We start from the raw sequence: 55462 nt of genomic DNA, 5'->3' as shown, positions 1-55462 counted from the left end.
AAAGATATCTATTGCTGCTTCCTTTTCACCAACTTCAACCTTCACACCCTTAGACAGGTTTTTCATACCTAGCATTTCTGTAATATCGCCAGTAAGACCTCCACTCATACTTGTTACACCATCTACTTCAGTAGCAGCTAAACCTGCTATAATAGCCACAACTTCATTAGCAATTTTTACTGTACCATATTTTATATTTTCTTCACTTGAAAACTCCGTCACCTTAGACACCTCCCATTATCTGAAAGTCCTTAGAGTTATTATATCAGAGGGTTAAGTTTTTTACAATCAATTCTAATTCTTTTTCATGATTTTTATATTTGATGCTTCTAAATCCGTTTCAGTCATTACAACATCTAAAATCTTTACTACATCTTGCTCATTAAGTTCTTCTGTAGATACGACTACTTTTGCACTTTCATCTGTAAGAAAAATTAATACATCATCAAATCCTTTGGCTTTTATCAAGCCTTCCACAACTAATTCCTTCTCTGAAAGTTCCCCTATTTTCATAATCTTTTTCTGAGCTTCAGTTCTCATTTCCTCATTAGTATTGTCATTATTAACAATTTCATTCAATCTATCGATTAGTCCTGCCCTTAGTTTGTCCCTTGATAGTCTTTGCTCAATATAATAATTTTTAGACCTTAAACTATCTTCTCTATTAATAGCCTCTTGTATATTTTCTTCAGTATTTTTAGTCATTTCTTCTATATCTTCGAAATTTTTTGTATCTAAAATCTCCATCTCATCTTTTTCATCTCCTTCAGATATCGCAGGGACTAAATCCTTATCATCTAAATAGTTTCCTTTAGCTAATTCCATTTCCTCATGTTTTTGATAATCGTTTGAAACTTTTGATAAAGCTTGCTTTGTTAGATTATGGTTAATATAGCCTGTAAAAATTAATAGTACTATCAACACAAATATTATTGCTGGTTTTTTAATAGATAACATTATTCATCCCTCCTATTTACTAGCATAAACTTCCACCTTGCTTCCAGATATCCCCAGCACCGTTTTAACTGCTTCATATAATCTTTCTTTTACTTCTAAATCCTCTGCTCCTTCAGCTATTACTATTACTCCTTTAATGGTTGGCTTTATCTCTTTTAAAACTATCAAAGAACCTTCACTACCTGTAACAACTTGAATAGTTGTATCCTCTCTAATGATTTCTCTAGTACCACCTTGAGAATCTAATTCATTGGTAGTTTCATTGTTTTTGGTAGTATTAAAAGCAGGAATTTTCTCTATAGTATCTTCTAAGGTAATCATTACCTTAACTGAACCTACCCCCTTTAACTGACTTAATACATCCTCAAGTTTATTCTCTAAAACAGTTCCGTAGTCTGTTTCAGTATTAGTAGGATTTTTAACTTCATTTTCTAACTTCAAATTCTGATTTACCCCTTTTTTTTCTTTGATAAAAATGTCAGCTATTATAATAAGTATGATTCCAATAATTAATATTATGAATAAATTCCTCATTAATTCCTTATTATTTACTTTTTCTAAATATTTCTTAATCCAATCAAAAAATTTATCCACCTTTTTCACCTTCCCTTGGAGTATTTAAAAAAACCCTTATGTTTTCTTTTGAGATATTATAATTTTTATAAATAGCATCTATTATTTCATTACTATTTTCTAATTCATGTAGTTCAGCTGATTCTTTCACCTCACCATCAATCCTAATTTCTTCAATTCCAACTGCAGGAATAGAATCTTTAGGCAATTTCTCCATATTATCATCATCTAATACTATATGGATATCTTTAATTTCACCATAATTATCTTCACCTTCATATATTGATATTCTAATTTCTGAAACTCTATATTCTGTTGCTTCATGGACAAGTCCTCTTATTTCATCCTTTAGCTTGTTAATATACATATCCTTTATCTGCTCTTCATGTAATGATGCTAATTCAATATCATTTTTCTTTTCAAGTTTTACTTGCTCCATAGTATTTATAAATACCTTTTTATCCAGTTGGAAATCCTTATTAAACAATTTCACAAAAGGTGTTATAATAACAATTATTACTAAAAGTCCTGTTACCATATCTATATATTTTTTCATGTTATTACTAGGTAATACTATTTCCATAATAGAAATCAGTACAAATATCATTGCAATATCTTTTACCCAGGCTTTTAAAAACTCTACTACCCCATATAATCACCTACCTTAACATAATGGTAGCATTTCCAGCTTCGACTATAACCGTTATGGTTATAAAGAACATTGTTGCTACAGAAAGCATTCCTACTAATATTAATAATAAGGACTTAGAAACTTCATTAAAACAACTAGAAATATTTATTGATGAAATTGGCTCTACCAATGCAGATATAGCCTTATAGGTAAAAATAATTATTATTATTTTTATGGCAGGAACAATACAAATAAAGAATAAAGCAACTAAACCGATCATTCCTATCCCATTTTTTAATATAGCCGAACAACCAACTACAGCTTCTACAGCATCTGAAAGGAATTTGCCTATTATTGGTACAAAACTATCTACAGCAAACTTAGCAGTTCTAATAGTAACTCCATCTATATTTGCACCTATACCATACATAGTAATTATTCCAATGAAAACAGTAAAAGAAGCACTGATTAATACAATAATTGTTTGACGCATTAATTCAGAAAGCTTTGAAAACTGTATTTTATTTGATATATTACTTATCACTCCAATAATAAAGGTAAAAAATATTAGTGGAAATATTAGGTTTTTAATAAGAGAGCCGATAATATTTATTACGCCTATTATCATAGGATGAAAAATCAACTTAGTGCTTGGCCCTCCTATTGCAATTAGTAAAGTCAATAATATAGGTAGTATTACTTGCATAAAATTAACCATTTGTACTACAGTTTTCTTACCTAAGTCTAAAGCCAACATAAAGCTATTTATCATTAGCATAGCCATTATTATATAGCATGCATAATGAGCTAATTGTGCTACCGTATCTTTTTCAAAAGTACTTTGTAAATTAGTTAGAACCGAACACGAAACGGTTATAATGAGTATTTGAGAAATTAAGCTTAAATTGTTTAATATTTCATTAAAAAAAACGTTGATTACTCCATCTTTAATTTGATTTATTTCTAGTTTGTTTTCGCCTTTTACTATAGACTTAATGCTTTCTTTTATGTTTATCTCAGGGAAAAAACCTTCATTTCCTCTCAATATATCTTCTAATATAAGTTCCAATTCAGTTATATTTAAACTATTCAATTGTTCTTGCAGAAATATATCTGTTATACTAGTATTTTCTTCTCCAGTTTTTTCAGCAAAAGAAATTGAAGAATATATTATCATTAAAAATATTATTGTAAGTATTATCCTTTTTTTCTTATCCATCTTATTCACCTTTAGGGAAGTATTTTTATTATTAATTCCATCAGAGCTAGTAAAATTGGTATTGCTAGTACCATCATAATTATTTTCCCACCTAATTCAATTTTTGATGCTATGGCTTCTTCACCTGCATCCTTAGATATTTGAGCACCAAATTCCACTATGTATGCTATTCCAATAATTTTCAATATAGTTGAAAAATATGTAAATTCAAGGCTTGTATTTTTAGCTAACTGACTTAATGTATCAACTACATACACCAATTTGTCCATAACCATAAAAAATATAATTATTCCTGTAACTAAACTAATAAAAATAGCAAATTCAGATCCAATAGTTTTCCTTACTAATACTGCTAGTATTGTTGATACAATTCCAATACCAACAATTTGTAAAATTATCATAATATCACTTCCCAATTAATAAAGCTGAAATAAAGTTTTTATATTGTCAAATAATTTAGATATTAGCCCTATAACCATACTAAAAACTATGACAACTCCAACTAACGTAGTGATATAAGCAAACTCTTCTTTACCCGCTTTATCTAAAACGGTATGAAGAACCCCTAGTAATATTCCTATACTCGCTATTTTAAATACTAAATCTATATTCATATTTTTCTCTCCTCTATAACAGTATTATTACAATAGTGATTCCAGTAAGTACCCCTAAATTTTTGTACATTCTTTCATTCTTATCTTTTTCTAATTTGGCTTCTTTTTGAAGCAAGGTAATTTGATTAAATATATATTTAAAGTTTTTCTCTTGGTCTTGTCTATCAGAAGACCCTAGCACTCTTCCTAAGGACAAGAAAATTTCTATATCCTCATCTTTCAGATTTAATCTATCTTTCAGTAAATCAACTACACTCAAAAAACTATTAAATATATCTCCCCTTTTATTATTTAATAGGTTTTTTCTAATTTCTTCAAATATAAAAGATACTTTTTTATTACCTTTACTATAAACATTGCTTAAGGCTTCTGGTAATGGAATAGCCCCATAAACAATTTCTGTCTCTAAAATTTTTAAACATTGTTCTAAATATATTAAATTATTAAACCTATTAGAAAATCTACTTCCATAATAAAATCCCATTAGGGTGGTTGAAAGAATAATCAGCAGTCCCCCCATAAGTTTTAATAATCCCATATTATCCCTTCCTTTTAATTAATTATTGATGTAAAGGAATCTCCTTCAATAATATCCCTAATAGTACCTACACCCTTAGAATTATCTAAAAAAACATATCTTTTAAAAATCTTATCATCAATTAACACCTTTAAACTTTTCTTTGAAAGTAAATCCTCTAGTGTATTACCATGGATTGTGGCAATAATCTTCACTCCTGCTTTTAGTGCTTCATGGATTGCTTCCACATCATAAATACTTCCGATTTCGTCCATGGCTATTATTTCTGGGGACATTGCTCTTATTAGCATAGTAGTACCATCCTTCTTATTGCAACCATCTAATACATCTGTCCTTAAACCAATTTTAAATTGTGGCATTCCATTATACATTCCCGCCAATTCTGATCTTTCATCTATTATTCCTACCTTTAACCCTTTTCCTCCTAATATCTTACTGCCATTACTTAGAATTCTTATTAAATCTCTTAATATAGTAGTTTTCCCACATTGTGGAGGCGAGATGATTAATGTGTTATGAATAGTTTGGGAAAAATCTACAATATACTTAATTAATTCATCTGAGACTCCTATTTTTTCTCTTGCAATACGAATATTTAGTGAGGAAATATCTCTAATAGTTTCTATACCATTTATTCCATATAGTACTTTTCCTCCTATGCCTACCCTATGTCCTCCCCTTAATGTAATAAACCCATTCTTTATTTCTTCTTCAAAAGCATAAACTGAATAATTACTTACTAATTGAAACGTTTCTATCAAATCTTTTTTACCTACTAATCTTCCTTCATATTGATTTTTAGTTAACTGGCCATCTTTGGTAACGAAAAAATCATTGTTTTTCAAATATATATTAAGTGGAGACCCATATCTAATCCTTATTTCCTCTACAGATATTTTATATTTGTCAGGAATCTTTTTGAGTATACGGCTTAATTCTAAACTAATATATTCTAGTACATTTTCATATATTCCAATTTCCTTCTTATCCATAACATGTCCCTCCTTTATATATAAATATGAACAAGCTAAAATAATATGCAAAAAAAAAGACTTAAAACCAGAAAGGTTTTAAGTCTTTTTTTTTACTCTTCATCTAATTCTTCATCTAAATCATCATCAAAATCTACATAATCATAATCGTCATCAAATTCATCATATGGATAGTAATCCTCATCATCAATCTCATATATTTCATCTTCAATATCAGTTAAATCTTCATCAATATATTCTACATATTGTTCTAAATCTCTATAATCTTCAATTACATCATCTATTACATCTGCAAAATCTTCTAGGGCATCAATTATATGTAATAATAGCTTGCCCTCCTTTGATTCTTCTTCAATTCTAAGCCCCTCAGCCAATCCTTTCAAATATGATACTTTTTGGTAAAGATATTCCATTTAAATCCCTCCTATAAATTTATATTTTTATTATTCCCTAGGCCCTTGATAAATACTCACCTGTTCTAGTATCTATTTTAATTTTGTCACCAACATTTACAAATAAAGGAACATTTACAACAGCACCTGTTTCAAGAGTTGCAGGCTTTGTTGCTCCAGTAGCTGTATCTCCTTTTACTCCTGGTTCAGTATGAGCGACGACTAACTCGACAAAATTAGGTGCAACTACTTCGAATGGCCTTCCTTCGTAAAAGCGAATAATTGCATTGTCATTCTCTTTTATATATACAATAGCATCCTCCACCTGTTCTTTCTCTAACGGTAATTGTTCATATGTTTCATTATCCATAAAGTAATAAAGAGTTCCATCATTGTATAGATACTGCATTTCTTTAGTTTCAATTCTAGCCTTAGGGTATCTATCATTAGGGTTAAAAGTCAAATCCTTTATAGTTCCCGTCATTACATTTTTTATTTTTGCCCTAACGAAAGCAGCACCTTTCCCTGGTTTAACATGCTGAAAGTCTACTATTTGATATACATCTCCATCCATTTCAAAAGTAATTCCTTTTCTAAAATCTCCTGCAGAAATCATATTATAACCTCCTTAATCATTTTCCTTCATACTATCAAAGGCTTCCAATGCTAGTAAATAACTGTATAGTCCAAAACCAGATATTTGACCCTTGCATACTGGAGCTATTAAAGATTTTTGCCTAAAACCTTCTCTTTTAAATATATTGGACAAATGAACTTCAATTACAGGAATATCCATAACTTCAATAGCATCCCTAATAGAAATACTATAATGAGTATAACCACCAGGATTTATTATAACACCGTTATAATCTCCATTCAAGGTATTATGTAGTTTATCTATAATCTCTCCTTCATGATTAGATTGAAAAAATTCAACCTTCATATTAAGCTCCTTTGATTTTGATTCTATTAAATGATTTATTTCATCTAAATTAAATTTCCCATATATTGATTTGTCCCTTATACCTAATAGATTCATATTTGGACCATGAATAATTAATATTTTCATTAACATCTTCCTTTATTATGCTATTTTATTATATCAATCATTAAAAATAACTACAAGGGTTAAGCTGCTGAAATACATGAATAATTTCATCACCTATTTCATCTATAGTTTTATTATCTACTCTGATTATTTTATTCGCACTTGAAAAATATAGTTCTTCTCTTTCATAATATATTTCCTTAATTCTATGGCTTAAACATGAAGAATTATTAAGCAATGGCCTATTACCTTTATTAGGCGAATAAGATTCCAAGTTAGAAATCAAGGTATCTATGCTAGCTTTTAATAGAAATATTATACCATTTCTTTTTAGTATTTGTATATTATTATTGTCTAAAACCACTCCTCCTCCTGTAGAAATAACTGTTTTCTCTACTATTGACAAACTCTTTATTACCTTTCTTTCTAAATATCTAAAATACTCTTCCCCATATATATTGAAAATTGAGTTAATAGTATTTCCATAGGTTGATGTTATTTTATCATCTGTGTCAATAAATTTCATGTTTAATTTCTTAGCTATATATTCTCCAACAGTAGTTTTGCCTACTCCACTCATTCCTATTAATACTATATTTTTGCTGTTTTTATATCTATTCATGATGAGGGTTATCACCAACTATTTCAATAGCTTTCACAATTTCTCTAACTAAATCTGCATCAAATTGATAGTCTATAGTATCTATTTTACCATATAACTTCCCTTTCTCCGTAACAACGTACTTAGGTTTTAAATTATTTAAAGTAATAGCTGCAATGTCCATTTTGCATTTATCACAGGTGCATATATCTTTTCTATCTTTTAAAAGTCTATTTATGGTATAGATAACCTCATCTTCTATTAAATTGCGTAATTCCATTTTTAGAACCTCCTTTATGCTATAATTAATAACTTTTAATAACTTGAATTTTAGGATCTATGAATTTAGGTAAGTATATACCATATTTTCTTATTATATCAAAATTATAATCAATTTGAATCATTTCTTCTAAAGGTATACCATTATAGTTATTTAATAAAATTATTCCTTCTATATTTACTCTACTAGATGGATCTATATAAATTTCACTATTATCTAATATTAAAATACCATGAAATTCCAAATCACTGTGGATTATTAGATCTCCTTCTATATATAGAACTCCATTCAAAACCATCTTATTAGAATTTTTATCAGATTCAATAGATAAAGTAGGAATAACATAATTATTTTTCAGCAACATAAAAACATCTTCATCCTTAAGAACTTCTTTTTTTACTGGTTCAACCATATTATTTCTGAAAAATTCTATGATAGTCTTCTGACTTGAATCTTTCACAATCCTTATATGTTCGTAGTTAATTGTCTCCACTTCCATAATTCCACTAGGAAGGTTAGGCAATCGAATTTCTTCTTTTAAATATGACATATAATCTTGAAATTCTCTTACTCTATCCTGCAAAATATATTCTGAAGATACTATAGGAATCCTCCATTCAAAAATATCATTTATCATAGTCATCTTGGCAATTACTTTTTGGGTAATGCCAGAATAGGTACTATGGGTTTTCATTTCAATAACCCTTCTATGATTTTCCTCAGCAAAATCTATATTGACTATATTGTTGTTATCATCTTCAAATAAATCTTTGTTATCTATAGTAATCTTTTTATTAAAACTTTTTCCCAACCTTCCATACTTTATATAAGTTTCCATTCTTGGCATTAGCTGTTCATAATAATATTCTTCTTTTTTTAAAACCGTATGTATTTTGCCCTCTGCAAGATAAAAAGCTTGAATGTTTTTATGACTAGAATTAACAATTAAATATTCCATGCTAGATGTGTATATTAAAAATAAGGCTGATATAAATATAATAGTCATAATAAATAGAGCAATAATAGTAATATATCCCTTATCATTGACCACAATTCCACCTCATAATTTAATAAACAATAGGACATCTAATTTTAAGTTTTGATTTTAGTTTCATATCTTTACCTTTTCGATCACCTAAAGTTAAAGATATATCTATTACTTTTGTATCAAAATCCACATTTGTTCCTTCTATGGATATTATATATTCAGCTATTTCATTATGTCCTTTAAAATAGCTACCTATAGGTAATCTACTATCTACCCTATTAACAGCAATTCTATAAATTTTATTATCCTTTAAATAATATGTAGAATAATTATATTTATAGGTTTCACTTGGATAATAATGCATTATTACAAATCCTATATTATCCTTATATAATTCATCTAATGAATCAAATTTATCTATAGACATTATTTTATCTGCAGATCTAATCTCTCTTTTAATATATTCAATTACATATCTTCCATTTAAAATAATTTCATCTTCTATCTCGCCAAGCTTATAACTAGCTACATTAAACTTCAGTATAGATAACAAAGATAATATAATTATAGAATTTATAGCTAAAGATAGTATAAGTTCTATTAATGTAAATCCTTGATACCGTTTCATTGTCATATCTCAACCCTTTTTGGAACTGGTACAAATGCTACAATATCAATATTTTTAATTCTACTATTTATATCCTTCGAAGTTAATAATACGTGTAATTTCCATAACTCATCCCCTATATTTTCCTTATCTATTATACAATAATAATCAGACTTTAGATTTTTACAATCTAAAGGTAATTTGACTGATATATTATCTGAACCATTTAGAATATCAATCAATGTACTTAAACTCATGTCGAATAAATATTTATCATCTTCCCAGCTATAATCGAAAGCTTTAATCTGTTCTATAATGGATTCTGCCATTAATAACATCTCCATTTTTTCTTTAGTCATCCTTATATTATTTACACCAGTATTTAAAATAGGCAAACAAGTTACTGCTATTATGGCTAGTAAGAATATTCCCATTAATGCTTCTATAAGAAGAAAACCTTTTTTATCCATTTTTCACTCCCTTTCAATGAAAATAAATATTTACTTTACCTGTAGCCGGAGTTATGGTAATACTTATTTTTTTACCTTTACTATTTTCTAAAGAAATTGTTCCAGATTCTATAGGAGCACCTGAGTAACTAAAGATTAATTCATTATTTTTTATATTAGTACTTTTCAATTTAACACCACTTGTAAATTCCTTTTTCTTAACAACTTCTGGAAAGGTATCATATTTAAAAATTAGATAGCTATTGCTAGTTGGTCTTATATCCACACTATATAATTTTGATTCCACTAAAGCTCGATTTTTAGCATAATTTATATCTTTTTTAAATTCACTTATATCCTTTTTTTCCCTATAATTAAGTATATTATTTCCTTTAAAGCTTGGAATAAGAAGCAAGATTGATAATAAACTGATTACAATAATAATTTCAACTAAAGTCATCCCCCTAGTTTCTTTAATCATCTTGTTATCCCTAATACCTCCATTCATTCAAAGTGTAAAGCATATAAACCACTTCTGCTCTCGATATATAATTGTTCATATTATTATAAGATTTACTTTTATATTGTTTTTCATATAAGATCTTTGCTGAAATGTTATACCAGTTAAATTTTTCTATATTTGTAACCTTTTCCATTATAGACTCTATCTCTCTATATGTAATTCCTTCATCTAGATTAAAAGAATTATCAATATAACTTTTTTCCGTTGCATAATCTACTAAATTTTTATACGTGATAGGCTCATCATTAGATAATTCCCAGTTATATACTTTGCTCAATATGGTCAAAAATTCTCCTTTTGAAATTTTATTATTAGGCTTAAAAGTATTATCAGAATATCCAGAGACTATTCCTCTTCGTTGATAAGTACTTATTTCTTCTTTTGCCCAATGATTTCTTACATCTAATAATACCTTTACATTTCTATCTACAAAAACGCAATAAATATTGTCTTCTCCCTTAAAAAAGCTTGGCTTTACAAAAGCTTTTATAAAACCATCTTCTACATAAGATGGTATGTATAGCCATTTGTCATTTACTAGTTTGTAAATTCCACCATTATCTTTGCCATAGTATTCAAATTTTAATTCTATTTCTTTTTTATTCTCCGACTCATTAGATTTGTTTATTATATCAATATTATAATAGTTGGAAGCTTTTATTAAACTTTTTTCCTTTGGGTAATAGCTGTCTGGTAATATATCTATCGTTACCATTACAGGGTTATAATAAGTTCCTTTATCTATTTTCAAAGTTAATATATTATCTAAACTTTTAGCCTCTCCACCAGAAATAAATACTTCTTCTACTTTAGATTTCTTTTCTATAGTTTCTTGACTAAGTTCTTGAAATTTAGAACTGTAACCTTGAGCTAATCCATCTAAATATCCACTAAAAAAACCTTCTCGATATTTAATAGACTCTATACTAAGATTATACTCCCTTATTAAATTACTTTGAGTTGAGAAATGATTTCTCCAGTTTTTTTCTAGTTTCAAATAATAGTCAGCAGTAGCTTTCACCTCCCCTTTAAGTATTCCAGCAGCTATACCTCTTTCATATCCTTCTTCATAGAATCTTTTATGCTCATCAATGTTCATAGTTCTAAAACTTTCATTATAGCTTTTCTCATAAGCCCTTCTAAAACCAATTAAAAACCCCTCTCTATACTCGTTTCCATCTTTATTTAATGAATACTCTCTTATAATAGTATTATTTGAAGGTATACGTCTTTCATAATCCCTATTCTTATTTTCAAAATAATCTTTAGTTCCACTTGTTTTCCCTAAAATATTTCCAAAATACTCTCCATGGGAGACACCTTCATCATAGGAAACTTTTATAGCTTCAAAATTGCCTTTCCCATAACCTTCTTGATATCCTTCCTTGAACTTTTCCTTAAAAATATTTAAAAATGAAGATCTGTCTTGGTGGTTTAATCTATCTAGTTTAAACATTTTTATTAATACCTTATTAGAAGGCAATGATTTATTGACAATTGAATTCTTATTTTCATAGTAATCCCTAAATCCATATATTTCTCCTGTTAGAATTCCTAATGCATCCGCATAGTCTGCATAGCTACTATTACTATTAGTTTTTTCAGGAGAATTTTTGCTACTAAAAATTTCATCAAATCCTCTTTCAAATCCTAAATAATATGCTGATAAAAAATATTTTATATATTTAGTATCTTTATTCTCAAGATACTTAATGTATTTTTCAGTTACTTCTTTAACTGATGGTTCTATATCATTATAGTTTATATCAGAATTTTTCGAATAATTAGCAAGCCCCTCAAGAATCCCATCAAAATATCCAAATTTTTCCCCTAACTCTTCTGCTTCCTCAATTTCTTTTTCACTACTATTGGCAAAAGTTGAAGAACTAATATTTAAGATTATTATTGTAATCATAAAAATTAATAAGAATTTTCTATATTTACCCATGCTCTTTCACCTTTCCTTATTTAGGTATCGCTAAAACTTTTCCTTCTCTAATATCTTTATCGGAATTTAATTCATTAAACTTCATGATAATATTTTTCTTATTCGTCGTTCCATAAAATTTCATACTTATCTTATCTAAAGTATCATCTTTTTCAACTATGTAAAATGTAAAAGACTCGTTCATTATACTATTTCCTCCAGGATAATTAGCTTCTATCCTATCAAACAATAAAACCCCCCAATCATTCCTATTATATTCTAACTCTATATAAACCTTATCCAAATCTAGTGGATATAAAGATAAATCCGCAGGTGGAGAAGCCTCTATATAATTCCATCCTAACCAGGATATCCCCTTTGACAATTCAATATCTATTTTCTCTCCTACTTGCCCCTTCATTCTCAATCCTAAAGTAATAGGTGAGTACCCATAAGAATATACCCATAGCCCTATAGTAGTAGGAGGATATTTTATAGTTATATTTCTGTTTGATAGATCCATATAAGCTCTATTTTCATCTTCCAGGGCTAAAATATTATACTCGAACCGAATAGAATATTTATTGGATTTTGAGTATAGTGATTTATATGTACTTCCTTCAACATATTGGTTTGAGGGCAAAAAAGAAAAGCTGCCATTTTCAAAATCCTCTAGTATTTCCCTGTTATATTTTTCTTCAACTAAATTTCCTTCTATACCGTCATCCAATTCCACTCCATCTTCACTAGATTCTGTGGATATATTCTCTTCTTCAGAAGAACTATAATGATCAAAAGGTAAAAAAGGATTAGCTTTTTCACTATTGGAAATAGTCGCTATATGGGATAACTCATTATATTCCTCATCAATTCCATCCATCCCATATATTCTAAGGGATATGTTTCCAGATAAAATTTCTCCTTCATTCTTGTCCATTATTAAATCCCTTATTAACAACTTTTTAGGGCTTAAGGTTATCGCTTTTATTGTATTTACTAACCCTTCATAATTTGCCCTATAAGGTATATACACATCCATAGTGTTTACATTAAGACCGTCAATAAATTCTTCTTTAGGTTTACTGAAACTTATATCCAATACATTTAAATCTTCATTATCCAGTAAATCATTTAATAGATAAATTACTTGAGGTTGATCAATCTTAGAAAAGTATTTATTGCTTAAAATTGTTTTTTCTCTAAATAAATCTTCCCATTCTTTCTCAATTCTATCTTCCCTTCTTAGTATTTCATTCATTTGTGAAACATTTTCCTCATACTTTATTTTTTCATCAGTTAAGGCTTCTAATTTTAGGTATTGAGGCGTTATAATAAACCTAAAGGTAGCCCATAAAAGAACAACTATACCTAAGAGAATAAAAAGCAGTTTTTCATTCTTGGTCATTGTTCTCTTCAATATCTTCTTATTCAATATTTTCATCTTCTCCACTTAAGCTCACTTCCTTTAGGTTAATATTTATAATAAAATTATAATATTGGTCTTCTTTTGTTATTGACGAAATAAATATCTCTTTAAACTCTTCATTAGACTCTAAGCCTTTACCAAGATTTGCTATAGACCATTTGTCTTTAGAAATGCCAACTATCTCAATATTATCTGTATATATACTAATAGATGTAAAAAAAACATCCTCTGGTATTTTTGAGGTAATGCTTTCCAATAAATAGTCATCTATCACACTATTTTCTTTAACGTTTTTATCTATAGATCTAATCTTATCTAGATGCTCCTTATATTTATTACTCTCTTTTTCTTTTTCTTTAATTTCTTCTACTTTTTTATTAATACTATCATCTTCTACTATAGATTTTAGTTTGACTATATCTTTAGAAATCTTCCTTATTTTTATTTGATTTAAAATAGAGTAAAAAATTACAGTAACTATTAATAATATAACGATAGAATAGTAAAACCATTTTCCATCTAAATGAAATTCTTTCTTTTCTATATAAGATTCGAAAAAGTTCAGATCTTTCATAATTTACACCTCAGTCCCTCTAATTAAAGCTCCTATGGAATTTAAATATTCGTAAATTTTTCCATGAAAAATAATATTATCCATAGATTCCACCCTTATAGAAGGTATATTAAAGTAATTGGAATATAGATTGTTTAACCAATTAAAATTTACATTTCCGCCGTATAAAAGTATCATATTAATCTGATTTCCTGACTCCCTAGTCAAAAAATATCTAAATACCATTTCAATCTTTTCATTTAATGTAATGAAAGCATCCTTTATTATATTTAAAATTGTATTATACTCTGGTTTGGATTCATCTAGAAGAACATTATTTTCCAAAAAATTTTTTATCTCTATTAACTCAGATTCATTATATTCAAAAAAATTCAAAATACTCTGATCAATATATTTTCCGCCTATATCTATTACTCTACTGACATATATTATACCATTTTTAATTATTGAAACTTTTGTACTTTCATAGCCAATATCTATAGTAGCAAAAGTTATATCTTTTGTTGGATAATCTTCATTAATAGAATTTGTAAATTTGATCAGCTTCCCAATAGAGTTAGGTTGATAGTCTAACACTAATGGATTTAGGCCTAAACTTTTAAGTAATTGAAGATGGCTTTCCACTATTTCCTTTGGTATTCCAATTAATAATATACTCAATTTTTCTATATCATCTTCATAAATTAAACCTATAGGTTTAAACTGAACAATATAGTCGTCCGGATTCATTGGAATATAGTCTGGTATTTGAAAACTTAGAAGGTTTTCAATCTCTTTTTGTTCTACTTTAGGTATTATTACTTCCCTAACAATTATCTCCGAACTATTAATGGTTAAATATGTATCTTTTGTTTTTATATTATTCTTTTTCAATTCTTCATCTATTACATAGTGGATTAATTCCTTGTCCACTATTTTTCCATCATTATAAGCTCCTTTAGGAGTGAAGATTGAGAAATAGTCATCTATTATAATTCCATTTTTGATCTCCTTGCCTATAATTCCCTTAATTTGATAGGAGCCTATATCTAAAGATAAGACCTTTTTCTTAGGGAGAAAGGATTTTAAATTCAATATGTATCATCTCCTTTTGTATAACTATACTCTATAATAGAACCTTTTGCATCATAGTTACCTTTTATATTAAGTAGTTCCATAGTATATTTGATATTAATTTCTTCGTTATTAGATAGATGTCTTCCTTTTATATTAATAGTAATTAGATTATTAGTTAGTGAAAAATACGATTCTAAGTTCACCAAATCATTGATTATTATATTATCAGTAATTAATTTTTTAGATTTACTATTTGCTTTTTTTATTAAAATATTATTATCCTTAATATAAATATAATTTTTGCTATTATCAAAACCGCCTTCAACCTTTTTGTCATATATATAGATTTCATCTGCATATCTTAATTCATCTTCTACTGCCTTCATAGCCTGGTTTAAATTTGATTGTATTTCATATCTAGTGCCAGTTCTAAGTAAAGTATCGTAATTAAAATAGAAAAAGGTATACATAAAAGAAATTATAATGCCTAAAATAGAAACTGTTATTATTAATTCTACTAAAGTCAATCCTTGATTTTCAAGTAGTTTTTTATACATTTCCATCTTCCTTAATTGGGATATAGGTTGAAATCTGTACGTTTTTCTTTCCCTTGTCATAAAATAGGATAATCTTTATTTTTTCCACATTTGAACTAATACTAGAATTATCAGTTGATTCAATATATATATTTTGTCTCTCAATAAGACAATGGATTTTTTTGTTTTGGTACTTAAAAAAATCATTATCATTATCAAATATTTTATAATTATTATGATATCCCCTTTTATTTAAAATTTCTTCAACAACACCTTTAAAATCTTGATCATTTTTTATTTTTGCATCAGTAATTTTTGAATTTATTTCATCTAAAATACTCTTGACTTCTCTTACTGATTCAACTTTTTTACCAGAGATATTGATATTCAGATTAGTAGTCGTAAAAAGGCTGAAGAAAGAAGCTGTTATAACTGCAAGTATAGCTAAAGTTATTAATACTTCCAATAAGGTTAATCCTTTGTCATTAATTTTTATCACCTTCCTGATTTTTTTGACCAATGGATGGTTGGGTTAGAAAAATCAGGCTCGCCTTGACCTTTATTTATTACGATCAGATCTATTAGCTTTATCTCATTATTTCCATATTTTATTGGCCCTTTTTCAATCCAAGTTGCTCCACCATCAGTAGACACTAATCTTCCACCTTGAGTATTAGAATAGGCGACAATATAATCCCCATATCCAGATACTTTTGAATAATTAAACCAATGGGTTGACGATGATCCTTCGTCTTTAATTATATCTTGTCTATCAAATACATACCAATCTTTTCCATTAGTCGATGTGTAAATAGTTCCTGAATTTCCAATAGCAACAAATATTTTTCCCGTCCATGTGACATCATTTAGCTCATAATTAATTCCAGACATCGTATTTTTTTGTATTCCTTTTTGCCAATCATAACCGTTCTCCGAAAAGATAAATATTGGATATATATTATGTTTTTCATTACCTACAATTATAAACCTACCTCTATTTTCATCTTCCTTTTTTCCGTAGGTTATACCACTATAAACCCCTTCAATGCCATCTCCATTTATAATTTTATTTCTCCATTTTCCATTGTCATCTATCAAATATGTTATTTCGCTATCTTTGCCTTTAGATATACCTACAATAGCATTGTTCCCTTGGGCTAACTTTTCAATTTTGAAACCTACTGTTGGTTTATGGATATCTTTCCATTCTATATAATCATCTAAATAGTTTATTTTGTCGTTATTGTCCCGAATAGCATAGAATTTGTTAACATCTTCTGAATATGTAACATATCTAAATCCATTGCCTCCCGTTTTAATTAGCATCCCTTCATTAGTAGACAATTTATAGATTAAAGTTTCATCTTTATTTTTTCCTTTTCCACTTTCGCCACTAACCAAAACTAAAGTATCATCTTTATCCCAAGCAAAAGATCTGGGATCTGATATTCTTATTTTATTACCTTCACTATCTTTAATATGAATTTTTTTCGGGTTCTCGAAGTTCTCGTTAAACATATATATGATTCCACTCTCATCCACCCCAAGTATTGAAACTTCTCCATATATGGAATCAAATTTTAACTTTGCTTGAATGCTACTCCTACTCTCATATAGCTTGTTTTCATCGACTATCCCCGTTGAGTATACTATAATCTCTTTATTATTATCCTTATATTCTAAGGTTATAATGACTTTACCTTCATTGGGAAACTCTATTTCAAAATCCTCTTCATCGCTACTTTCTATTCCCTCTATTATCTCTTCAATATTCTTTATTATTAACTCAGCCCCTGCTTTGGCTAAATAGTAGGCCTGACTATTATCTCTTGAAAATTCAGCTTGTCTACTAGCAGAATAACTTAATCCATATACGCCAATTGATAGTATAGATAATACGATTAAAATGAATAATAAGAATATTAATATACTTCCCCTTTGATTATTCATAATTTCACCTCAATAAGAAACTAACTAGGTACCAATTAATAATCTTATCCCCCCAAAACAAAGTAATTATAAAGCCTAATATTATAAAGGGTCCGAAGGGGATAGGATCTTTTCTTTCTTTAATTTTGAATACTAATAAGAATATAGAAATTATTCCACCAGTTAAAAAAGATAAGAATATATTTAGAAATATTCTAGGAACACCTAAAATAAAACCTAATGTTCCAATAAGTTTAACATCTCCACCACCCATACCGCCTTTGGATACTATAAGTATAGTTAAAAAAATTAATCCACTTAGGCTTAAACCTATTAAACTATTTACAAGGTTTGAAGGTACGCTATATAATAAAAGATTTAATATTTTATAGACCATAGATACTAATAAAATAAATAAAACCATAGTATTTGGTATTATCTGATAATCTAAATCTATAAAGGAAATAATAATAAATAGGCTAAATAAAAAGGTATAGAATATGAAATCTAAATTAAATCCAAACTTTGAAAAAAGCATAACAAAAATAATTCCATTTAATAATTCTACAGTAGGATACTTAGGGGAGATTCTCTCCCCACAGCATCTACATTTTCCTTTGAGAAATAGAAAGCTAAGTACTGGTATTAAATCATACCATTTTAATGGAGTGCTACAGCTTGGACAATAGGAGCCAGGAAAAACTATACTTTCTTTTTTAGGTATTCTATGTATACAGACGTTTAGAAACGAACCTATTATAGTGCCTAGTAAGAATATTGGTATTTTCATTAGTAGCCTCCTTTATTAATAGTATTTGTTGCTTTTGAAACAATTAGAACCATCCTTGACTTTCTAAGTATTCCTTTTGGTCATTACCAATGCCCAAAAATTAATTTACTCATTATTAGATTCTTTTTCTTCTGGTGTTACTGTAATATTGCCTTCAGTGTCAATTTTAACTTTATACTCACCTTTGATTTCTTCACCATCTTTATCTTCAATTCCCTTTGGCACCTTTGGCCATTCTTGAAGATATGGAGCCCATCCTTGGTTATCAGCTTTTGTGCCTCCAGCTGCAGTCCATTCTACTTCTTCTCCGTCCCAATCATCAGCTATATACATAGTGGCTGCACTCATCAGAGTCCTTACATTTACATTATGGGCTGTTATTGCTGCTCTTCTTCTGGAAGCGCCTAGTTTAGGTACAGCAATAGCAGCTAATATTCCTAGTATAGCTATTACTACTACTAGCTCTACCAGAGTAAATCCTTTATTATTCTTTTTAATCCTTCTCAAAATCCATTGAAACAATCTTATCTCCCCCTTATTCTTTGATTTTATCATTACAAAAAGCTGCATAAATATATAAACAAAGTATAATTTATGCAGCCGAACGATCATAATTACTTAGAGTAATTTTAGACTCTGGCTTTGCGTCTCCATCTTTCGACAGATTTGTCCTTGATATTTTTTAATATTGAATTTCTACCCATTTATGAAATATTCTACAATATTTTAGCATACATTTTCTTTTAAATCTATAGTTTTTATAATTCTTAAATCTCGATAGTATTAACCATATCAAAGATAGGCATTGCCATTGCTATTACTATGAATCCTATTATTAAGGCCATAAATATTATTAATATGGGTTCTAATAATGTAGTCATCTTTTGTAAAGAGGTTTCAACTTCTTCATCATAAAAATCAGCTGTTTTATAAAGTATATCATCTAATGCTCCTGATTCCTCACCTATTTTTATCATAGAATCTACCATAGGTGGAAATAAGCCTATATCCTTTATAGTTCTGGACATTGGAATGCCTTTCCTAATATCCTCCCTTGCTTGGTTCAGCTTATTCGATACTACTTCATTACCAACTACTTTACTAACTACATCTAATCCTTGTAAAAGTGGTATGCCACTAGAAAGCAAAGTAGACAAGGTTCGAGTAAACCTAGAGGTAATAATTTTAATACTCATCTTTTTTACTCCTGGTATTTTGATCTTTAAATTATCAACCAAAACTCTTCCACTTTCTGTTTCTCTAAAGGAAATAATTCCAGTTACAATAAGAATTACAACTACTAAAAATAAATACCAATATTCCTTTAACAAATTACTAATAGTTAGAATAACTCTTGTAGGACCTGGGAGTAGAGAACCACTTGATTCAAACATACCAATAAAGGTAGGCATAACTACAGTTAATAAAAAAACAACTACCGCTATAGCTACTATACTTAAGACAATTGGATATACTAAAGCATTTTTTACTTTATTCTCTATATTATTTTCCTTTTCGTAGTGAATAGCCATTCTTTCCATTAGTACATCTAAATTACCACTAACTTCTCCTGCTTCTACCATATTTATTAATAAAGCAGGAAATATGTTTTCATGTTTTGCCATAGCTTCAGATAAGGTCATACCTTTTTGTACATCTTCATAAACTACATATACAGACTTTTTCAACCTTTTATTTTCAATTTGTTTTTCTAAAATATCTAAACAATTTATAATACTAATTCCTGCATTTATCATGGTGTAAAATTGTCTACAAAATACGGCTATATCTTTCTTAGTAATTTTCTTTGTAAATATTTCTTTTTTAAAACCTGTGCCCTTATCCTCTTCAATGGACATAGGATAATAATTATTGGTTTTTAACATTATCAGTACATCAGATTCCGAGGAAGCCTCGTGATATCCTTCTTGAATTTGACCAGATTCTGATACTGCTCTATATTTATATATCGCCATTCAATCACCACCTAAAAGATGTATCTACGTATCGTCTCTAAATTAACGGCTTGATTTAATACAGTGTCTTTTGAAATTATACCTTTGTTATACAATTCAAGTAAAGAGCTATCCATTGTTTGCATACCATGTTTTCCTCCAGTTTGTATTGAAGTATCTATTTGATGTATTTTTTCCTCTCTAATTAAATTTCTAATAGCTGGATTGGCCACCATTATTTCAAAAGCTGCTACTCTACCTTTTCCGTTACTCTTAGGCAATAGATGTTGAGATATTATGGCCTGAATTACGGAAGAAAGTTGCACTCTAATTTGTTGCTGTTGATGAGGTGGAAAAACGTCTATTATTCTATCTATAGTTTTAGCAGCTCCTATAGTATGCAATGTTGATAAAACTAAATGGCCCGTTTCAGCTGCTGTTAGAGCTATACTAATGGTATCCAAATCTCGCATTTCTCCTACTAATATTACATCAGGATCCTGCCTTAAAGCTGATCTTAACCCACTTGCAAAACTAAAGGTGTCTAACCCAATTTCTCTTTGATTTACAATACTCCTATTATGTTTATGTAAATATTCAATAGGATCTTCCAAAGTAAGTATATGACAATTTTTCTCTTCATTTATTAAATTGACTATAGAGGCTAAAGTTGTTGATTTACCACTCCCTGTTGGTCCTGTAACTAATATTAATCCTCTAGGAAGTCTTGCAAGTTTTTTTACTACAGGAGGAATTCCTAATTCTTCAATAGTAGGAACTTTTAAAGGAATTACTCTAATTGACATACCATAACTACCTCTTTGTTTATATGCATTGATCCGAAAACGTCCAATCCCATGACTTGAATAAGAACTATCAATTTCACCTTTATCTTCCAACTCTTCCAGTTGTTTTTCATTTAAGACTTGTTCTACTAGCATCTTTGTATCATCAGGATTTAATTTGCTTCTACCATGATAAACTAAAGACCCATCAATTCTTAAAACTGGTGGTATTCCTACTGTAATATGTATATCTGAAGCCCTATTTTCTACCCCATATTTAACTAAGTCAATTAAATCCATTGTACTCCTCCTAACCTAATGTGAAGCCTGCTTTCAAACTTTCTTCTAACGTAGATATACCTTCTAATGCTAATTCTAAGGAGTTGTTTAACAAAGTTGTCATTCCAGACTTTTTAGCGCAAATACGTAATTCATCAATATTAGCTTCTTTATTGATTAGTTTCCTCATTTCCTCATTTATAACCATAATTTCATGGACTGCTCTTCTTCCTATGAATCCATTATTACATTTATTACATCCTTTTGGCTTATATAAAGTAATAGAATAATTACCATTTACTCCTAATAAGTATTTTTCAGATATATTAGCTTCATAAGGAACTTTGCAAAATGGACATAATTCCTTTACAAGTCTTTGAGAAACTACCCCTATCACTGCAGAAGATACTAAATATGGCTCTACCCCCATATCCAATAATCTAACTATAGACGAGGGACTATCATTAGTATGCAAAGTAGATAAAACTAGATGACCAGTTATAGCAGCTCTGACTGATATTTGGGCAGTTTCAGAATCTCTAATTTCTCCTACCATAATAATATCAGGATCCTGTCTTAAAATTGATCTTAAACCATTAGCAAAGGATAAACCAGCCCTAGGATTAATTTGAACTTGATTAATACCAGCTAGTTTATACTCCACTGGATCTTCTATAGTAATTATGTTTTTTTCTACTTTATTTAATTCTTTCAGAATAGCATATAAGGTTGTAGTCTTACCACTTCCAGTTGCACGTGGAATAATACTGGTATAGTTCTATATGAAAAATTAAATACTGTTAGTAAGTTTTTGGATTATCCCGAAGATACCTTGGGAGATAAAATAAGAAAGATAAGAAATATGAGAGGATATACAGCTAAAGAATTAAGTAAGCTCTGTGGAATTAGTGAAAATAGTATATATTGTTATGAATCCGATACTGCCATACCTGGAAAATCAACATTGAAAAAGATTGCAAATGCTTTAGATATTAGTCTTGAATACTTAAAGGATTAAAAACAGGACCTATTATAGGTCCTTAATTATTCCATATATTCGCCTAAAGCATTATATAGATCAACTAGTCCATAACCATAAAGCTTGTCCGCTCTCTCAATTACATTTTTCTTTTCTTCCTCATTTAATTTTCCGAAATCTTTTGTAAAATCTACCAATTTCTTAGCTATAAATAATAATTTTGTATCTCTGTCCATAAAATCACCCCTTTTTTTATTTTATTATATCACATTTTTTCATATATGTAGTTATTAGCCCTCTACACTCATTTTTAGGCGTTTTAATGTATTATTATATCAATTATATTAGCACTACCATTAAAGTTTGTCTTATGCCAAATATGGAGGTCACTTTTTAGGAGGGTTGCACGTTTTTATTAAAAAAAAGTAGGTGCTTATTAGTAATCATTGATAAAATTTCTCCTTTAGGGTAAAATTATGGTAGAGGTAAGATTTACTTTCCTACCTCTGATATAACTGATATCCAGCTGTGGCTTTGTATTTGGCTCTGTAATCGATTTTAATGTATTAACATACTAGAGACTATTAATATGTCTTTTGTCTTTCGTTGCAAGCCAAAATAAAAGGTCAATTTTACCCTAAAGCAAAAAACCCCAGAAGTTAATCTAGGATTGTATGTTTTAATCATCTTTTATAACATCATCAAAGCTTATTTGTTTTGGCTTTTCATACTTTATATATTCATTAACCTTTGTAATGGCATAATTAGCACGCACTCTGTTATTCGAATCCTTTGTTTGACGAATCTCCAAATCAACCTTTAAAACATCCTCTGAATACAATCTAATGTCCCCAGATTGAAGTGATTTAAGAAAATCCTCATCTTCAATAGTTACAGGCCAAATAACATTTTCTCCAATGACAAAAGAATATGACTTTTCTGTGCCTGAATAAGACCCACGTTTTGGCTTGACAAACACTCCATTCATTGTGGTTACATTATCCTCCACATCTTCAAATAATTCAGAAGCAGCATATTCTTCAAAAGCTTCTTTATCAGCATACGTGAACTTCTGCTCGTGAGTGTCCTCTTTATTTATTTTAAAGGATACGGCTGTTGTGTTGGGGAATTTTTCTAATGGTGCTATAGTGCAATTATAATAATTGTTTTGAATTAAAGGAGACTGTACAAGCTTGTGTTCTTCCATAGAAACTTCTATTTTTTCACCTTTTTCGTTGTAGTAAGTAACTGTATTATTTTTATTGATTTTAAAATTGGAAACTAGTCCCTTCGTAAACCTTATTATTCCCGCTACTCCTTTTATACCATCTTTTATATTTAAACCTAATAGGGAAAGTATCAAAATTAATTCTTGCCCTTGTTTGCTTTGAAGATAATTTATTAAGTTTTGCATAGGAGTGTTTTGAAGAATAAATTCAGTTATCCACGAGCCTTCTTTAAAAGGCTTTACCTTAATATCAATTTTTTGTTCAAATCCTAAAACATTATTCGCATTCCGAACTAATTCTCCAAATTGCATTAAAATAGGAGCGATTTCAAAAACATCTATCCCATCTTCAGCATCTACATTTTCTAATTTGTATATTAAATCAACTCTTGAAGCCATAGACTCACCCCCTTGTTTTACTATGTTCCCTAAAAGTTGCAAAAATTGACGAATATAACTATATCTTTTTCATTCATTATAACATACAAGCTTCAAACTTTAAGTGGATAACCCTATTTTCTTATCCACAGATTTTTGTGGATAACTCTACTGGCATTTCTCCAAAAAACAAAAAAAAGACCAGGCCTGAACCTGGTCCTCGTAAATTATTATACTTTTTTCAAAAACACCCCATGAGATAGTTTCCTACTAGAATGGATCCCTTTTCCTCCTACATAATTCATCTGAGTAGATCCACCACCATCAAGAAATATTGCCTTGTCTAATTCTAGTTTTAATACTCTATTTCTAAATTCAGCCATGCTACAATGTGTTGATGTTACAATTAGATATATTCTATTCCCTTTGTAGCCAATTCCTGTATGATGTGTGAACCTATATATATCACTTGCAAATTTTTCTTCATCTATAATATTAGGAATTAAACTCCCTCCACCTATGCACCATTTAAATGGCTTGGTAATCTCTTTTATGTGGTTAATCCTTTTTATTTCTAATGTACCATCTTCGTAGTATATGATTGTCCCTCTCTTATGGTCATTAGGGCTATTTGTATGAGAGTTAGGCCCTATAGCTTTATTGCCATTACCAGCTAGCCCCCATACACTCCTAGGCAGATGTGCTTCCCTTGTATTTTGCCATGTTCCGTTTATTCCATATATACCGAATTCTCGAAGGGTTTTCCCTGGTAGTAATGATACATATACATTGTCTGGGTTAGTTTCGATTACTTTTAAACCATACTTTTCATAGTATTGTGACAAAGGTTTAGTGGTCTTTTCTGATTCTTTTTTCATTTCTACATCACTCTCGCTTATAAATCCATTAAATCCTTTGCTTTTTAATTCCTGTAATAGCTTTTCTGCGTTATCCTTTACAGAAAAAGCACCTACCTGTACCTTATATATCTTATCTATACTAATAGCAGGATTATCCTCTTTAACTTCTCCAAAGGCCTTAGCTATAGCCCGGGCATATTTCTCGGGTGTCAGCTTTTCCATATCACTTTTTGAATCTATAAAAGCACCCTCGATTATCATAGCAGGAGCCTTGCACAAAGAGACACTCCAATAAGTTGGCTTATATTTTATCCCTCTATTCTTTATTTCAACTTTTTTGGATATAGTATCTGCTATTTTTTCTGCATAAGGATTAGCTTTACTGTTTGGACCATAAGTCCATATTTCTACACCTGTTCCTCCACCTGCATTAACGTGTATATCCAAAAATAAGTCTGCCCCAAAGGAATCTACTCTTTCACATCTTAACTCGTGATGTGATTTTGAGTTCGAGAATTTCTCGTTATAAGGAGTTACATCTACAACTGTATGCCCTTGCTTTTCTAGCATAGGTTTTAATATTGCTACTGTTTCTTTGTTTATTTCAGCTTCTATATATGGGTTTCTAGTAGCTCCAGGGTCAAATATTCCATTTACATATACGTTATGACCTGCCGATATGGCTATTTTCATTTAATCACTTCCCCTTTATCGCTTGTATCCTTTAATTGCACCAATATTTCTCTCACAAATTTAGGAATAGGTACACCTGCTTTTCCTAAATTCTCTACAATAGATATACCTTCATTTCCTATATAAAACCATATTGCCATATTCCTAAGTACTCCACTTCCTAATACTTGGTCTAGTGCGTAAGCCACACCGACTGGGACAAACAGTATAACTTTTCTAAAGATGCCTTTAAACCCTACGTTTGAATTTACTTCTCCATTTATTCCTGCTGCTGTAATTCCTAATATATAATCTGTTATAACTAATAATACTAATGTCTTTAATAGCATGTCCCAGCCCCCTAAGATAGTAGTTATTACACCTCCTGCTGCTAATAGGATTCTTTTAATCCAAATTGCAAAATTATTATCCATTATTACACCTCCGTAAATTTTAAACATAAAAAGCACCCACTTATGTGAGTGCTAAAAGTTAACTATACTTCCTATATTCATTTTCAACTGTAACGTTGTCAAGTTCCGCATATACTAAAGTTGTAGAAGGATCATCATGCCCTAATATTTGTTGTAAAGTATTTAGATTCATGCCACTATTTAAAAGATGTGTAGCCATTGTATGTCTTATTAAATGAGGGTATACCTCCTTATTAATCCCTGATTGCTCTGCTATTTTATTGATTTCACGTTGTATTGACCTTCTTCCCATAAATTTAATAGGCTTCCTTTGTGTTACAAATACCGCATCACAATTATCTAACCTAGACATCAGATACTTCCTTAAATGAACTTGACATGTTGCATTGATATAAACTACTCGTTCTTTATTACCCTTGCCTACAACTCGAATCTGGAGCCTTTGCCAGTCAATATCAGATTTCTTCATTTGTTCTGCTTCTTCAAGTCTGCATCCAGTACTATAAAGCAGTTCTAACAAAGCTTTTTGTCTAAGTGTTTTAGCACCAGTACGTAATAACTCAAATTCTTCTTTTGTAAGAGCTTCCCTAAGTCTTTTCTCTACCTTAGGAGTTTTTATTTTTCTCATTGGACTTTTTTGGATATATTCTTCCTCTTCAAGCCAATTAAAGAATCCTCTTAAAATATCTGTATCATTGGCCAAAGTAGTATTCTTTAGATTTTCCTTTGACCTTTGAGCTATATACATTCTGATGTCCATAGCAGTTATATCCTCTACATTCTTTCTCATATGTCTAGAAAATCTCCCTAGAACTCTTCCATAGCCTTCTAGAGTTTTATCTGCTAATCCTTCTGTCTTTCTTGTAGCAAGGTATAAGAGAATCATATCGCTCATGTTGTCAATTACTGCCGGTAGAGTTTCTTTATCTTCAACAGTATAGTCATACAAGACTTCTTCAATAGCCTGTCTCACCTTTGCCTGGTCAAATATACCAGGGTACAATAGATCCAATTTTCCAACAATCCTAATCGTAGCTTCTTGTCTCTTCACTTTTCAAATTCCCTCCTATACCCACATAGGAGAAAACTTCGTTGCATAAATATATTATGTTTGGTATAATTAAATTGATCTCCTTTGTGGGATCTGAATTTGAAAAGGACCTTTTACTTTGACCGGTAGAGGTCCTTTTCTTATATATATTATACCAAACATTAGTTCTGTTGGCAATATTTAGTCAAGAAGCTTACGACGCATTTTTATCCTTATGTCTATTAATTACCTTCTTCTAACCCTAAAGCTTCTGCAACTGCTTCTCTTAAATTAAACAATTCTGGTACTTCATCAAAAATCATTTTACCTGCTAAAATCAATATTACATAACTTCTTACTATTGCACTATCTGGCTTGAAATACATTAAAAATACCTCCTTTATAAATTTAATTATTGTTCTTGCTCTTCTAAACATTGCTCTACAACCTCTTTCAAGTTAAAGAGATCTGGTACATCTTCTAAGGTTCTTAATCCTTTATTTATCAATAAGACATAGTCTTGTACTATTCTACTATCTTTAGTAAATACCATTTTTACATCCCCCCTAACATCATCATAAGTTCTATTAATTCTGCATTAGCTTCAGCTTGTTCAATTTTCTGTATTTCGTGTAGGGTTGTCATGACTTCTAATGTTTCTGCTGTGGTTTGTGCTAATTGTACTAATAATTGCTCATTTTTCTTTTGCAACTGCAGAATTCTCAAAGGATGATTTATCCCTTCTGGAAATTCACCATGAATTACATAATTTTCAACCATTGTCCCAAAGCCATCGGGTATACCTAATTCATTTATTTCTGCTAGTCTTTCCAACTGCTCTACTGTAGGCAGCTCGACTTCTATAAATTCAATTATCTCTGTATGTTCCCATTTCTCCTCAAAATCCACCCACCAATCATGCTCTTCTTTTCCTACATATTGTGTTGTTTCTTCACCATGTTGGATGTATCGTACTTTTTCGGTACAGAAATTCCATTTTCCGTTTTTAAAATACAACATGTAATCACCACCTTTATTCAACCAATTCTAATACGGGTCGCCAACCAGTATATAGACTTGACATAACATCACTGGAAGATTGTGTAATTCTAGTACCTCCTCGCAACAGACGACCAGATGCGTCAACGAATGATTCTTGGCACCAACATCTACTGCCATTACCACCATTAACGTGTAAATCATCATTAGTGTACATACCATTCTGTCCTGTCCCATAATTATGTGACCAAACAGGTATATCCGATTCAACATTGATGGAGTCAGGCCAATTTTTATTTATTGCTTGCTCATGGATTGGTAGCATAAGTCTATTCCACTCACTATAATGCATTGCCACCCCTGTCTTACTAGCAGCAGGGTCATTGTTTGCTCCACGCATTAATCTTACTTTATAAGTTAGTCCATTTATTCGTATCGTCTTATCTCCATATACAGCATTAACATTATCTATGTCTCCCCATGACAGATTATATCTAAATGGTTTTTTTGCTATGAATTGTATCTTACCCTGGTAAGCAAATTTCAGCCAAGACTCCGTTTCTCCGAATTGGCCATATCCTTTTGATAAGCCAATTGTATTTGCTAGATCATATCCAGTTATTAATTCACTACCAGGCACTTCGCCAAAATACCCAGCATTCCAATCACCTGCTATTAATTTAGTGTTGCCAGGTGAACCACTTTTATCATCTGGTAAATATATAAAAGTTAGCCATTGACCGTTTACATTTATTTCAACTCTATTATCTATAACCCTTACCCTACTATCAATAGCATTAGCCACCCTTAAAGGTGTCATCATCTTAGTATTATTTGTCCCAGTTTCTGACTCCGATTGAGTAGCAATTGCAGGTAAGGGTATATCGCTTAATTTAATGTGCCCAGCCTTGTCTTGTGTCGCCATTTCTGCCTTATGTGCAACTAAAGCTTGATTTATTTCATTTATTGCTGATACTAAACTTAACTTTGTTTCTGTGTCTAATTCTTCAGTATTACCTATTTCTGTTGTTATTTCTGTGAATTTTTCTGATATTGTTTTTCCGTCTGGCAAGGTTATACCGTCTGCGTTGAGATTTTCTATTGTGTTTTTTAAGTTTTTTAATTCAGCATCGATAATATCAGCATTATTGTTAAAAATTTCAACATTATAAAATTCATCTTGACCTGGCTTTATTAAATTGAAATTATCTGTATATTCAATCATTAACTAATCACTTCCTCTCTTAACTCCTTGTGAGTATATTGACTCAACTGTGCATGAGTAAATTTAGCTAAGGTTAAGTGTTGGTTGTATCTTAACTCTACAGTTATAATTAGATTAGCTGGTGCCATCCTTCTTGCTAATTTGTCTACTTCATCAAACATTCTTTTTTTAGTAAGCTCTATTTTAATCTTTAAGGTATGTTTTCCAAGATTTCTTGTCATTACATAGCCATCCTTACCACATAACTGGTCTAATTTATTCACTAAAACCCTATAAGTGTAAGGTAGTTTGTCATTTTCTCTTGCTAATACCCTAAATCTCCTACTTTCCAAATCATCATCAGCAAAAGGAGTTATTTTTAATATTTTTTCTCGTCTTGCAACTCCCCGCTCTGTAGCTGTTTCTATGAATTGGTCATCAGTTAAATCAATGACTGATTGCCAAGCTATTTCGAGTTCCGGATTTTCAGTTTTAGCTATTTCCATGTATTCTTCTATATCATGAAGTACATTAGGATAATACTCTTCTACTCTTTTCATATTACAACCACCTCACCAAGTAGAGGAATTTCAATATCAGCTAATACAAGGTTTTCGGCTACTCCATTTATTTTAGTATTTTGTATATCCAATACTCCAGGTAAGCCCAATGCTCTAGTTTCGATATAGCTTATTCTTATAACTAAGTTTTCTTCATCTTGCCAGGTCTTTTTCATTTCATGGAAGTAATCATTTATTGCGGCTCTAAAATTAGGCTCTACATCGACCCAAGTATAACCCTCTTGAAATGTTATACTTGTTTCTATGTTAATTATGCGTTCTGTAACCCCTTCTACGGTTACAATATGGTCAATAGGAGCTATACCTACCCCTTGCCCTTGATGTTGAGTAGGATCTATTTCAGTTTGTATATAATCGATTAATTCTGTAGAGGGTTTATTGTAGTCACTATCAATTATTACAAGCTTTACAGTACCTCCACCGGCCCAAACTGGATATACCTTTACACCACCCACGCCATTTAATTCATTTGTTTTCTTTTTATAATCAGCTATATTTCCTCCAAATGCTTGGCTTTCAAGGCTGTCAAAATATCTTTTCCTTAAATGTTCGTCATCTTCTTCATCTTCCCCAGGAATTAAAATATCCGCCAATTCAGCGGATACTAAGTTTTCTATATATTCAACTGGTATAAGTGTACCTGTATACGTATTCCCTATTGCCCCAGGTTCTTCACATTCTAGTTTGAACTCTCCATCTGTGATTTTTTCTATAACTGTATAATTTAAATCTTCCCCAGTAAACCTGCTACCTATAGGTATATTTAAAGGCAAATTATCGTTCGTTTTAAATATTCCTTTCCTTATTGCCTTTGTAGCAGGGTATCTATTTACTCCTCTTTCTGCTGCTCTCCTAGTCAAATATTCCCCAGTAGCAGTATCGGCATAGGTTCTATCCTCAACCAAACCCAGATCAATATACATTTGTGCTAGTTCGGCAGCAGCTGGAGTCAAAGCGTTCCAAATTATACTACCTTGTTTTTTATCGTATTTACTCGGCACTCTATCTAACATTCTTTGCATTATTTCCTCAAATGAATACACTATACACTCACCTCCCTAGAGGCTTCTATATCTCCAAATACAGTATGAACTGTAAATTTGACATGAATTGTATCTCTATCAGGATTTTCAAATTCAAAATTAGTTACATCAGTTATTCTGTTATCGGTCATCAAAGCTTCCTTTATTCTTCTTTTTAGTTCAGAATAGACATATGCCTTGTCCTTTCCAAATAGATTCGCTAACTCTACCCCATAATCCCAATCATATATTTCATGTTTATATCTTTCTACATTAAGAATTAGATATATAGCTTGCTTCATAGCTTCTAATCCATCAGTATAGCCTACTATTCGGTTCCCTTCAATCTTCCACGTGTAAGTCGGCTCTTCGACTATTTCTATTTCATCACCAATATTTATATTCTCAATTTTAGGTATCATGCACTCACCAACCTATCTAGGACGATATATTTTTGTCCTCCTTGTACTCTTAATAATAAAACTCTTTCTCCTACCTTCAAACTTTTTTTATGAATATGCTTTTTAATTCCTTGGTATTTATGTTTATGTCTATCAGGCCCATTCGCATCTTCGGTATTATCATCAACTTCTACCATAACTTCTATATCCACTACATTAGAAGTAAGAAGTATCATGTCGCCTTTTATATTCATACGTTGCTCTACATTGATTTCTAAGGGGTTTATTTTTGTAACTGTACCATAAGCTACAGTCATAGGAGAGCTTTGGTCTACTGCCTCCATAGCAGCCTGTTTTATTATCTGTATCATACTCATTTATATATCACCCCTTAAATCCAACGTCATCCAATGTTCATCATTACTAAATACGTGCTTAGCTTTTTCAACCAGCATATATTGTTTAACTGATATATCTCCTATATCCCTCATAAGAATCATTGCACTTGCTCCAGCCCTAACCCTTGTATCCCCAATCACATCTTTCAATTGTAGTGTTCTCTTTTTCTTATTTTTAAGTTTTAGTATAGATTCAGCCTTAACTTTTGCATTAGTATCTTCATCAACCTTGTCAAAGTATTGCAATACTCCCCAGTTGTTCATATTTTTACCGTCCTGTGCAATGTATATTTCTCTTTTCCCTGATTTTTCATTTTCTCTATACAATTTGACTTTGTTATAGGTATCAGAATCTATATCAGTTGTATAACTAAAGTTTTGGCTATTGAGTTCTCCTAAAACCAAGTCGGGTACCTTCATTGTTTCCACATCTTTAAGGGTAAGTTTACCAAAGTCATCATAAAGCACATAAAGCTTCCTTCTATTTAATAATGTTAAGTCTAAAGCATCATAGATTATATCGAACAAAGTCATGTTTTCTCTGATTCTACTAGGGATTACATACCCAGTATCGGCTATTCCTCCAGCCTTTAGATTAAAGTCTTTGGCTATCATCTTCACAACATCACTAGCTTTTTTCTTTGTGTATACGTAAGTGTCTTTATTTTTAAGATATCTTAATTGGTCGTAAGCTGTAACCTTTATAATCTGCTCTTTATCTCTACTTTTCATAAACACAAAACCAAAGAATATATTTTCGTCATCAGCCTTAAATATTACTGGATTGCCCTCCTGGAAGTCTAATTCATCATCATTTACTATACTAAAAGTTAGTTTCCCAGGTTCACCCATCCTGCTAGTTTCCCAAGTAACATCACCTTCTATAATTGGTAAATATCTTTTTCCATTATTGATAATTGATATTTCATACATAACCTATCACCTTAACCTTAAAACTTGTCCTGGTTTGATTACTTTAGGATTGGATATGTTATTTAGTTTAGCAATTTCATTATATTTACTACCATCATTCAGTTCTCTCTTAGCAATAGCCCATAAAGTGTCTCCTGATTTAACTGTGTACGATTTAGCTGGAGTTTTAGCTGGTCTTTGTTCCTTAATTGTGGCAGTAGCTTTTTCATTCTGAACATTTTGAATTGTAACTACCTGAGTTTTATACTCTTTGTATTGTTTTAATTTAATATCTACATATACATCTCCCACTTCTCCTGCCTTTTCTTCTACAGTGTAATCCTCTAAGGCTACCAACATATTTGTATCAAATAAAGGCTCTCCCCATGTAGATATACGAGATACTATAAATCTTACTGGTTTCTTTTCTGCCTTGTATTTTTCAAACCTTTCAAGGTAAAATTCAGGCATTTTGAACCCATTCGGATATACTGCAAATGGCAATTCTTGTCCAGGTAATAAAATCTTAAAATTAAACTCACTTAGTCCTGGATCTTTTAATATATTTACGTCACCCAAGTTTAATAATTCTACTACTTTATTTTTGCTATTTACTTTTAAAGTCAAGCTAGAAGGAGAAATAGGTAATTGCATTATTTCTCCTTCATAATCAAAATAAAAAGAGTACATTATTCATGCACCCCCTCTGCAGCTATATTAAGCTGTTCAGTTAGTATGTTTTCTATATGCTCTACAATCCCGTCTACATCGGCAGTTTCTTTTACGTCTCCAAATTCTATGCTTATCTGTGGTGCCAATGTAGCTGTAGTGAATCTATTTATTACTTCTTGCTCGGCCAAATCTCTCATCCATTTCAGGTCTTCATTAGATTTATCTACACTATTTTTTATTTTCTTTCCTGTGTCGTTTAGTTTGCCAAGATTATCATTTTGTGCGGCATTCCACATATCTTCCTGATTTCTAAAATTAGCTATAGCATTTTCTATGCTACCTAGTCCAGTTTTAAATCTATCTGGTAGTTGTTTGCCCCAATCATACGCTCCTCTGACTTCTGCTGCATAGTCTTTATATTCCATTCTAGTAGCTTGCCATACATTTTTATCGCTTATAGGTCTATTCTTTCCTAACTTCGCTATAGCATTATCCATAAACTGTACTTGAATCGTACCTATATCAGTATTTAGTACACCATTGATTTTTTCTATTAGCCAATTTAATCCACCTACAATTCCTTTAAACAAGCTATTGAAAAACCCCAATACGTCCATAGCTAGATTGTAAAATAACATTTTAATTGCATAAGTTGGATCTATGAATAAATTTACAAGGAATTCAGCAAAGTTAGCAAATGTATTCCAAACAAAAGCTATTCCGTTGTAGAGAGTAGCCCATAATACTCCAAATACACCACCTATAAAGCCTGTTATTTGATTAGCTGTTACCCCTGCTTGCATTAATATTTTTATAAATATGAGCACTGCACCTGCTGCCACCAAAATAGGCCAATGTGCCACCGTCCAAGCCTTAGCTTGTGCTAATATAGGTGGAATTGTGGCCCATAACTGTGATACCATCTGTACTAAATATATAGTTGCAATAGCTGCCAAAATAGGCTGTATAATATCCCAATTATTAGTTACAGTTTCAGTCAACCATATAACACTATTCACAATCATTGTCACTCCTGCCGCTATCGCCCCAAAGAATTGGTCAGCACTAGCAGATTGTAGCCAACTGTTTATCTTGTCGAAGACCGGCTCTAATCTCATCAAAGCTTCTTCTCCGGCTCTTGCAAGACCTAATTTTACTCTGTCTATTGCTTTATGGAACTTCTGTAATGGATTATCTTGGTATGCCCTTTTTATTTCATCTGTTAATCCTGCAGTATTTAAAGCTTGGTCAAAAGCAGATATAATTCCATCTAACGAACCTTTTTGTACTGCCCTTTTAAGCGGTTCTATTTGCGAATCTGTTAGATGCAAGGTTCTTTGTAATCTTGTAAACTCCCCCCTCATTGCTTCTTGCATAAGATTCTCAGCGCTTCCTAGATTACTAGTTCTCATTGATAATCTGTTTGCTACATCTGTTAACCCCATAAGTTTATCAGTATTCCTTGTTAATTGCATAAAGTTTCTTGTTACATTAGTTAAGTCTTCTATGTCGTTCCTGGTTTCAATTGCATATAATTGCAATCTATTAAAATAATGCTTTCCTATATTTGCATTACCAAAAGCTGCTTGCATTACTGCTACACGCTGATTAAGTTTACCTGCTTCCCCCACGGTATCTTTAATAAGTCTTTGTACTCCTCTAAAACTAATATAAGCTCCTGCAAGTTGCTTAATTCTTTTTGTGAGGTTTCCTGATGTTTCAATGTTATTTTTCATTTGATTGTTCTTTTCTTCTAGCTTTTTACCTGCCTTCTCTACTGCATCAGCCATCTTCATTTCCGCTAATTGTGCATCTAGTAATTTCTTTTCAAGCTTTTCGGTTGCTTCGTGATATCTACCTTTTATCTCAATGGATTTTAAATACTCTTGTTGCAGCCTCTCTACCGTTCTAACTTGATTAGCATATTTTGCCCCCAAAAGCTCTAAGGCTTGCTCTTCTTTGCTTAGGTTTTCAGCAAAATTAGTCCTTTTATTCATTGTCCTTTGTGTTTTTTCTATAGTTTGGTCCATTTTGGCAGCATTCCCAGTTATCCTATTTAAAACATTAGACATATTATCAATCAAATTAATCGAACTTCGTATTCCAGCTATAATAATCACCTACTTTCAGATATAAAAATAGCACCCTTTTCAGGATGCTTAAAACAATGTTTGTACTAAATGCTTATACATAATATCGTTCATCTCGATTAAACTTTCTTTACCATCTTTAAATTTTATTGCTACTAAATAAGCCTTTTTCTTTTTAGCTGAAAGACCTGCCAGCAATCCTGCAGGACCTAAAGCTAGAGAACCTACCATACCTCTTCCTATAGCACTCATTGCTTTAGTTCTATGTTCTTCATCTACAACCTCATAGGCCTCAACGGTTTCCTTGCTTATTGGCACACTTTTCCTAAATCCAGTTTTTATAGTTAAATATTTCATTGTAGAGCCAAGAAGTTTATTTTTATAATCCCCTGCTATAACCATGTTTTTAGCCATAGAATACACCTCCTACAACTTATTATATTCATAATACCAAATTACAGGAGGGACTTCCAGCTATTTCTTAATCTTATCTGCTTCCTTCTTCTCATTCTCTACCCTTGTGTCAATAAACGCATATATGGCAGCTCTTTCATACTTGTCTATGGGTTCTAATGGAGATTTTCCCATTAACACTCCAGGTCTAATTTTTAACTTATGAAGGGCATAGTAAGCATAATTAGCATCACTATCCCCTTCTTCTATTAGTTTTTTACTTCTTCAACTAATTCATCCATCCCTACATCGAATCCGTTTACTTCTTGCACTTTTTCAAGTAATTCAGCATATTCTCCACTTGTTAGCATTTTCTTTACTAGCTTATCAGCACCTAATACTCCATAGCTTTCTTGCAACTCTTTGTCTCTTAAATTAGGGAATACTACACATTCTACAATTAACTTTGCCATATATTCTTCATAATTTGTTTCTTGAGTTATTATCCCTTTATTTCTAATCTTTTTGGTGCATGATTTTCTTAAAGCCTCGTCTTCTTCTGCTGTAAGGGCCCTTATCTCCCAAGGAATCGGTTTCCCTTTTTCATCTACAAACCTATCGGATATAATATGTTTTTCATTCTCTGCTTTTATTGCGTTTTGACTTAAAAATGCGTTTAATCCACTCATTTAATCACCTCTACATATCTCTAAATTTATTAGTTATATCTACATCATTATAGGTAAAGCTAATATCTTCATCCAATGTTTCGGATTCTACGTCTAATTTTGCCATTATCACACTATCAAGGTTTACACCTTTCAAGATAGTTGTTTGTTGCCCTATGTTGCTTGTAGGGTCGTCATTTTCAATTAATATATCAAAATAAGTGTCTTTTCCTGTTTTGATATACTCAAGCATTAATTCCCTGAACTTACTTGTAGCATAGTAAACTGTAGCTGTACCAGTACCACTCCATCCACCTGCTTTGTGTTGCGTGCCTGTCCTTCCTAATACAGGTACTTCTACTTTATTCTTTTCTGCTGTAGCTTCTATATTTTTAAGGTATAACATCTCGTGTACCTCTCCATTTATAGTAGCAAATGCTTTACCTAACTTACCGCTAATAGCATCTTCTGCTCTCATAAAAGGCATATAATCCTCTCCTTTCTATCTAACCTCGATTGACATATATAATTTTTCCATTGAGTCGGTGGGCTGTACTACTTCATTCACGATTACATCTTGCTTTTGTACCCCTGGAAGGACAATAATGTCTTCTTGGTTAAAGTTCTCTATGGCTCTAATATTTAGTAGCTGTTCATGATAATTAACTAATTCATTCTTAAACAATTCTCTACCAGTATCATCATTTGTGACTTTCCCTAGATAGTAGTCACTAAATATTCTAGCTGTATCATTTGCTATTTGGTCTAGCACTCGAATTACTCTATTTGAGCTAAAATCCTGATTCTTCTCTGGTGCAAAATTAGTGAATGTATTTATATCTTTCAACACTCTTACATCATTGCCATCTTGATAAAAGGCAAACTCCCCATTTTGGATAGCTTGTTCAAATTCTCTTTTCTTGAATTTAGTATTAACCTCATATTCTCCATCATATTTTCTGTTGGTTAGTGATTCGTTTACATTGGCCCCTGCTGATTGTCCTGCTACCCAATAAACTAATTCAGGATTATTTTTAACTGATATAACGCCCTCAAAATCAGCCTTTACATAGTCATGTAATACAGTAGTTATCTTAACTCCTTCATCATCTCTTAAACGCTTTGTAAAGCTATCAAATAAAGCTTTAGTTACTTCGTCTTCTCCAGCATATACCAATGTTGTAAAATCTTCTGCTTCTATTTTGTCTAAGAATGAACTGTAATTTTCTCCTGTGGATGTGCCATTTTCTCCACCTGCCAAAGGTACTCCTGCTGTAATCTCTAATGCTCCAGTTCCATTAAATTCTACAAAGTTATTAGGTTCTAGCTCTGCTATTGTTGCTACTGTTTGAGTGTCTACCTTAGTTGTGCCAATATAAGTGATAACATCAAATTTAGTTTCATCATCAATATTGGCTTGTACTACTATTTTGATGTCGTTTCCTCTAGTACCTGGATGCTTTGCAGTTATGGTTAATCCTTCTGTTCCTACTGTTGCAGTTGCTTTCTTCCCTCCAGCTCCATTTATCCTGTATAGTTTTACTAATTTAGCACCTTTAAACACCTCTCTTAAAGGTTTCATTTCTTCGTCTGCAAAACTATATCCTAGAATATTTAAAGCTTCTTTCTGAAACTCTCCTGCATCTATGGTTATAACTTCATCCTCAGGTCCCCAGTTCATTTCCAAAGGTAATGCTACTATTCCTCTTTCACCCATAGAACCTAATGCCCTAGCCATAGATACAAAGTTTATATAAGCTCCTGGTAAAACTTTATTTGGAACTGTAAACGTACCTCCACCTAAAGCCATGTTACTTCACCTTCCTTTTTAGATAATTGTTAATTATTTTCTCTACTTCTTTTAATGTGTACATTCTGCCATCTTCTAAAATTGCATTAATTAAGTCCTTGTTAGTAAATTTCTTACTTTCAAGGACCTGTGATTTGGTAAATTTATTTTCAGTTTTCTTTGTTGTTTTAGCCATTATAGCACCCCTCTCCAACACCAAGGCTTATCTCCTAAATAAAAATGCTCTTTACCCATATGTTCTACAATATATTGCTTGTATTCTTCTGGCACTCTATCATCATTTAAAGTAGTGTTTACTATCTTTTTTAACATTTCATTCTCTGCATATAGTTTTGATACCACACCTATAGGGTATACAGCTGTTTCTTTAGCCATTTTTCAAACCTCCTCGCTGCTCTAAATTCACCATCTTAGGAATAGGTTCTGTTTCCTTGTATAGATAAATTGGATACCTTACAAAGAAATGTAACACTCCCTCTACAATCTCATGGTTCATGTCTAGCCCCATGAGCGGCCTTCCAGCTACTTCTATATATTCCATCTGGTCGTATAAGACCTCGGCCACTTTCCTTAAATCTGCATTTTTAGTACTACTATTTGGATTAGGAAAATAGTGTATATCGTATAAATGGCCTCTTTTGTACCTGTTTCCTAGCCCTCTATCTTGATTTGACCTTAACTCTTTTATATAGAAACAAGGCTCTTTGAAGTTTTGTTCTACCCCTTCACTGTATATTTTAGTATCCTTGTCCCTAAATGAATTTATTTTTCTTAATATCGCTTTTCTGATTTCATCTATCATTTGAAATACTCTCCTAGAAAATCATTTAGTTTTTCTTCTAATAATGCTGGTAATTCGTCTTGCATTTCATCTTCTGATATTTTCATGAAAAACTGTCCATCTACCCATCCTCTAGTTCCATCTTTTTTCTCTCTAGTTCTGTGACCATATTCAACATAAGAGGCATAATTTACTGGGTTAGATAAAATTATTATATATGTTCTACCTTTTTTAATTACATCTATATCATTTGCTATATACACGAATGCATCTGCAATATTACATTCCTCATCTTTCGGAACATCAATTTTCCCAGTTGTCCATCCCCTTCTAAGAGTTCCTCCTATTTCCCCTGAGCCCTTAGGGTAATCACCTACAGGAGTATTTGTAATAATTTTTGCTAATGTCATTGCTGCTATTTGCTTAACTGTATCCTCATTAAACTTCTGTATCTTCTCATCTGATAATCCCTTAAGTTTGTCAATCCACTCTTTAAGTTCTTTAGTATCCCAAATTCCAATAAGGCTCATGCTGTATCAGTCCTTTGTAGTACAATTTCCTGGTGTGTTTCATAAGGGAAAGGCTCTCCACTTCTTACAAATTTCCTAGTAACTCCATTTTGGGTAATTACTATATTTGAACCTGCTTTAATTTCTATATCTGGATTAATAAATAACACTGGAGAATACTGTATTGTATTGGCCATTTCTGTTTGATTAGTGGGATTAATGGTTTTCTTTGATAATTTGCAAGGTATGTTTTCATGTACTGGTGCTGGCTCTGGACTTACAATTGTTTCCCCTGTGTCTGGGTCCTCTGTTTCAATATACTCATATATAGTGCATAAGCCTTTATATTGACTTTCTATTGCTTTTCTTGCTAATTTCATATAATCACTCATACTACCACCTTAACTTTCTAAATGGGTCCAGTTGTGCCTTATAATCCTTTAACAATTCCTTTGATATGTCTATTTTCTTATTAGTTTCAAATGTGGTAGTGGTATCTCCTACTTGAATTGATTTTATGTCTTTTCCTTCTTCTTGACTTCCAAAGTTTTCAGCACGATATAATTCCATAGCCATACTTAAAACTGCATTATTTAATTCTTCTGGAATTTCTTTTATGTTGCAATAATTCTTTATTGTATCCTCTACTCTTTTTATAGTGAATTCTAATATAAAATCTTTGTCGTTATCTTTAATGCCTAATAAATGTTTTAACTTCTCTAAATTAGTCATTTTTATTCACCTTTTATCATTAATTCATACAAAACCTCTTTTTTATCTCTTGGATTATGTTCAATGCCTTTCTGCGTCAGTATTTCAATGATTTCAGCCTTTGTAATGTCATCTATACCTATTGTGTTGGCATCTTCTTTTTCTCCATTTGTAGGCTGTTCTGTGAGGTCGTTTTCCTCTCGTTTTTCTTTTTCTGCTATTCTTGATTGTTCTTCTAACTTTTTCTGCTTAGCTAGCTCTCTTCTCCTTCTTTGGAATCCTGCTAAACTCATGATATCCCTCCTTAAAAAGCTAAAGGGGGCAAATAAGCCCCTATTATGCTATCTTAAACTTAAACTTCACTACTCTTATTGCCTTTGGTTCATAAACTCTTTCCCAGTTAGTTCCTGTTCCTATTTCTGCGTTTGTTGGGAATACATCTGCTTTAGATGTATCAGTCCATTTAATTCCTCTTGGATGCAGTATAAATATTTTTCTATTTATTAGGAAATCCTCCCCTGAACTTGATAATGTGTCTCTATCTGTTTCTGTTTCTATGATTCTTGGATGCGAGCCATTGCCTAAGGCTATAGCTCCATTTCCAAATAGATACATGGTTCCCGTTTTAGTAGCCGTGTCAAATGGCATACCATCATCTACGATTACCCTCTTATTCATGAAGTATGGAATTCTTATGTTCTTATCTTTGGTTTCTTCATATTCAATTAATTGCATCTTTGCTAAATATGCTTCTATTGCTGAATGCATCATTACACCAGTTAACAAATCTTTTGCATCTCCCATTAACTGGTTGGCATCAACGAAAGATTCTGGTGTTAGTAGTGCCGCATCATCTAGCTCGCCAGATATATCTAGTACTTTGTCTACCATAGAATCAGATGCAAATACTCCATCAAGAGTGGCTAATAAAATCTTTTGCATATCTCTAGCCCAGTATGCAGCTACTAAATCAGCTATAGCTCCCATTGGGTCGTCTCCACTTAGTAGGGCGGAGAGTCCATTGGCTCCCCATGCTCTAGCTCTACCATGTTTAACTGCTACGTCTTTGTTTGAGCCAATCTTTCCTGGAGTTAAAGCCCCATCATCTTTCATTACTTCGGAGTCCCCTGTAAGGTCATTCCAGTATGGCATATTTACTGTTGTATTAGGCCCGCCTGCCAATGCGTCGAATTCAGCATTATGTTCCACAATACCTGAATTGATTAATGCAGATAGTTCCATAGTTCTCTGAATTACATAAGGTGTAAACACTTCTGGTTGAATAACATCTGCTATTCTAGTAGTCATAAATTATCTCTCCTTTCATTATTTGCCTTCCGCAGCTGCCTTAAGTTTTGCAGCTAACTCTGGATTTTCTCTAAATATTCTACCTTGCTCTGTTAGATTGAAATGTTCCTTAGAAAATGGATTCTTCTTATATTCTTGTGGCATTGGGTCTCCTGGAGGATTGGTCCCTCTGCCTTTTAGGGTATCCTCACCAAATAAATAAGGATCCGATTCTTTCAGACCCTTTAACTGTTCATCTAACCCTATTAAGTTGTCTCCATCTAAACTAACCTTTTCTAAGTCTAACAAAGCCTTTACTGCTTTAACATTTTTAGCTTTTTCATCTTTTAGAGCTAATTCTATAGCTGTTTCCTTTCTTAATGCAGCAATCTTAGTTTCGTATTCTTCTTTAGTTTGATTGTTTAGGTTTTCTAATTCAGTTATTTTAGCAGTTAGTTCTTCATTTCCTGCTGCCTTTATTTTTAATTCTTTGAGTTGAGTATCTCTTTCCTCTATCTGTATCTTTAGTTCTTTCTTTTCCTCGTTTACTTCATTGAATCTTTCAATAGGTATATACTTATCTTTTAAAGAGTCTTGATAAACTTTTAATACCTTCTTGGCTATTTCTTCATCTAAACCCATTTCTTTTAATTGTTCTAAAGTCATTTATATTCTCCTTTCAAATTTACGTTTTTTAACGTGGGTGTCGGCCACGAAATCTGATACGTCTCTTTTACATCTGACCTTTAAGAAGATGAATAAAAATAAGCCTGTTTAACGACTGTTGCTCAAAGTCAATTAAAAGTATTTCCATTTATAATACAACCTTTTTAACTCCCACACTACTCCTAACAATGCTAGAAGTATAAATAAGAATAAGTTATCATATTTGTATAAAGCAAGTATTGCCACTAAAATTAGAATAAAAGCAATTCTATGATATAAAGTTGCTATCATTTTTGCAATAATCTGCATTACATTCACCTACCTAGACCTAAAGATTAAATTAATACATGCCATAGCCACTAGCCACGTTAAAAATATTGAAACAACATACTCTTTAAAACTTCCGAATCCTATAAGCATATATTCACCTACTCATCTCGTATTTCACTAACCCATTCTTCATTTACATTGTCACAAATACATTTTGCTTGTAAATTATTATAGTAATCTTCATCATAAAGTCTAGGACACTTCTTTGCTTGTTCTTTAAACCTTCGCCTTGCTAATTTAATGGCTGCCTCTTTGTCCTTTGCAATAGCTAATACTTTAACTACTCCAAATCCTATATATCCATTTGTAACCTCGTATAGTTTCATGTTTATACCTCCCTTACAATATAGCCGCCTATTTTTATCTTATCTGGTATGTTCGATTAATCCCTCTCCCTTTCAATTTGCGTATTCCTTATATCTTTAACGATAAATAATGTAAGTAAATTTATGACAAATGTCCCTACAATCCAACCTCCAAAGTAACCTATTAAACGATTTGTATCCATTTAACCACCTACCCCCCTACATGCTTCTTATACCATTCTTTATAACTCATGTCTCCAGGTACATAATATCCTTTACCTGTCTTTGGGTCTCTCGCCCACCTTTGCTTAATATTGCCTTCAAAGTAGGGACAAATAGTAGACCTGCAATACACATGCAGAGGTGGCCAATTAACTCCAATATCCATTTCCGATAACTTGAATACCCTTAAATCCATATCCTGACATATATCGGATGTCCTCATGTCTAAGGTAGCCAAGAATTGATATTCTTCTACTCCTAATTCCTTAAAAGCTTTAGCTCTAGCTTCATTAGCAAAGAAAGCTGATTCAGTCATAATAAGCCTTCCCGCTGCCCTCTTAGACACTTCCATCTTCTTTGATATATTTCTTATTGCTGTATCTGGCGCGTCTCCACGAATAAATGATTGAGCTAGTTCCTTTTGTAGCTCATCAACTAATACTTCTCTATCTCTCCATATCCTTTCAGAAAAGTTGCTTCCATCAGGAGCCCATGGCTTAGCAATTATAGACTCTATTGTTTTTGTATCCAAGATAGTAAATGTATCTCCTATGCCAAATCCTTTTTGTACCTCATATATAGTTCTATAATAACCTTCTTTTATGAGTTCCTCTGATAGCTTAGTTAGTCCATGCAGTCTTTTAGCTGTAATTATTTCTACTTGCTGTCTAATTTGATACTCTAGTGACTGTAATCCACTTAATCTAACTCTTGTACTAGCATTTTCTAATTCTTTTAACCATCTTTGGTCTACTGCATTTTCCTTGCCTTTTGCAATGTATTCCTCTACTGTCCAATAGAACTCTTTTAATTCTCTATTGTCTAGTATCCTTCTAGCATCTGTCATTGTTATTTCATTGTTTTCTGCAAATCTAATATAGAAATCCCTTATATCTCTTTCTAATATTGATATAGCTCGTTCGTATTCTTCCTCTAGATCTTTATAGTAATCTTCACCTTTGTTAAGTAAGGATTGAGTTAGTAGGGTAAATCTCTTTTGCCAATACTTATTCGTCTTCGCCATCTTCCTCACCTAATCCTTTGTAGGGAGTAAATTTATCTAATTCAGTTTCCTCTTGTTTTTCTAACCTTTCTTTTTCCACTGCAACATCTTCTACCCAAGGATGATTAGCAATTATAGTTTCATCTGATATTATTCCTTTGGAATCCCTTGCTATTTCTACATCCTCTTTATCATTGGTTATCATAGTTTTTCTAAATGTTACCTGGATAGTAGTGCTATCATAATCTTTCTTATCTATGATATTGATGTATTCAGTTGCAAACCAAAGTAATCGCTTGATGCTCTTTCTAAATTTTCTTTCCATGATGCTGGCTTTTAAATCTAATGAAGAATATAGGAACTTTAAAGCTACTCCTGAAGGTGAATTACCGAATCTATCAGTTTTCATATTAACCCCTTGCCCAAATAGGAATATATTTTCCTCAAGTCTATCTAACATTTCCTTTTTAGCTTCTACTGGTATGCTCAATTCTACTTTGTCTATTCCACTATTTTCTCCACTGTCTACAGTTAAAGCTTTGTAGTATCTTATATTTTCTTTGAATTCAGCTAAACTTTCCCCTTCATAACCTTTTAAGACCATAATTATTTCTTGTACCTCTTCAAGGTTATTGGCTAAATCCGATATATTTAAGTCATAACTATCTATTAGTTCTTTGTAAAATTTTAAATCTGACAATCTTTCCTCGTTATTCGGGAATTCTATAAAGGGTACTTTGGTCCATCCATAGCCAATATCATTGTAGTAAAAATGATGGTCGGGATTCGGATTTTCTGTATCATCTAATACAAAATCTCCACTATTGTCCTGGATGTAAAATGTTACTGTCTCCCTTGTCCACCACTCTACTCTAATTCGTTCTTTACCATTAACCTCCACTAAGTAGTATCTTAATACTACTTCTAAGTTCTCCTGGAGGCTTGTATCGTATATAGGGATAACTTCCTCTGCTGGAATAATGATAAACTTGAATAGCCCCTCCTCGTTTATATAGACATGTAGCCACTCTGTGCCCTTGTTTGAACTATTCTTTGCCAGTTCGTTTAGTGTATCATCCCACTCTTCACCAAGAATAAGGTTAAGTCTGTCTTCGTATTCCTTCTGATTTTCTCCTGCTTGGAGCACTACAGGTTTACCTACTAAATATGCCACCTTCTGGTCTACTAATAGCTTGTGCCAGTTATGAGGTATCTTGTTATTTGCTTTCGTATCATCTTCTGTCTTAACTCCATTTTTGTAGTAAAATTGTTTTCTATCCAGAATATCATTCTCGTTATAATAGTACCTCTGGCCTTCCAACATCTTAGTAGTATCGTGTTCATCTATTAGATCTTTTATGATGCCGGAATCATTTATATTAGATTCACTTATTAGCTTTTGTTTTAGTAATTCATTATATGTTATCAATTTATCACCTACTTTAAGAATCTTATGCCACCTCTATTGAATAATACAGTATTAACAAAATATCTATCCGCATCCATATGGTGGTCGTTTTTCTTTATTGGTTTATCTTCTCCTCTTTCAGCTGCCTTTTCATCCCATACATAGGAGTTAAATTCTTTGAATGTTTCTTTACAGCAATCATTATACTTTATCATGCCTTCATTTAATGCAGTTGCTACATTTCTTATGCCATCTAATACTTCGTTGTTAGCTTCTTTTACTCTTAGCCCTCTTTTCTTTAATTCTGCTATAAAGCTTGCTGCTGAAGGATCCACTATAATAAATTTAATATTTAATTCTCCTATGAATTCTTCCAAATCATCTGCATATTCTGTATCTGTTTTCTGCTTATTCTTTTCTCTTCCTGAATAGTGGTATTCTTTAACCTTGTACCATATCCCATTAAAAAGACCCCACAATCCAAATACTGTAGGGTTTTGAGTACCATAGTCAATTGAAATATAATATTGTATATAGTTTCTAGGCTTTGTGTTTACTACATGTTTATTTTTACTAAACATATCGTATATAATTCCTTCTGCCATTACCCACAAACCTAGGATGTACCTTTGGAAGAATACTCCACTATACATGGACCTATATCTTTCCTTAACTTTTTCAGATAAACTAAGATTGTCGTCCATAGTAAAGTGTAAATGTATTAAGTTCTTTTCTTTAATTTTATCTATCCAATTTACTTTAAACCAGTGATAAGGCCCTTCTGGGTTACAGTTAAACCAAAACTTAGAACCTTCTACAGAACATCTACCAGTAGCTTGGTTAACAAAGGATTCAGGCATTAATGCAACTTCATCAAAAAATACTCCTGCTAATGTAATCCCTTGGATTAAATCTTGGGAGCTTTCATCCTTACCACCAAATATATAGAAGTAGTTAGTCTTTCCATTTTTAGTTACTACAACTAGATTGTCAGCCCTTAAATCTCTGACTTTATACCTCCTAGACTTTAGCATTAGCTTAAGCCAGAATAAAACATTTCTCCTAAAAGATCCTATGGTCTTACCACACATACCAAAGTTTTGTTGGTCAAATGTCTCCATGGCCCACATAACAAATGATAGTGACATGGATAAAGTCTTACCACTTCTAATAGCTCCATCTGCTATTATTCCTTCTTTATCTGATACAGGAGAGCCAGGCAGCCACCAGGTTAATATTTTCTTTTGCTTTTTGGAGAAGGGTTGGAACTTAAATACTGCTTTTTTAATCTTCATCATCTTCCCAAACCTCGCTTATTTGTCCTTTTAATGCATCTATAAATCCATCATCTTCGTATTCCTCATCTTCTCCTTGAACCTTAACTTTTTCTAATTCTAATCTTTCTTTCCTTAATTGTAGCTCTATTTCTGTTTTATACTTTTGGAATTCTAGCCTTTCTTTGTCTAGTTCTAGCTTTTCTGTATCTGTGGCCATTTTAGCCTTAGCTTCTATTAATCGTCTTAACTGGTCCATACAGGCATTAATTCCTGCTATTCTTTCTTCTTCTGTTAGCTCTTTTTCTACTTTCTGGCCAAACATATTATAAAAAAAAGACTTCTCTCTATTAAGAAGCCTTGCTATTTTTAATCTTAGCAATTTTATTTCATCATCTATATTTACTGTAGATTGTATCGTGTTAAACAATATTTTATCTTCTGTATTTAACATATCGTAGTATAAGGATTGATATGCTCCATGTTTTATAGCATTAAGATTTCCTTTAGGAGCTGCTCCTCCTGGATTACCTTCTGCATTCTTATTTCCTTTGGGTGCACCCCCTTTGCTTTTGTGTGCACCCTTTTTGTTTCTCTTTTTCCTTTCATCAGCCCAGTTATATCTTTTTACCCAGGACTTTAGAGTATTCATGCTAAGATTGTATTTTTCACATATATCTTTATATTTCATACCTTTCATATAGTCCTGTTTTGCTTTTTTTCTTATCTCATCCAATGATCACCACCTCATTGCTAGTTGAGTTTGTTTTATTTATTGGTTTTTTGCATGAAAAAAGAGCCCTATTGGCTCTTAGCTTTTATTTTAAAAATTCAATATCTGGCTTCTCTTTGTATTCTATCTTTACTATATGTCTAGTATTAATAGTGATAGGTCTCTTTTCTGGATCAGGGCTAATCATTACTAAATCTTTATTTATCGTAGAATAATCATCTGCTGTAAACTTTTCAATAAATTCATCTGGATGACCATCTATAGCATGTATATCTCCATTGGATAAATGTATTACAGTTTTCATATATATTCCTCCTTAGTCGTATTACACTAATCAAAATATTAATAATTATGTAATCTTCCCAAGCAAAAATCCTATTGCAAAAATGACTATATATTTGATTATTTCCTTACCTACTTCTGTACCTGTATCTTTTAAAAATCCTTTTAACCAATCTTTCATTTTGTCAATAGGTGTTTTTCTCAATTCTATTACATATTCTATCCCTTTTTTCACAATATGAATATCTTTATCATTTATATCAAATATTGCATTGTTTCTATATTTAGGATGACTTCTTCCACCGCTAGTATAAAATTTACCATCTTGTTTTCTTTTTATCTCAATATATTTCAGCCTTTCAAGTTTTTCTAAATAATAAACCAACTCTTGAATTCTTTCATTGTTTCCTTCTTCTGACAACTTATATCTTTCTTGTTCAATTTTAATTTCTAGCATATTTTTTATATCCCTATCATATAAATCAATCAATATCTGTTTTTCTATATCATTTAATGTTTCCACACTTCTTGCCCCTCCCTTCTCCTTGTCTACTTCTACAGGAAAGGAGAAAATCCTTCAATAATTTATCGCAAGTTTCGACATTATCCCCACTTCACTTGTTTAATCCTTCTGCCAACTCTTTTATGGCCATCATGCTGCATCAATCTCTCTGCTCTATCCCCTAGCTTAATACCTTTATCTCTTTTCTTCTGCTGCCTTCTACCTATCTTTATTAACCTTCTGTATATATCTATATCTTTAAATTTGACTATCTCTTTTATGCTCATTTCTCCTTCCCCCAATCTAACCTCAAACCTTCTTTCTTGCATCTAGGGCAAATATTCTTCCCTACATGGCCGCCCTGCTTTCTAATAGTATAAATAATATGCTCCCATCTGGGTTTTTCTAATTTATAATCGCAATATTTACATTTAACCTTAATCATAGTTATCCCCCCAAATAAAAAATCCCACCTGAAAGGGGAAAGGTGAGATTTCAATAATTAGTTATTATTAATTCTTTATATTTCTGTTTATCCTTATGCTCCTTCGATACTGAATAGTTTACCTCTACTTCCTTTATGTTAAAATCTTTGTACCATTCTCTAGTTTTTTCATGGTCATTTATTGTTAATAGAAATTTACCTTTTAAACTCATTAGCTTTTCTCTAAGTAATAAATGTTCTTTTTCTCCAAATTTAAATCCATAACCTGTGGTTTCAAAATAAGGTGGATCTACAAAGAAAAAGGTATAGTCTCTATCATATTTATCTATTATCTTTTCAAAGCTTAGGTTTTCTACATAAGTATTTCTAAGCCTTTCCTTTAAATCTATTAATACATTCTTATAAAATATCTGTGGTTTTGGTTTAGAAGTAGTACCATACCCATAATGATTTCCTTTACCTCCGAAAGATTGCGTAATTAAATATAAAAACCGTACCGCTCTATTTATTTCTGTTAGATACTCAATTGTACAGTTTTTATACTCTTCAAACATATCTCTACCACTAAACTCATACTCTAACATTCTTTCTATTTCAGGTGCATGGTATTTAATCATTCTGAATAGGTTTATTAATTCTCTATCTATATCATTTATTACTTCAACTTTAGAAGGTTCTTTTCCAAAATATACCCATCCAGCACCAAAAAATAATTCTACATAACATGTATGATCTGGTATCATATCTATAATTGTTTTTCTAAGTCTACTTTTTCCTCCCATTCTACAAATAGGTGGTTTTAACATATTAAACATCTCCTTTTTAAGTATTGGGTTAATATATACACACCGCCCACCACATTAAAAAGGAATAATAACAAAATCCCACCTATGGGGTAGGTGAGATTCCAACAACCGATTTTGATATATCCTTTATTCAATTTAATCCACAATAACATAGTAACATATATAAATATAAAAAACAGTGCCAAAACAGGTAGTTTTTAGGTAATTTTCAGGTACTTTTTGATTTTATGATGTTTTAAACCTACTATAGTAAGGTTCTAATATTCTAATTAATAATTCTAATGCCTCTTTATTCATCTTCTTTAATCCCTCATAAGTAATATAATTCTGCTGCCTAAACCTATCATTGAAACTTATCTCTATATCTCTCCAAAACATATTTTCAAAATACTTACACTCAATTATAAATCTTTCTTGCCTGGTCAATGCTCCTAAGGCTCCGTTAATTTGCTCTAATTCTATTTGGTATGGATAAATCCTTGATTGATCGTCTTTTATCCATTGTCTTAGTGTTTCTATAGCTTCTTCTTTATCTGTTATTGCCATTTCTACTGGTGATACTTTACTTCCTGTTCCCTTAGGCATTCCTGGTTCTATTGGTGAGCCTAAAAATATATGTGTAAATGATTCTGGATTGCTGATTGCTTCTTTATAATTTTCTATCCTAGCTAAAGTAGTTTCTACCACTGATTTTTTTCTTCGATAATCTCTTAATGCTCTTTCTATTACTTTTATGTCCATCTCTATCCCTCCCATACAATACCATAGACGTGGTATTTTCCCTGAAAATCTTCAATACCAATATCGTGGTATTCAGAATGATGTACTCTACATAAACACATTTTTCTATATTCGCTATCATCTACCTTTTCCCTATCTCTTCCCATACCTATAGTATCAACATGATGAATTTCTCCCTCCCTGCCGCAGACACAGCATTTCTTTTGCTCTAAACATATTCTTAAGTAACTTTCTATATCATCAAGCCCTTCAATTGGATTTTCCTTTAGTGGTATTCCTGCTTCAAAACATAGCCTAATTAAAAATTCTATATAGTCACCTGCTAGATCCTTGCTACAGTTACTTAAACTAAAATCCTCATATTCTGTTGCTCTAATAAAGCTAGCTTTAGTATCTTCTTTCAACTTTTCTATATTCTCGCCTGTATAAGTTTCCATATCTCTTAAAATTCCATAGATTTTCTTTCTTTGTTCTGGTGTAATCTGCTTTAATCTCTCTCGTTGTTCCTTCTCATCTATTAGCAGTTCAACAATGATAGGCTTATCCATGAAATTATATATATGTTTCATTACTTCTATAGTCTGTTTGTCATCTATGGCCAATGTTATTTTCATGCCTTTTTTAAGTGTTTTTATATTATCTATCTCGCAATTAAATTTCATATTCTGCCTCCTCAATAAAAAAGGACACCAGTTCAACCTGTTAAGGTCAATCTAGTGTCCGCTGTCTAGGTACAGTAGGACTTTGTATATACAGTGTATATACTTATATGTTTTTATTGCATATTATACTTGTGATGTGTATTAAACTTCAATTTTCTTCAATTTATTTATTTGCTCTATAGTAAGATTTATGGGTATTGGCTCATCCGAAATAAATATATCTCTTTCACCTTGTTTTTCTATTACATCTTTAGCACATTTTAAAGCAGTATTCCTATCTTTACTGCTTCCCCAAACTGACCAATAGCCTTCTTTATCATCTTTAAATAACCAACCTAATTTATAATCAGTAGGTAAAATTTTATCTCCTTTTCTTCTTGCAACTAATAATGCTAATGCCATATCTTTTGTCCTCCTTATTGCATATAAATAACAATTTACGTCTCAATATACCTTCTTTCTATTTTTCAATTTATACTCAACATTCAATTGTCCATCATGATTCTTTATTTCTATATTGAAGAAATCTAAGCTATTCATCTTTTCAGCTGTATCTATTATTTCGTCTATGTAGCATATCATTTCATTTTTTAAATTCTGTTTTTTTGCTTTATTATATTGCTTGTTTATCTCCATAGCTGCCCCTCCTAGCTCACCATCTCGTATAATTTCTTTTTAGTGGATCCTGGTATCAATTCCCCTACAGTGACAATATTCTTCTCTTCCTCATAAAACTTTATAGCCATATCTCTATATTTCTTGAATAATTTAAAGTCTCCGTTCAAGTGTTGTATAACCGCTCTGGCACAATATTCTATAGTTTTCATTTCTCTCCCTCCAATGCTTTCTCGCAAACTTGGTCGCATTTACTTTCACAATATAAACAACATTTCTCACAATCTCTTACCTCTGCATACTTTTTATATTTTATTGCTTGCATACAGAATCTTATGACTTCTTCTTCGCATTTCATATTCATATCCCCCAATATGTTTTTAAACTATTCAGTATCTGCAAATAATTCATGTGTACCATCTTGAAGTTGTTTTTCTTCCTCTGACATTTCATATCCTATTTTTGTAAGAAAATCATACACTTGATCAAGCCTTTCACTGGCGCTATATGTCCCATCCCAATTACTGTAATAGTTTAAGTATTTTTCGTCCATTACGCTATATGTGGCTATCAATAGAGATAATTCTGGTTTCCTATTTATTTCCGAAGCCATATCCTCTCTTTTAATGTCTTCTTCATTTGTTGTTAGATTTAGTAAGTCAGATATGTTTTTGTAGGATGACCTGATGTAGGTTCTTGATAATTGTGTAATGAGTTCCTCTATTATTATCGCAATGTGTTCTTTGGCTTTAATGTTTGAATAATTTTTTATAAATTCCTGTCTTAATTCATATGCAGTTTTTGATAGTTCTTCTAACTTTTTTAATTTTTCTTCCTCAAGCCTTGCTTTTTTTTCTTCTTCCTTATCGTCTTTTTCATCGCTAGTCTGATCCTTATAATATAGAATTATATAGTCATGTCTTACACAATAGAAGTACTCTACTTCATCTATATCTTCTGGTACTTCAAACTTGTCACTAGGCCTTCCGTAGTATGCATCTTTGTAGTTTAAACCTGTAGTGTCTTCTATTTCAGTAGCGAACTTCTTTACTTCTTCAAGGATTTCGTTAAATTTTTTCTTTCTTTTCTCATCTTCGATGGCTCTTTTTAATGCCCAGTCAAAATCGCTAGTCCCTACCTTCTCTAATACTTCATTTCTTAGTTCTATGTTCTCTATTTTTTCAAGTTCTACATAGTCCATGAGAGTGGCTCCACGCCCAACTGATTCTTTTAATTTATCCTGATCTAACTCTAGGAGTTTCATTCTCCTTCTAACTGTTGTCTCTGAAAATCCTGTTTTCTCTGAAATTTCTGCTACAGTTTCACCTAAATCTAACATCATCTGAAAGCCTTGAGCCTGTTCATATACCGTTAGGTCGCTACGTTGTATATTTTCTAAAAGCATAGTGGCGATTTGTGTTTTGTAGTCCATATCTGATATTGCACAGGGCACTTCTGTTAATCCTGCAAGTTTAGCTGCTGCTAATCGCCTATGCCCTATGACTACTCTGTATCCTATTCCTTCTTGTTGCGGGACTATAGTTAAATTCTGTAATATCCCACTTGTTTTTATACTCTCTACCAATTCTTCCAAGTCTCCTAAATCTTTTCGTGGATTATCTGGATGTGGATGTATTTTACTAATCTCAATATATCTAATCATGATTTACCCCCCCTATTTAATTGCCCTTATGTTAAACATATCTAATTGTTTAGCTGCGGGTTCTAATTCTTCCCAAAGAATATCGTCATCTATTAGATTCTTTATTTCCGCTTTCGTACTAGACCAATCTTTGCCTAATGTAGCAACCATGTTGTCCCAATCTTCAATATCGTGTGGTTGTAAATCTCCAAATTGATCTATATGTCTAAGTTCATGATAAATCAAAGCTACTATCTGTTCTCTACTCATTCTTTCAATGAAATAATTCCTTGTTTCTAGGATATAATCGTATCCACTCATGTCTGAAAATTGTTTATTGGCCTTACTTATTCTTGCTTGCCAATGTCTTTTTGGTTTTATGCTATCTGGCTTTTCCCATTCCATGTCTTCTATAAAAAGTATGGATTTTGGGTTTATGTGTCCAATTTCCGGAAACTTTTTTATTAATTTTTGTGCTATTGGTCTATAAATCCAGTTTTTAATCCAATGCTTGTCTCCAAATCTAGCATTGTCTAGTTTTCTTATATGTTTTAGTTTTCCCATATCTTCTAAGTTGGTATAAATTATATGGTATCCTCCTGTAAACTCTTTTTCTTCTAATATCTCTCCTGTATCCTTATTAAGGATTTGCAATTTTTTCATAGCCATCTTTTATCCCCTCCAGATAATCTAATATTATTCCATCTCTTGAATTTAATTGTTTACAATTACACTCAAATTCACTAAGAGGTATGCTTCCAAACCCTCTTTTACCTCTGTTTTCTTGATACTGCCTCCAGTACCAGCCCAATGTTATCCAATCTAGTCTGTATACTGCATTTAACTTTGTAAAATATATGAGCAAGAAGGTTATTCCTCCATGTTTGTTCCAATTTCCCATAAAACTAATTTGGTGATTCTGTATGTTGCTAAGAGGAAATCTTGTTTCTTCTTTGGTTTCTTTTGCATCAAAAGCTATAGGTACTCCTTCATATACTCCTATGTAGTCTAGTGTACTTTTTTCTTCGTAATATGCTGATACTATCTTTTTCCCTCTTCTAATTGGTTTCATTGGTGTAGCTATCTTCTGGATTAAGGCTATCCCTTTTCTCTTATATGATAGATTCGCTAAATTTATTATTTCTTCAAACCCATCTCCTCTGTGATAACTCATTTGCATCTCTCCTTATCTAATTAAAATACTGCTATAGATATAATTTCTTAACAATGTTCCTTTAATTAGTTTTCTCCACCTTCTCCATGCCTTCATTGCTTAATTCCTCCTTTGCCTTATCTGTGGCTTTTATATATGTCCACTCCGGATTTTCTCTTAACAGTCTAGCAGCTTCTCCTACTGCTGCAGTTATTCTCTTTTCATCCATATCCTTGCCCCCTTTAAAATAATTTTGCCTAAAACCGTTAACATATTGTTATATTTTTCATAATATATATTGAAACCATCAAGAAACACTTCTGTTCAAGTCTCTTTAATTGAACCTCATCTAAAATATTTAGCCTGCTCTAATAATGCTTAGGAGGTGCCTATTATGAGTGATTTATTAGGTAGAAAAGGTTGTGAAAATGATAGCTCGTTACTATTCTTTTTCTTGTTATTAGTAGTTCTTTTCTGTAATTGTGATATGTTTGGTGGAAGGTGTTAGTTTTGTATTAATCGGGGTTCATCCCCGATTTTTTTATAGCTCTATCCCACTTTCCATTCACCTAGAAAACCTCTATCTCTGCTATAGAACCTCCCACAGTACGTACAGACTAATGCTTTATATTTTCGTTTTTTCATGTCTATCAATTTTACCTCTACCATCTTGCTATTACACTTGTGACAAAGTTTCAATTTCATCCCTCCTAGGTAATGATTTCATATCCTCCAGGATAACTAATAGAACCTATAATGCTTGTTTATACAGCCTATAGTTCAGTTCTCTCCCTTCAAACTCCATAATATGACCTTCGCACATATCAAGTATTCTACTGTTTAACCCTTCATCTAAATTCAATAACCGTTCCATACAGAATTCACTTGATATAATCATTGGAGCCTGTACCAAATATCTGTGATTAATGATCTCAAACATAGCTCTTTCATCTGCATCGTTGAGATGTTCTGCTCCTGTCCTGCT

At 31.6% G+C, this 55462-nt stretch carries 82 protein-coding genes, 1 pseudogene and 1 riboswitch (2 of these 84 only partly in view); of the genes and pseudogenes, 1 reads left to right on the top strand and 82 read right to left on the bottom strand.

Features of this window, described 5'->3' with window-relative positions; genetic code table 11:
• The 30 genes and pseudogenes from C3E89_RS13085 to C3E89_RS12940 all read right to left on the bottom strand — a co-directional run.
• Positions 1-222: the 5' portion of an Asp23/Gls24 family envelope stress response protein gene (locus C3E89_RS13085; protein WP_236913382.1), read on the bottom strand. Its footprint begins 177 nt before the window's first position; 222 of the gene's 399 nt are visible here — the first part of the coding sequence; its start codon is at positions 220-222; its stop codon lies beyond the left edge, outside the window.
• A gap of 72 nt (positions 223-294) precedes the next feature.
• The gene (locus C3E89_RS13080; protein WP_236913381.1) at positions 295-957 is read right to left on the bottom strand and encodes a SpoIIIAH-like family protein; all 663 of its coding nucleotides are present in this window, start codon (positions 955-957) and stop codon (positions 295-297) included.
• Positions 958-969: 12 nt separating this feature from the next.
• On the bottom strand, positions 970-1551 hold the full coding sequence (locus C3E89_RS13075) for a stage III sporulation protein AG (protein WP_236913380.1): 582 nt from the start codon (positions 1549-1551) through the stop codon (positions 970-972).
• Positions 1544-2158: pseudogene (gene spoIIIAF, locus C3E89_RS13070) on the bottom strand (stage III sporulation protein AF); the annotation flags it as partial. The gene C3E89_RS13075 and the pseudogene spoIIIAF, both read right to left, overlap by 8 nt.
• Before the next feature lie 31 nt (positions 2159-2189).
• Positions 2190-3380 (bottom strand): stage III sporulation protein AE, encoded by a 1191-nt coding sequence (gene spoIIIAE / locus C3E89_RS13065; RefSeq protein ID WP_236913378.1) that lies wholly within the window; start codon positions 3378-3380, stop codon positions 2190-2192.
• An 11-nt stretch (positions 3381-3391) separates the two neighbouring features.
• Entirely contained in the window at positions 3392-3781 is a 390-nt protein-coding gene (gene spoIIIAD, locus C3E89_RS13060) for a stage III sporulation protein AD (protein ID WP_236913377.1), read from the bottom strand.
• A 15-nt stretch (positions 3782-3796) separates the two neighbouring features.
• Complete coding sequence (spoIIIAC, locus tag C3E89_RS13055) at positions 3797-3994, bottom strand: stage III sporulation protein AC (protein ID WP_236913376.1); 198 nt, start codon at positions 3992-3994, stop codon at positions 3797-3799.
• 13 nt (positions 3995-4007) lie between these two features.
• Positions 4008-4532: a stage III sporulation protein SpoIIIAB gene (gene spoIIIAB / locus C3E89_RS13050; RefSeq protein WP_236913375.1), complete on the bottom strand. Its 525-nt coding sequence runs from the start codon at positions 4530-4532 to the stop codon at positions 4008-4010.
• Positions 4533-4546: 14 nt separating this feature from the next.
• A complete protein-coding gene (gene spoIIIAA, locus C3E89_RS13045) occupies positions 4547-5524 on the bottom strand; it encodes a stage III sporulation protein AA (protein WP_236913374.1) in 978 nt (325 codons plus the stop codon).
• Positions 5525-5616: 92 nt separating this feature from the next.
• A complete protein-coding gene (locus C3E89_RS13040; RefSeq protein WP_236913373.1) occupies positions 5617-5937 on the bottom strand; it encodes a CD1247 N-terminal domain-containing protein in 321 nt (106 codons plus the stop codon).
• Between the two features lie 37 nt (positions 5938-5974).
• Positions 5975-6532 (bottom strand): elongation factor P, encoded by a 558-nt coding sequence (efp, locus tag C3E89_RS13035; protein WP_236913372.1) that lies wholly within the window; start codon positions 6530-6532, stop codon positions 5975-5977.
• A gap of 12 nt (positions 6533-6544) precedes the next feature.
• The gene (gene aroQ / locus C3E89_RS13030; RefSeq protein ID WP_236913371.1) at positions 6545-6985 is read right to left on the bottom strand and encodes a type II 3-dehydroquinate dehydratase; all 441 of its coding nucleotides are present in this window, start codon (positions 6983-6985) and stop codon (positions 6545-6547) included.
• 40 nt (positions 6986-7025) lie between these two features.
• Positions 7026-7586 (bottom strand): shikimate kinase, encoded by a 561-nt coding sequence (locus tag C3E89_RS13025; protein WP_236913370.1) that lies wholly within the window; start codon positions 7584-7586, stop codon positions 7026-7028.
• Complete coding sequence (locus C3E89_RS13020) at positions 7579-7845, bottom strand: late competence development ComFB family protein (RefSeq protein ID WP_236913369.1); 267 nt, start codon at positions 7843-7845, stop codon at positions 7579-7581. The genes C3E89_RS13025 and C3E89_RS13020 overlap by 8 nt, the downstream gene beginning before the upstream one ends.
• 25 nt (positions 7846-7870) lie before the next feature.
• Entirely contained in the window at positions 7871-8896 is a 1026-nt protein-coding gene (locus C3E89_RS13015; RefSeq protein ID WP_236913368.1) for a hypothetical protein, read from the bottom strand.
• 16 nt (positions 8897-8912) lie between these two features.
• The gene (locus tag C3E89_RS13010) at positions 8913-9461 is read right to left on the bottom strand and encodes a PilW family protein (RefSeq protein ID WP_236913367.1); all 549 of its coding nucleotides are present in this window, start codon (positions 9459-9461) and stop codon (positions 8913-8915) included.
• A gap of 2 nt (positions 9462-9463) precedes the next feature.
• Entirely contained in the window at positions 9464-9910 is a 447-nt protein-coding gene (locus C3E89_RS13005; RefSeq protein WP_236913366.1) for a type IV pilus modification PilV family protein, read from the bottom strand.
• Positions 9911-9923: 13 nt separating this feature from the next.
• Positions 9924-10370: a prepilin-type N-terminal cleavage/methylation domain-containing protein gene (locus tag C3E89_RS13000; RefSeq protein ID WP_236913365.1), complete on the bottom strand. Its 447-nt coding sequence runs from the start codon at positions 10368-10370 to the stop codon at positions 9924-9926.
• Between the two features lie 10 nt (positions 10371-10380).
• Positions 10381-12360 (bottom strand): S-layer homology domain-containing protein, encoded by a 1980-nt coding sequence (locus tag C3E89_RS12995; RefSeq protein ID WP_236913364.1) that lies wholly within the window; start codon positions 12358-12360, stop codon positions 10381-10383.
• 16 nt (positions 12361-12376) lie between these two features.
• On the bottom strand, positions 12377-13789 hold the full coding sequence (locus tag C3E89_RS12990) for a LysM peptidoglycan-binding domain-containing protein (RefSeq protein WP_442870601.1): 1413 nt from the start codon (positions 13787-13789) through the stop codon (positions 12377-12379).
• Positions 13764-14339, bottom strand: coding sequence for a PilN domain-containing protein (locus tag C3E89_RS12985; RefSeq protein ID WP_236913363.1), 576 nt, complete (start codon positions 14337-14339; stop codon positions 13764-13766). The genes C3E89_RS12990 and C3E89_RS12985 overlap by 26 nt, the downstream gene beginning before the upstream one ends.
• 3 nt (positions 14340-14342) lie before the next feature.
• Positions 14343-15413 (bottom strand): pilus assembly protein PilM, encoded by a 1071-nt coding sequence (gene pilM / locus C3E89_RS12980; RefSeq protein WP_236913362.1) that lies wholly within the window; start codon positions 15411-15413, stop codon positions 14343-14345.
• Entirely contained in the window at positions 15410-15952 is a 543-nt protein-coding gene (locus C3E89_RS12975; protein ID WP_236913361.1) for a PilW family protein, read from the bottom strand. Before C3E89_RS12975 ends, pilM begins: the two co-directional genes overlap by 4 nt.
• Entirely contained in the window at positions 15945-16430 is a 486-nt protein-coding gene (locus C3E89_RS12970) for a type IV pilus modification PilV family protein (RefSeq protein ID WP_336512948.1), read from the bottom strand. Before C3E89_RS12970 ends, C3E89_RS12975 begins: the two co-directional genes overlap by 8 nt.
• The gene (locus tag C3E89_RS12965) at positions 16427-17881 is read right to left on the bottom strand and encodes a hypothetical protein (protein WP_236913359.1); all 1455 of its coding nucleotides are present in this window, start codon (positions 17879-17881) and stop codon (positions 16427-16429) included. Before C3E89_RS12965 ends, C3E89_RS12970 begins: the two co-directional genes overlap by 4 nt.
• A gap of 4 nt (positions 17882-17885) precedes the next feature.
• The gene (locus C3E89_RS12960) at positions 17886-18650 is read right to left on the bottom strand and encodes a prepilin peptidase (protein ID WP_236913358.1); all 765 of its coding nucleotides are present in this window, start codon (positions 18648-18650) and stop codon (positions 17886-17888) included.
• Between the two features lie 105 nt (positions 18651-18755).
• Positions 18756-19172, bottom strand: a complete 417-nt coding sequence (locus C3E89_RS13385) for a type II secretion system protein (RefSeq protein WP_272876626.1) — start codon at positions 19170-19172, stop codon at positions 18756-18758.
• Positions 19173-19242: 70 nt separating this feature from the next.
• Positions 19243-19331: riboswitch (cyclic di-GMP riboswitch) on the bottom strand.
• A gap of 86 nt (positions 19332-19417) precedes the next feature.
• A complete protein-coding gene (locus tag C3E89_RS12950) occupies positions 19418-20626 on the bottom strand; it encodes a type II secretion system F family protein (RefSeq protein WP_236913357.1) in 1209 nt (402 codons plus the stop codon).
• 11 nt (positions 20627-20637) lie between these two features.
• Positions 20638-21690, bottom strand: coding sequence for a type IV pilus twitching motility protein PilT (locus tag C3E89_RS12945; protein ID WP_236913356.1), 1053 nt, complete (start codon positions 21688-21690; stop codon positions 20638-20640).
• 10 nt (positions 21691-21700) lie between these two features.
• Positions 21701-22432 carry a GspE/PulE family protein gene (locus tag C3E89_RS12940; RefSeq protein ID WP_336512977.1) on the bottom strand — a complete coding sequence of 244 codons (732 nt, stop codon included), beginning with the start codon at positions 22430-22432 and terminating at the stop codon, positions 21701-21703.
• 48 nt (positions 22433-22480) lie between these two features.
• Here C3E89_RS12940 and C3E89_RS12935 point away from each other — a divergent pair, with 48 nt between their 5' ends.
• Positions 22481-22687 carry a helix-turn-helix domain-containing protein gene (locus C3E89_RS12935; RefSeq protein WP_236913355.1) on the top strand — a complete coding sequence of 69 codons (207 nt, stop codon included), beginning with the start codon at positions 22481-22483 and terminating at the stop codon, positions 22685-22687.
• A gap of 26 nt (positions 22688-22713) precedes the next feature.
• Here C3E89_RS12935 and C3E89_RS12930 read toward each other — a convergent pair whose 3' ends face one another.
• The 52 genes from C3E89_RS12930 to C3E89_RS12680 form a co-directional block, all read right to left on the bottom strand.
• Entirely contained in the window at positions 22714-22884 is a 171-nt protein-coding gene (locus C3E89_RS12930) for a hypothetical protein (protein WP_236913354.1), read from the bottom strand.
• Positions 22885-23327: 443 nt separating this feature from the next.
• Complete coding sequence (locus C3E89_RS12925) at positions 23328-24275, bottom strand: hypothetical protein (protein WP_236913353.1); 948 nt, start codon at positions 24273-24275, stop codon at positions 23328-23330.
• Between the two features lie 209 nt (positions 24276-24484).
• Positions 24485-25807: an N-acetylmuramoyl-L-alanine amidase gene (locus C3E89_RS12920; RefSeq protein ID WP_236913352.1), complete on the bottom strand. Its 1323-nt coding sequence runs from the start codon at positions 25805-25807 to the stop codon at positions 24485-24487.
• Complete coding sequence (locus C3E89_RS12915; RefSeq protein WP_236913351.1) at positions 25804-26220, bottom strand: phage holin family protein; 417 nt, start codon at positions 26218-26220, stop codon at positions 25804-25806. The genes C3E89_RS12920 and C3E89_RS12915 overlap by 4 nt, the downstream gene beginning before the upstream one ends.
• A 58-nt stretch (positions 26221-26278) precedes the next feature.
• Entirely contained in the window at positions 26279-27271 is a 993-nt protein-coding gene (gene xerA, locus C3E89_RS12910) for a site-specific tyrosine recombinase/integron integrase (RefSeq protein WP_236913350.1), read from the bottom strand.
• A gap of 221 nt (positions 27272-27492) precedes the next feature.
• Positions 27493-27636 carry a CD1375 family protein gene (locus C3E89_RS12905; protein WP_236913349.1) on the bottom strand — a complete coding sequence of 48 codons (144 nt, stop codon included), beginning with the start codon at positions 27634-27636 and terminating at the stop codon, positions 27493-27495.
• Between the two features lie 26 nt (positions 27637-27662).
• A complete protein-coding gene (locus C3E89_RS12900; protein ID WP_236913348.1) occupies positions 27663-27803 on the bottom strand; it encodes a CD1375 family protein in 141 nt (46 codons plus the stop codon).
• A 2-nt stretch (positions 27804-27805) separates the two neighbouring features.
• Entirely contained in the window at positions 27806-28270 is a 465-nt protein-coding gene (locus tag C3E89_RS12895) for a hypothetical protein (RefSeq protein WP_236913347.1), read from the bottom strand.
• A gap of 13 nt (positions 28271-28283) precedes the next feature.
• A complete protein-coding gene (locus C3E89_RS12890) occupies positions 28284-29474 on the bottom strand; it encodes a head completion/stabilization protein (protein ID WP_236913346.1) in 1191 nt (396 codons plus the stop codon).
• On the bottom strand, positions 29474-30013 hold the full coding sequence (locus tag C3E89_RS12885) for a putative phage tail protein (protein WP_236913345.1): 540 nt from the start codon (positions 30011-30013) through the stop codon (positions 29474-29476). The genes C3E89_RS12890 and C3E89_RS12885 overlap by 1 nt, the downstream gene beginning before the upstream one ends.
• Complete coding sequence (locus tag C3E89_RS12880) at positions 30010-31056, bottom strand: baseplate J/gp47 family protein (protein ID WP_236913488.1); 1047 nt, start codon at positions 31054-31056, stop codon at positions 30010-30012. The genes C3E89_RS12885 and C3E89_RS12880 overlap by 4 nt, the downstream gene beginning before the upstream one ends.
• A gap of 20 nt (positions 31057-31076) precedes the next feature.
• A complete protein-coding gene (locus C3E89_RS12875; RefSeq protein WP_236913344.1) occupies positions 31077-31478 on the bottom strand; it encodes a DUF2634 domain-containing protein in 402 nt (133 codons plus the stop codon).
• Positions 31475-31834: a DUF2577 domain-containing protein gene (locus tag C3E89_RS12870; protein ID WP_236913343.1), complete on the bottom strand. Its 360-nt coding sequence runs from the start codon at positions 31832-31834 to the stop codon at positions 31475-31477. Before C3E89_RS12870 ends, C3E89_RS12875 begins: the two co-directional genes overlap by 4 nt.
• On the bottom strand, positions 31835-32788 hold the full coding sequence (locus C3E89_RS12865; protein WP_236913342.1) for an XkdQ/YqbQ family protein: 954 nt from the start codon (positions 32786-32788) through the stop codon (positions 31835-31837).
• Between the two features lie 6 nt (positions 32789-32794).
• Complete coding sequence (locus C3E89_RS12860; protein ID WP_236913341.1) at positions 32795-33457, bottom strand: LysM peptidoglycan-binding domain-containing protein; 663 nt, start codon at positions 33455-33457, stop codon at positions 32795-32797.
• Positions 33457-35523, bottom strand: coding sequence for a hypothetical protein (locus C3E89_RS12855; RefSeq protein WP_236913340.1), 2067 nt, complete (start codon positions 35521-35523; stop codon positions 33457-33459). The genes C3E89_RS12860 and C3E89_RS12855 overlap by 1 nt, the downstream gene beginning before the upstream one ends.
• Before the next feature lie 75 nt (positions 35524-35598).
• On the bottom strand, positions 35599-35943 hold the full coding sequence (locus C3E89_RS12850; RefSeq protein ID WP_080914112.1) for a hypothetical protein: 345 nt from the start codon (positions 35941-35943) through the stop codon (positions 35599-35601).
• A 248-nt stretch (positions 35944-36191) separates the two neighbouring features.
• The gene (locus C3E89_RS12845) at positions 36192-36611 is read right to left on the bottom strand and encodes a phage tail assembly chaperone (RefSeq protein WP_236913339.1); all 420 of its coding nucleotides are present in this window, start codon (positions 36609-36611) and stop codon (positions 36192-36194) included.
• A 10-nt stretch (positions 36612-36621) separates the two neighbouring features.
• On the bottom strand, positions 36622-37077 hold the full coding sequence (locus C3E89_RS12840) for a phage tail tube protein (RefSeq protein WP_080914109.1): 456 nt from the start codon (positions 37075-37077) through the stop codon (positions 36622-36624).
• Between the two features lie 15 nt (positions 37078-37092).
• Positions 37093-38400: a phage tail sheath family protein gene (locus C3E89_RS12835; RefSeq protein WP_236913338.1), complete on the bottom strand. Its 1308-nt coding sequence runs from the start codon at positions 38398-38400 to the stop codon at positions 37093-37095.
• A 1-nt stretch (position 38401) separates the two neighbouring features.
• The gene (locus C3E89_RS12830; protein WP_236913337.1) at positions 38402-38575 is read right to left on the bottom strand and encodes a hypothetical protein; all 174 of its coding nucleotides are present in this window, start codon (positions 38573-38575) and stop codon (positions 38402-38404) included.
• On the bottom strand, positions 38575-38775 hold the full coding sequence (locus C3E89_RS12825) for a hypothetical protein (RefSeq protein ID WP_236913336.1): 201 nt from the start codon (positions 38773-38775) through the stop codon (positions 38575-38577). Before C3E89_RS12825 ends, C3E89_RS12830 begins: the two co-directional genes overlap by 1 nt.
• Positions 38768-39202, bottom strand: a complete 435-nt coding sequence (locus C3E89_RS12820; RefSeq protein WP_236913335.1) for a phage tail terminator family protein — start codon at positions 39200-39202, stop codon at positions 38768-38770. The genes C3E89_RS12825 and C3E89_RS12820 overlap by 8 nt, the downstream gene beginning before the upstream one ends.
• On the bottom strand, positions 39199-39711 hold the full coding sequence (locus C3E89_RS12815; RefSeq protein ID WP_236913334.1) for an HK97 gp10 family phage protein: 513 nt from the start codon (positions 39709-39711) through the stop codon (positions 39199-39201). Before C3E89_RS12815 ends, C3E89_RS12820 begins: the two co-directional genes overlap by 4 nt.
• Positions 39708-40082 (bottom strand): hypothetical protein, encoded by a 375-nt coding sequence (locus C3E89_RS12810; protein WP_236913333.1) that lies wholly within the window; start codon positions 40080-40082, stop codon positions 39708-39710. The genes C3E89_RS12815 and C3E89_RS12810 overlap by 4 nt, the downstream gene beginning before the upstream one ends.
• A gap of 1 nt (position 40083) precedes the next feature.
• Positions 40084-40422: a phage head-tail connector protein gene (locus tag C3E89_RS12805; RefSeq protein WP_236913332.1), complete on the bottom strand. Its 339-nt coding sequence runs from the start codon at positions 40420-40422 to the stop codon at positions 40084-40086.
• Positions 40423-40424: 2 nt separating this feature from the next.
• Complete coding sequence (locus tag C3E89_RS12800; protein WP_236913331.1) at positions 40425-40694, bottom strand: hypothetical protein; 270 nt, start codon at positions 40692-40694, stop codon at positions 40425-40427.
• A 43-nt stretch (positions 40695-40737) separates the two neighbouring features.
• Positions 40738-41709, bottom strand: coding sequence for a major capsid protein (locus C3E89_RS12795; RefSeq protein ID WP_236913330.1), 972 nt, complete (start codon positions 41707-41709; stop codon positions 40738-40740).
• Positions 41710-41727: 18 nt separating this feature from the next.
• Positions 41728-42354, bottom strand: a complete 627-nt coding sequence (locus C3E89_RS12790; RefSeq protein ID WP_236913329.1) for a phage scaffolding protein — start codon at positions 42352-42354, stop codon at positions 41728-41730.
• A gap of 428 nt (positions 42355-42782) precedes the next feature.
• Entirely contained in the window at positions 42783-43010 is a 228-nt protein-coding gene (locus C3E89_RS12785) for a hypothetical protein (RefSeq protein WP_236913328.1), read from the bottom strand.
• 56 nt (positions 43011-43066) lie between these two features.
• Entirely contained in the window at positions 43067-43192 is a 126-nt protein-coding gene (locus C3E89_RS13380) for a hypothetical protein (RefSeq protein WP_272876625.1), read from the bottom strand.
• 8 nt (positions 43193-43200) lie between these two features.
• Positions 43201-44235, bottom strand: a complete 1035-nt coding sequence (locus C3E89_RS12780) for a minor capsid protein (protein WP_236913327.1) — start codon at positions 44233-44235, stop codon at positions 43201-43203.
• A complete protein-coding gene (locus tag C3E89_RS12775) occupies positions 44219-45643 on the bottom strand; it encodes a phage portal protein (protein WP_236913326.1) in 1425 nt (474 codons plus the stop codon). Before C3E89_RS12775 ends, C3E89_RS12780 begins: the two co-directional genes overlap by 17 nt.
• An 8-nt stretch (positions 45644-45651) precedes the next feature.
• Positions 45652-46920 (bottom strand): PBSX family phage terminase large subunit, encoded by a 1269-nt coding sequence (locus C3E89_RS12770; RefSeq protein ID WP_336512947.1) that lies wholly within the window; start codon positions 46918-46920, stop codon positions 45652-45654.
• Complete coding sequence (locus tag C3E89_RS12765) at positions 46907-47632, bottom strand: terminase gpP N-terminus-related DNA-binding protein (protein WP_236913325.1); 726 nt, start codon at positions 47630-47632, stop codon at positions 46907-46909. The genes C3E89_RS12770 and C3E89_RS12765 overlap by 14 nt, the downstream gene beginning before the upstream one ends.
• A gap of 82 nt (positions 47633-47714) precedes the next feature.
• A complete protein-coding gene (locus tag C3E89_RS12760) occupies positions 47715-47933 on the bottom strand; it encodes a hypothetical protein (RefSeq protein WP_236913324.1) in 219 nt (72 codons plus the stop codon).
• A gap of 45 nt (positions 47934-47978) precedes the next feature.
• On the bottom strand, positions 47979-48434 hold the full coding sequence (locus C3E89_RS12755) for a hypothetical protein (protein WP_236913323.1): 456 nt from the start codon (positions 48432-48434) through the stop codon (positions 47979-47981).
• A gap of 80 nt (positions 48435-48514) precedes the next feature.
• Complete coding sequence (locus C3E89_RS12750; protein ID WP_236913322.1) at positions 48515-48700, bottom strand: hypothetical protein; 186 nt, start codon at positions 48698-48700, stop codon at positions 48515-48517.
• Positions 48697-48858, bottom strand: a complete 162-nt coding sequence (locus C3E89_RS12745) for a hypothetical protein (RefSeq protein WP_236913321.1) — start codon at positions 48856-48858, stop codon at positions 48697-48699. Before C3E89_RS12745 ends, C3E89_RS12750 begins: the two co-directional genes overlap by 4 nt.
• 50 nt (positions 48859-48908) lie before the next feature.
• On the bottom strand, positions 48909-49664 hold the full coding sequence (locus tag C3E89_RS12740) for a DNA adenine methylase (RefSeq protein WP_236913320.1): 756 nt from the start codon (positions 49662-49664) through the stop codon (positions 48909-48911).
• 225 nt (positions 49665-49889) lie between these two features.
• On the bottom strand, positions 49890-50405 hold the full coding sequence (locus C3E89_RS12735) for a hypothetical protein (RefSeq protein WP_236913319.1): 516 nt from the start codon (positions 50403-50405) through the stop codon (positions 49890-49892).
• Between the two features lie 2 nt (positions 50406-50407).
• Positions 50408-51067 (bottom strand): putative HNHc nuclease, encoded by a 660-nt coding sequence (locus C3E89_RS12730; protein ID WP_236913318.1) that lies wholly within the window; start codon positions 51065-51067, stop codon positions 50408-50410.
• A 141-nt stretch (positions 51068-51208) separates the two neighbouring features.
• Positions 51209-51469, bottom strand: a complete 261-nt coding sequence (locus C3E89_RS12725; RefSeq protein WP_236913317.1) for a hypothetical protein — start codon at positions 51467-51469, stop codon at positions 51209-51211.
• A gap of 42 nt (positions 51470-51511) precedes the next feature.
• A complete protein-coding gene (locus C3E89_RS12720; RefSeq protein ID WP_236913316.1) occupies positions 51512-51703 on the bottom strand; it encodes a hypothetical protein in 192 nt (63 codons plus the stop codon).
• 11 nt (positions 51704-51714) lie between these two features.
• A complete protein-coding gene (locus C3E89_RS12715) occupies positions 51715-51894 on the bottom strand; it encodes a hypothetical protein (protein ID WP_236913315.1) in 180 nt (59 codons plus the stop codon).
• Positions 51891-52040 (bottom strand): hypothetical protein, encoded by a 150-nt coding sequence (locus C3E89_RS12710; protein WP_236913314.1) that lies wholly within the window; start codon positions 52038-52040, stop codon positions 51891-51893. Before C3E89_RS12710 ends, C3E89_RS12715 begins: the two co-directional genes overlap by 4 nt.
• A gap of 27 nt (positions 52041-52067) precedes the next feature.
• Positions 52068-53345: a ParB/RepB/Spo0J family partition protein gene (locus C3E89_RS12705; protein ID WP_236913313.1), complete on the bottom strand. Its 1278-nt coding sequence runs from the start codon at positions 53343-53345 to the stop codon at positions 52068-52070.
• A 12-nt stretch (positions 53346-53357) separates the two neighbouring features.
• Complete coding sequence (locus C3E89_RS12700; protein ID WP_236913312.1) at positions 53358-53993, bottom strand: putative metallopeptidase; 636 nt, start codon at positions 53991-53993, stop codon at positions 53358-53360.
• Positions 53965-54498, bottom strand: coding sequence for a Holliday junction resolvase RecU (locus tag C3E89_RS12695; RefSeq protein ID WP_236913311.1), 534 nt, complete (start codon positions 54496-54498; stop codon positions 53965-53967). Before C3E89_RS12695 ends, C3E89_RS12700 begins: the two co-directional genes overlap by 29 nt.
• Before the next feature lie 61 nt (positions 54499-54559).
• Positions 54560-54706 carry a hypothetical protein gene (locus C3E89_RS12690; RefSeq protein ID WP_236913310.1) on the bottom strand — a complete coding sequence of 49 codons (147 nt, stop codon included), beginning with the start codon at positions 54704-54706 and terminating at the stop codon, positions 54560-54562.
• Between the two features lie 320 nt (positions 54707-55026).
• Positions 55027-55176 (bottom strand): hypothetical protein, encoded by a 150-nt coding sequence (locus C3E89_RS12685; RefSeq protein WP_236913309.1) that lies wholly within the window; start codon positions 55174-55176, stop codon positions 55027-55029.
• Positions 55177-55228: 52 nt separating this feature from the next.
• Positions 55229-55462, bottom strand: the final stretch of a protein-coding gene (locus C3E89_RS12680; RefSeq protein WP_236913308.1) for an ATP-binding protein. 567 nt of this gene lie beyond the right edge of the window; 234 of the gene's 801 nt are visible here — the last part of the coding sequence; its start codon lies beyond the right edge, outside the window; it ends in the stop codon at positions 55229-55231.

Origin of the sequence: Clostridium sp. Cult1 (assembly GCF_021655095.1) — a bacterium.
In the GTDB taxonomy this organism is placed as follows: Bacteria; Bacillota; Clostridia; order Tissierellales; family Tepidimicrobiaceae; genus Schnuerera.
This window is presented reverse-complemented; position numbering and strand designations above follow the sequence as displayed.

What these genes read in the sequence shown, in the direction of transcription:
- C3E89_RS13080 (WP_236913381.1), bottom strand. Translation starts at nt 957, where the DNA reads ATGTTATCTATTAAAAAACCAGCAATAATATTTGTGTTGATAGTACTA.
- spoIIIAE (WP_236913378.1), bottom strand. Translation starts at nt 3,380, where the DNA reads ATGGATAAGAAAAAAAGGATAATACTTACAATAATATTTTTAATGATA.
- spoIIIAD (WP_236913377.1), bottom strand. Translation starts at nt 3,781, where the DNA reads ATGATAATTTTACAAATTGTTGGTATTGGAATTGTATCAACAATACTA.
- spoIIIAC (WP_236913376.1), bottom strand. Translation starts at nt 3,994, where the DNA reads ATGAATATAGATTTAGTATTTAAAATAGCGAGTATAGGAATATTACTA.
- spoIIIAB (WP_236913375.1), bottom strand. Translation starts at nt 4,532, where the DNA reads ATGGGATTATTAAAACTTATGGGGGGACTGCTGATTATTCTTTCAACC.
- spoIIIAA (WP_236913374.1), bottom strand. Translation starts at nt 5,524, where the DNA reads ATGGATAAGAAGGAAATTGGAATATATGAAAATGTACTAGAATATATT.
- C3E89_RS13040 (WP_236913373.1), bottom strand. Translation starts at nt 5,937, where the DNA reads ATGGAATATCTTTACCAAAAAGTATCATATTTGAAAGGATTGGCTGAG.
- efp (WP_236913372.1), bottom strand. Translation starts at nt 6,532, where the DNA reads ATGATTTCTGCAGGAGATTTTAGAAAAGGAATTACTTTTGAAATGGAT.
- aroQ (WP_236913371.1), bottom strand. Translation starts at nt 6,985, where the DNA reads ATGAAAATATTAATTATTCATGGTCCAAATATGAATCTATTAGGTATA.
- C3E89_RS13025 (WP_236913370.1), bottom strand. Translation starts at nt 7,586, where the DNA reads ATGAATAGATATAAAAACAGCAAAAATATAGTATTAATAGGAATGAGT.
- C3E89_RS13020 (WP_236913369.1), bottom strand. Translation starts at nt 7,845, where the DNA reads ATGGAATTACGCAATTTAATAGAAGATGAGGTTATCTATACCATAAAT.
- C3E89_RS13010 (WP_236913367.1), bottom strand. Translation starts at nt 9,461, where the DNA reads ATGAAACGGTATCAAGGATTTACATTAATAGAACTTATACTATCTTTA.
- C3E89_RS13005 (WP_236913366.1), bottom strand. Translation starts at nt 9,910, where the DNA reads ATGGATAAAAAAGGTTTTCTTCTTATAGAAGCATTAATGGGAATATTC.
- C3E89_RS13000 (WP_236913365.1), bottom strand. Translation starts at nt 10,370, where the DNA reads ATGATTAAAGAAACTAGGGGGATGACTTTAGTTGAAATTATTATTGTA.
- C3E89_RS12995 (WP_236913364.1), bottom strand. Translation starts at nt 12,360, where the DNA reads ATGGGTAAATATAGAAAATTCTTATTAATTTTTATGATTACAATAATA.
- C3E89_RS12985 (WP_236913363.1), bottom strand. Translation starts at nt 14,339, where the DNA reads ATGAAAGATCTGAACTTTTTCGAATCTTATATAGAAAAGAAAGAATTT.
- C3E89_RS12975 (WP_236913361.1), bottom strand. Translation starts at nt 15,952, where the DNA reads ATGTATAAAAAACTACTTGAAAATCAAGGATTGACTTTAGTAGAATTA.
- C3E89_RS12965 (WP_236913359.1), bottom strand. Translation starts at nt 17,881, where the DNA reads ATGAATAATCAAAGGGGAAGTATATTAATATTCTTATTATTCATTTTA.
- C3E89_RS12960 (WP_236913358.1), bottom strand. Translation starts at nt 18,650, where the DNA reads ATGAAAATACCAATATTCTTACTAGGCACTATAATAGGTTCGTTTCTA.
- C3E89_RS12950 (WP_236913357.1), bottom strand. Translation starts at nt 20,626, where the DNA reads ATGGCGATATATAAATATAGAGCAGTATCAGAATCTGGTCAAATTCAA.
- C3E89_RS12945 (WP_236913356.1), bottom strand. Translation starts at nt 21,690, where the DNA reads ATGGATTTAATTGACTTAGTTAAATATGGGGTAGAAAATAGGGCTTCA.
- C3E89_RS12930 (WP_236913354.1), bottom strand. Translation starts at nt 22,884, where the DNA reads ATGGACAGAGATACAAAATTATTATTTATAGCTAAGAAATTGGTAGAT.
- C3E89_RS12925 (WP_236913353.1), bottom strand. Translation starts at nt 24,275, where the DNA reads ATGGCTTCAAGAGTTGATTTAATATACAAATTAGAAAATGTAGATGCT.
- C3E89_RS12920 (WP_236913352.1), bottom strand. Translation starts at nt 25,807, where the DNA reads ATGAAAATAGCCATATCGGCAGGTCATAACGTATATGTAAATGGAATA.
- C3E89_RS12915 (WP_236913351.1), bottom strand. Translation starts at nt 26,220, where the DNA reads ATGGATAATAATTTTGCAATTTGGATTAAAAGAATCCTATTAGCAGCA.
- C3E89_RS12905 (WP_236913349.1), bottom strand. Translation starts at nt 27,636, where the DNA reads ATGTATTTCAAGCCAGATAGTGCAATAGTAAGAAGTTATGTAATATTG.
- C3E89_RS12900 (WP_236913348.1), bottom strand. Translation starts at nt 27,803, where the DNA reads ATGGTATTTACTAAAGATAGTAGAATAGTACAAGACTATGTCTTATTG.
- C3E89_RS12895 (WP_236913347.1), bottom strand. Translation starts at nt 28,270, where the DNA reads ATGTTGTATTTTAAAAACGGAAAATGGAATTTCTGTACCGAAAAAGTA.
- C3E89_RS12890 (WP_236913346.1), bottom strand. Translation starts at nt 29,474, where the DNA reads ATGATTGAATATACAGATAATTTCAATTTAATAAAGCCAGGTCAAGAT.
- C3E89_RS12885 (WP_236913345.1), bottom strand. Translation starts at nt 30,013, where the DNA reads ATGAAAAGAGTAGAAGAGTATTATCCTAATGTACTTCATGATATAGAA.
- C3E89_RS12880 (WP_236913488.1), bottom strand. Translation starts at nt 31,056, where the DNA reads ATGCAAAGAATGTTAGATAGAGTGCCGAGTAAATACGATAAAAAACAA.
- C3E89_RS12875 (WP_236913344.1), bottom strand. Translation starts at nt 31,478, where the DNA reads ATGATACCTAAAATTGAGAATATAAATATTGGTGATGAAATAGAAATA.
- C3E89_RS12870 (WP_236913343.1), bottom strand. Translation starts at nt 31,834, where the DNA reads ATGAGTATGATACAGATAATAAAACAGGCTGCTATGGAGGCAGTAGAC.
- C3E89_RS12865 (WP_236913342.1), bottom strand. Translation starts at nt 32,788, where the DNA reads ATGTATGAAATATCAATTATCAATAATGGAAAAAGATATTTACCAATT.
- C3E89_RS12860 (WP_236913341.1), bottom strand. Translation starts at nt 33,457, where the DNA reads ATGTACTCTTTTTATTTTGATTATGAAGGAGAAATAATGCAATTACCT.
- C3E89_RS12850 (WP_080914112.1), bottom strand. Translation starts at nt 35,943, where the DNA reads ATGGCTAAAAACATGGTTATAGCAGGGGATTATAAAAATAAACTTCTT.
- C3E89_RS12845 (WP_236913339.1), bottom strand. Translation starts at nt 36,611, where the DNA reads ATGAGTGGATTAAACGCATTTTTAAGTCAAAACGCAATAAAAGCAGAG.
- C3E89_RS12840 (WP_080914109.1), bottom strand. Translation starts at nt 37,077, where the DNA reads ATGCCTTTTATGAGAGCAGAAGATGCTATTAGCGGTAAGTTAGGTAAA.
- C3E89_RS12835 (WP_236913338.1), bottom strand. Translation starts at nt 38,400, where the DNA reads ATGGCTTTAGGTGGAGGTACGTTTACAGTTCCAAATAAAGTTTTACCA.
- C3E89_RS12830 (WP_236913337.1), bottom strand. Translation starts at nt 38,575, where the DNA reads ATGGCTAAAACAACAAAGAAAACTGAAAATAAATTTACCAAATCACAG.
- C3E89_RS12825 (WP_236913336.1), bottom strand. Translation starts at nt 38,775, where the DNA reads ATGGCTAAAGAAACAGCTGTATACCCTATAGGTGTGGTATCAAAACTA.
- C3E89_RS12820 (WP_236913335.1), bottom strand. Translation starts at nt 39,202, where the DNA reads ATGATAGATGAAATCAGAAAAGCGATATTAAGAAAAATAAATTCATTT.
- C3E89_RS12815 (WP_236913334.1), bottom strand. Translation starts at nt 39,711, where the DNA reads ATGAGCCTTATTGGAATTTGGGATACTAAAGAACTTAAAGAGTGGATT.
- C3E89_RS12810 (WP_236913333.1), bottom strand. Translation starts at nt 40,082, where the DNA reads ATGAGTGATTATATGAAATTAGCAAGAAAAGCAATAGAAAGTCAATAT.
- C3E89_RS12805 (WP_236913332.1), bottom strand. Translation starts at nt 40,422, where the DNA reads ATGACTAATTTAGAGAAGTTAAAACATTTATTAGGCATTAAAGATAAC.
- C3E89_RS12800 (WP_236913331.1), bottom strand. Translation starts at nt 40,694, where the DNA reads ATGAGTTTAGCAGGATTCCAAAGAAGGAGAAGAGAGCTAGCTAAGCAG.
- C3E89_RS12795 (WP_236913330.1), bottom strand. Translation starts at nt 41,709, where the DNA reads ATGACTACTAGAATAGCAGATGTTATTCAACCAGAAGTGTTTACACCT.
- C3E89_RS12790 (WP_236913329.1), bottom strand. Translation starts at nt 42,354, where the DNA reads ATGACTTTAGAACAATTAAAAGAAATGGGTTTAGATGAAGAAATAGCC.
- C3E89_RS12785 (WP_236913328.1), bottom strand. Translation starts at nt 43,010, where the DNA reads ATGAAACTATACGAGGTTACAAATGGATATATAGGATTTGGAGTAGTT.
- C3E89_RS13380 (WP_272876625.1), bottom strand. Translation starts at nt 43,192, where the DNA reads ATGGATACAAATCGTTTAATAGGTTACTTTGGAGGTTGGATTGTAGGG.
- C3E89_RS12780 (WP_236913327.1), bottom strand. Translation starts at nt 44,235, where the DNA reads ATGGCGAAGACGAATAAGTATTGGCAAAAGAGATTTACCCTACTAACT.
- C3E89_RS12770 (WP_336512947.1), bottom strand. Translation starts at nt 46,920, where the DNA reads ATGATGAAGATTAAAAAAGCAGTATTTAAGTTCCAACCCTTCTCCAAA.
- C3E89_RS12760 (WP_236913324.1), bottom strand. Translation starts at nt 47,933, where the DNA reads ATGAAAACTGTAATACATTTATCCAATGGAGATATACATGCTATAGAT.
- C3E89_RS12750 (WP_236913322.1), bottom strand. Translation starts at nt 48,700, where the DNA reads ATGAGCATAAAAGAGATAGTCAAATTTAAAGATATAGATATATACAGA.
- C3E89_RS12745 (WP_236913321.1), bottom strand. Translation starts at nt 48,858, where the DNA reads ATGATTAAGGTTAAATGTAAATATTGCGATTATAAATTAGAAAAACCC.
- C3E89_RS12740 (WP_236913320.1), bottom strand. Translation starts at nt 49,664, where the DNA reads ATGTTAAAACCACCTATTTGTAGAATGGGAGGAAAAAGTAGACTTAGA.
- C3E89_RS12735 (WP_236913319.1), bottom strand. Translation starts at nt 50,405, where the DNA reads ATGGACATAAAAGTAATAGAAAGAGCATTAAGAGATTATCGAAGAAAA.
- C3E89_RS12730 (WP_236913318.1), bottom strand. Translation starts at nt 51,067, where the DNA reads ATGAAATTTAATTGCGAGATAGATAATATAAAAACACTTAAAAAAGGC.
- C3E89_RS12725 (WP_236913317.1), bottom strand. Translation starts at nt 51,469, where the DNA reads ATGGCATTAGCATTATTAGTTGCAAGAAGAAAAGGAGATAAAATTTTA.
- C3E89_RS12720 (WP_236913316.1), bottom strand. Translation starts at nt 51,703, where the DNA reads ATGGAGATAAACAAGCAATATAATAAAGCAAAAAAACAGAATTTAAAA.
- C3E89_RS12715 (WP_236913315.1), bottom strand. Translation starts at nt 51,894, where the DNA reads ATGAAAACTATAGAATATTGTGCCAGAGCGGTTATACAACACTTGAAC.
- C3E89_RS12710 (WP_236913314.1), bottom strand. Translation starts at nt 52,040, where the DNA reads ATGAAATGCGAAGAAGAAGTCATAAGATTCTGTATGCAAGCAATAAAA.
- C3E89_RS12705 (WP_236913313.1), bottom strand. Translation starts at nt 53,345, where the DNA reads ATGATTAGATATATTGAGATTAGTAAAATACATCCACATCCAGATAAT.
- C3E89_RS12700 (WP_236913312.1), bottom strand. Translation starts at nt 53,993, where the DNA reads ATGGCTATGAAAAAATTGCAAATCCTTAATAAGGATACAGGAGAGATA.
- C3E89_RS12695 (WP_236913311.1), bottom strand. Translation starts at nt 54,498, where the DNA reads ATGAGTTATCACAGAGGAGATGGGTTTGAAGAAATAATAAATTTAGCG.
- C3E89_RS12690 (WP_236913310.1), bottom strand. Translation starts at nt 54,706, where the DNA reads ATGGATGAAAAGAGAATAACTGCAGCAGTAGGAGAAGCTGCTAGACTG.